Below are 57,671 nucleotides of genomic sequence, written 5' to 3' on the forward strand. Positions count from 1 at the left end.
AATTTTACTTGCCAATATTTTCCACAGAGTTACCAATTTAGGGCGTATCCACCCTGCCGATCCTTGTTCTACCACTTCATAAATTTGGCGAAGGTATTGACCGTGAACAATCACTTCAGAGGTAGAGCCCAAATTCATAGCAATCACAGGTGTACCTGTTACCATCGACTCAATCATCACCAGTCCAAAGGGTTCACGCCAGGTAATCGGGAATAGAGTCGCAACTGCTCCTCCCATCAGGAGGCTCTTTTCAGCATGGTTAGCTTCTCCCAGGTATTCAATCTGCGTTCCATCAATGTGAGGTTTGATCTGTTGCACGAAATAATCCACATCAACTACATCGACTTTACCTGCTATCTTTAAGTGCGAGCCCGAACGTTTAGCAATTTCGATCGCTAAATGCACCCCCTTCTCAGGTGAGATTCGACCCAGAAATGCAAGATAGGGAGACGACTCTGCCTGCGGGTAAAACTTGTAAGTCATTGGATCAATGCCGTTGTAGACAGTGGCAACGTAATTGAGTCCCACTCTTGGTTCTCGCTGCGCGTTGGAAATGCTGACAAACGGCTGAAAGCGAGCATACTTGAACACCTTTTCATTATCTGGTGTCAAGATGCCATGCAGCGTATGAATGGTCGGTGCCTTCACCAATCTGGCGTAGGGTAGTGCAGGGTAGCCAACGTGAGAGTGAATGACATCAAACTTGTGCGCCTGTTCGTACACTCGCATTAGCTGCAGTGTTTCGTAAACGCTTGGTTCCTTAACGGTAGGGTCTAAGCTCAATGCCTGTGAGTGAACAGATTCTATCTTGGCAAAACTACTCGAATCACCCGATGCAAATAGAGTCACTTCATGACCACGACGAATGAGTTCTTCAGCCAAGAGACTAACCACCAACTCAATTCCTCCATAAGCAGGAGGCGGTACTTGTTCCCACAATGGAGCAACTTGAGCGATTCGCATAATGCTCTCCTCAAGATGTATACAACTAGACCTAGTAGTCTGGCAACCAACTTTGCATGGTGGCAAGCACCTGGGGCTGGGGAAGCTCTTGAGGCAGAGGGAGAAAAGACATTCTGTACTCCCCCTACTTGTTCCATACCTGTCCTCCTGATTAACGCTCCGAGTCCTCACACCATCTGCCGTACCTGCCCTGCATGGCTGAACAGCTCGATCATTTCCCGATTGAAGGCTGGGATGTCGTCTGGCTTGCGGCTCGACACGAGGTTGTTATCAACTACAACTTCCTGATCTACCCACTGGGCACCTGCGTTCTGGAGATCGGTCTTGAGCGACGGCCACGAGGTGAGCCTTCGTGCGCGCACCACATCTGCCTCGATCAGAGTCCAAGGCCCGTGGCAGATCACCGCTACCGGCTTGTCAGTATCGAAGAAGGACTTTATAAACTCGATCGCCTTAGCTTGAGTCCGAAGTTGATCTGGATTGGCAACACCACCGGGAAGCAGGAGGGCATCATAGTCGGCTGGATTTACTTGATCGAGGGGGACATCTACCGGGAAAAAATCCCCTTTGTCATAATAGTTCCAGCCCTGAACGCGATCGCTCTTAGGTGAAATAATGTGGGTTTGAGCACCTGCTGACTCAAGGGCTTGCTTGGGTTGAGCCATTTCAACTTGTTCAAAGCCATCTGTAACCAGAATGGCAACTTTCTTATTTGTGAGCTCTTCTGTCATCTCTACCTCCTAAAGTGTTGGCTAGACTTGGTTTTTTCGTGTTCTTGTGGGGTTTTAGGCAGCCTGACCTGGCTTGAGCACGATCTTGATACAGTTGTCCTTCTTGTGCTTAAAAATTTCGTAGCCGTGGGGTGCTTGTTCTAGCGGTAAACGGTGAGTGATTACAAAAGATGGGTCGATATCGCCATTTTGGACGCGCTCAAGTAACGGGCGCAAGTACCTATGAACGTGCGTTTGTCCAGTTTTAAATGTTAAGGCTTTGTTCATGGCAGCACCCATCGGTATCTTGTCTACAAAGCCGCCATAAACACCAGGAATTGAAACAGTGCCACCTTTGCGACAGGCAACAATCACTTGCCTTAGGGCAGTGGGTCGGTCGGTTTCCATACGCACGGCTTGCTTTACCTGATCGTAAAACGCATCAGGTCCCGTACCGTGGGCTTCCATTCCCACAGCATCCATGCAAGCATCGGGGCCGCGACCACCGGTCATTTCTTTCAATGCTTCACCCACCTCGACTTCCTCATAGTTAAGGACTTCTGCCTTGCCGTCTTTCGCCATCTGTAGGCGTTCGGGAACTCGATCGATCGCAATGACGCGCTCGGCACCTAGCATATATGCACTTCTAATGGCAAACTGTCCGACTGGACCGCAGCCCCAGATCGCTACAGTATCTCCTGGCTGGATATCGCAGTTTTCCGCTGCCATATAGCCAGTGGGGAAGATATCCGTCAGAAACAGGACTTGTTCGTCTGTTAGTCCATCAGGAATCTTGAATAAACCGACATCGGCAAAGGGAACGCGGGCATATTCAGCTTGACCTCCAGCATAGCCACCCATCATATGGGAGTAGCCGAAAAGACCAGATGGAGAATGACCCATGAGTTTTTCCGGTATCCAGGCGTTGGGGTTGGAGTTATCGCACAGCGACCACAAATCTTTTTGACAAAAGAAACACTGACCGCAGGAAATGGTAAAGGGGACGACAACGCGATCGCCTATCTTCACATTCTTGACAGCACTGCCTAGCTCAACGACTTCCCCCATGAATTCATGACCCAGGATATCGCCCTTTTGCATCGTGGGGATGTAACCGTCATAAAGATGTAAATCAGAACCGCAAATCGCCGTTGACGTGATTTTAACAACCGCATCACGCGGGTTAATGATTTTTGGCTCGGGTACTGTTTCAACCCGCACTTCGTTAGCGCCGTGCCAGCAAACTGCTCTCATTGAGTTGTTCTCCTTTTTTATTTCGCGCATTAGCCAGAGGCGAAGCGTTAGACGCAAAGGGTAAGAGATGACAAGCTTCCTTAGCGTCTTTGCACCTTGCCGCACCCCAAAATTTGCTTGAAATCAGGGTTTGAGTAAGACTTTGACGCAGTTGTCTTGTTTGTGTTTGAAAAGCTCAAAGCCGTGTGGTGCGTCTTCTAGACTGAGGCGATGTGAGAATACAGCAGATGGATCGACTTCGCCTTCGATGACGTGACCCAGCAACCGAGGCATATACTTTTGACCGTGCATTTGTCCCGTTTTGAGCGTCAAGGCTTTGTTCATAAAAGCGCCCATCGGCATCTTGTCCACGAAGCCAGCATAAACGCCCATGACCGACAGAGTGCCACCCTTGCGACAAGCCAGAATCATTTGCCGCAACACATGAGGGCGATCGGTTTCCAGCCGTACTGCCTGCTTCGCTTCATCGTAGAATCCTTCCAGCCCGATCCCATGGGCTTCCATGCCACAGGCATCAATGCAAGCATCGGGACCGCGCCCGCCTGTCATTTCTTTCAGGGCTTCGCCCGCATCGACTTCCTCATAATTGATCGTTTCCGCTTTCGCGAAGTCCTTAGCCAGTTGCAAGCGGTAGGGAAAGCGATCGATGCCAATCACGCGCTCGGCACCGAGTAGATAGGCACTGACCATAGCGAACTGTCCGACTGGGCCACAACCCCAGACTGCTACGATGTCTCCAGGCTGAATATTACATAAATCTGCTCCCATGTAGCCGGTGGGAAAGGCATCGGTGATCGGCAGCAGTTTTTCATCGGGAATGTCTTGGGGAAGTTTGAGCGCACCGAAATCAGCGAACGGCACGCGAACATATTCTGCATCGCCACCGGCATAGCCACCGAATAAATGGGAATAGCCATAAATTCCCGACGTACCAAAGCCAAACACCTTCTCCTGCATCCAAGCGTTGGGGTTGGAATTATCGCATAGTGACCATAAATCCCGTTGGCAGAAGAAACACGAGCCGCAGCCGACCATGGAAGAGACAGCCACGCGATCGCCCTTTTGCAATTGCTTGACTTCGCTACCAATTTCAACAACTTCCCCCATAAACTCGTGACCAAGAATGTCACCCGGTTGCATCGTCGGAATATAGCCATCGTAGAGGTGCAAGTCAGAACCACAAATGGTTGTTGATGTCACTTTAAGGATGGCATCGCGCGGGTTGAGAATTTTTGGATCGGGAACTGTTTCGGCCCGCACATCGTTAGCACCATGCCAGCAAGCTGCTTTCATAGTCATTAGTCCTTAGATCATTAGTTATTAGTCGTTAGTCTTCTCATTAGTCCTTAGTCATTTGTCGTTAGCTAATAAACAAAGGACAAGTGACTATTTCCCTCTTGGTTGTCCCTCTGTGGTGGCAATCTCGCCTGCTTCCATCAGCATTTTGAAGCGGCGTAAATCATCTCCGATTTGCTGTTCTGGTTCTTCGCCGAAGAGTTTGGCAATGGTAGCTCCAATTGCTCCACCAGGCGGGTTATATTTCGTGACAACTTTTACCTCAGTACCGCGATCGCCGGGTGCTGGCTGGAAGCGGACAGAACCAGAGTTATCAACATCTGCACCTTCAACCGAAGCCCAAGTAATCAATTCGTTTTCCCGATCTTCAATGATGTCTGCATCCCATTCAACACTTCCACCTAACACCCCACTGGTCGTCCAGTGCGTTCGCGTAGCGTGTCCGGAGGACTCTCGCTTATTATTGTGTACTTTTACGTCTTTGAGATGCTTCATGAAGCGCGGCAAGTTCCCAAAGTTATGCCAAAAGCGGTAGAGTTCCTCTGCTGGTTTGTTAATCGTTACCGTCTTTTCAACTTTAATTGGTTGGCTCATGTCTATTGTCTCCCGTGCTTGCTGTATGGTGCTTTGTTGATCGCAGTTTGGACAAATTTGTTTGTCCAAACTCTAATACTGGGAGCGGAGAACAGTGTAGGATAAAAGCTTATTAGCGAGAGGTATGTAGAAGTCTCTTGAAAAAATTTACCCTTCGTATCAGCCTTCTAGACTACTAAAAAAATTAACTACTACAAATGAATACCTGAACCTTAAAGCTTTCAACTAAACCTAACCTCTAACTAAAGAATGAGATTGGTGTTAAGTTAGTTGGTTCTCGCTTATACCTTGGCGTAAGGCTAAGGAAGCTGTCACCTATTGCAATCTAGACATTCAAACATAACCTAGAACGGCAAAATAAACTAGAGTAGGTTTGTAATGATTGAAACAGACGTAAATACGTAAATCAAAATTTTCAATAATAACGAATTTACTAGGTTTGAATTTTTGCTCTAGCTAGCTTTGCCACTCTAGAACATAACTAGACAAGTATTTCACTCAAGGATTTTTAGATGCTTAACTTTGCCGAGAATGTCTTCTTTTAGGCAAAGTATACTGGGAGTAGGCTCCCCAGCATGAGGCTTTGACCTATGCTGATTCATCCCGCTTCACTTCCCTTTAATGGAATGCACATAGTCCATTTCCTGTCAATGCGTAAGTCCTAACCTTTTTACGTTAATTACGATACACGCAAATTTTGTCTAGACGCGATATATCGCGTCTAGACACGGTCTGTATTTGTATCAGATTTTTTTGTGAAAAAGCAGATGAAACAGAGAACTCAAAGCGCCATCGCACAGGGTACTCTACTTCTGAACTTCGGTGGGCAGAAGGGCAAAAATGTGATTTGTAGTTCTCATTTTCTCCGTGTTCCCACGTCCCCTTATCCTCTTCCCCATTCCCTTTTAAGCTACTGTAAATCTACATAAAAATACGGTAAAGATACTGTAAAAAAGTGAACAGTATCAATAAATACATACTATATTGATAAGCCTATAATAAATTATACAGGGGCTTGATAGTCTTATGGGAATAGCAGTAGCAGCAGCAGTATCACTCCTTGTTCTGATTTTAAGTCTAGATTCGCCTGGTAATTCAAAGAAACCCGTACCCAGAAAACAAAACACAGAAGCTCCTACACCTGTGCCTGAACCTATGACAATTGCAGGTACTGCACTTGCTGGTGCGATCGGTTTGTCGATGAAGCTAAAGCAAAAATCTAAATCTAGCAGGGAATAGGGAACAGGGTAACTGCTAAAAGTACTAGACAGACGGTGAGCCACCATAGTGGCTCTTGGTTGAAAAAAACTGGTGTCAAAGGAAAACCGAATCACTTTCAAGGTTTTGAGAAGAACTATTCAGGCAACTTTTCAAGCGTTCTGCGAGAACTTTGACATGAGGTTCCAATATAAATGTGTAATGGTTTCCTGGAATTTTTACAACTTTAACATCCTTTACTGCCATTACCGATAGTAATTCCACCCACACTAAAGTTGGATCGGGAGCCATAATATGTTTCTCGCTCGCCCGAAAGACAGTAACTTTTCCTGGATACGGTTGTCGCACATAGGAATAGGTAGCTTTGAGAGTACCAACTAATACATCGAGAATCCGGCGATTTTTACTGCGTTCAACTCCTGGCGGGAATATCTTGGCTTTTCTTGCTTTTTCGATGATGTAATCCAGTCGTTCCTCAACACTCAAATGCTGTATTTCTTGGGGTGTGACAAGATTATCTTGACCGAACATTCCACCAAATACTCTAGAAAGTACTCCAACCAAGTACTTATTATCAATCTTCTTATTTGGATCGAGAATAATGGGTACATAAGAATCTAGTATTGCTAACAAAGATACTTCTTGTCCTTGTTTGTGCAACTGCTGGGCGATTTCGTATGCTACAATTCCCCCAAATGACCAACCACCAATTTGATAAGGGCCATAAGGTTGGAACTGACGGATGGCTTCTACATAAGTACTTGCCATATCCTCAACTCTTGTCAAAGGTTCTTCATCGTCATTGAAACCTTGAGCTTGCAATCCGTAAAAAGGTTGATCTGTACCTAAATAGCGTGCCAGGTTGAAATAACACAGAACGTGCCCACCAGCTGGATGCACACAGAAAAATGGTTGCTTGTTGCCTTTTGGCTGGATGGGAATAAGGGGTGAGTTATTTGTTTGCTCAGAACTCAAATGTAGAACTTTGGCTAATTCCTCAATTGTCGGATTAGTCAAAAGCACAGATAAGGGCAATTCTTTCCCAAACTGCTGCTCAATTGCAGCTATTAAATAAATTGCTGAGAGAGAAGTACCACCAATTTCAAAGAAGTTATCTTGAACACCTACTGATTGAATAGTTAAAATATCTAACCAAATTTTTGCCAGTTCCCTTTCAGTATCATTACGCGGCAGTACAGAACCTTGACTTTGGCTAAAGCTAAAAAGATTTGGTTTTGGCAAGGCACGACGATCTAGTTTGCCACTAGGAGTCAAAGGCAGTGCTTCGAGAATGACGAAAGCCACTGGCACCATGTATTCTGGTAGTTTCTGTTTGAGGAATTCACGCAGGCTTTCAGGAGTAGGTTTTTCTTGTTCCGTCGTAATATAAGCTACAAGTTGCTTATCCCCTGGGCGATCGCACCGAACAATTACTACTGCTTCTCGCACTTGGCAATGCTGGGATAAAGCGTTTTCAATTTCCCCCAGTTCTATTCGTAAACCACGAATTTTTACTTGATAGTCAGTTCTGCCAATATATTCTATGTTGCCGTCGCTTAAGTAACGAGCTAAGTCTCCTGTTTTATATAAACGACTTTCTTGTGCCTTTCCAAATGGATTGGCAATAAATTTTTCCTGAGTTAAATCTGGGCGATTGAGGTAGCCTCTTGCAACTTGAACTCCCCCAATGTGCAATTCGCCGACAACGCCAATAGGTACTGGTTGGAGATGAGAGTCAAGAATGTAAATCTGCGTATTGGCAACGGGACGACCAATAGGTATAGTTTTTAGATGGCTCTGTTTTTGACACTGCCAAGCAGTGACATCGATCGCTGCCTCTGTGGGGCCATAAAGATTGTGTAATTCACATTGCAAACACTGGAAAAATCTTGCTTGCAAATCTAATGGTAAGGCTTCACCGCTACATATAACTCGTTTGAGGCTACTGCATTGTTTCACATCACGGCTATCTAGAAACACCTGCAACATCGAAGGAACAAAATGGACAGTGGTTATTTGCTCTTGAATAATCAGCTTTACTAAGTAAGTACTATCTCGATGCCCTCTTGGTTTCGCAATTACCAAACGTGCGCCATTCAATAAAGTCCAAAAGAACTCCCAAACGGAGACATCAAAACTAAATGGAGTTTTTTGCAATACTCTATCTGTAGAAGTTAGTTGATATGCTTGTTGCATCCACAGCAAACGATTGCAAACTCCCTGATGGGTATTCATTGCACCCTTGGGTTTGCCAGTAGAGCCAGAAGTGTAAATTACATACGCTAAGTTATCGGGTTTGACGCCACTGGTTAAGTTAGTATTTTGTTCTTGGGAAATTTCCTCCCAGTCTCGATCTAAACAGATAATTTCTGCCTGATGATTGGGTAGCCTAGCCAGTAATTTCTGTTGAGTTAACAACACACTTACCTGAGAATCAGCCAGCATATAAGCTAAACGCTCTGGCGGATACTCTGGATCTATTGGTACATAGGCTCCGCCTGCTTTGAGAATGCCTAAAAGCCCCACTACCATCTCTAGAGAGCGTTCCACACAAATACCTACCAGTACCTCTGGTTTAACTCCCAGATTTTGCAAGTAATGTGCCAGTTGATTTGCTCTAGAATTAAGTTCGCGGTATGTGAGTTTCTCTTCTTCAAAGGAGAGTGCGATTGCCTCTGGAGTTTTCTCTGCTTGAGCCTCAAATAATTCATGCAGACATCGCGACAAATCATAATCTTTGCTTGTGGAATTCCACTCTACGAGTAATTGATGTTTTTCGCGATCGCTTAATAATGGCAGTCGAGCAACTAACTGTTGAGGATTAGCTATGATTGCTACTAGTAAATTTTGTAAGTGTTCGGCAGCGCGAGCGATAGTATCTGCATCTAGCAAGTCACTATTGTAGTACAGAAAACCAATGAGCGATTCTTGAGATTCCAGTATTTCTAAACTTAAATCGAATTCAGTTCTTTGCCGGGGAATTTCAAAATACTCTAACTCTCCAAAGTTTTCATCAAATAACTTAGAGATAATTTTCAATTCATGTAGATGATGATAAGCAAATCCTACCTGACAAATGGGAGGATGACTTAGTTGAGAATTAAGTTGAAGCTGCCTGACTAAAAGAGGAAATGGATATGCTTGATGAGCAATTGTTTCTGCTACAGCAAATTGTATCTGGCTAAGATATCGTTGGAAACTCACATCACCTGAAATAGCCAGTTTCACAACTGCTGAATTAGCAAAATTACCAACTACATTTTTAAATTCAGATTGATATCTTTGCGGTAATAAACCTACTAGAATATTTTCCGTCGCTGTATAACGATACAGCATTAATTGAAAAGCTGACAGCACAACCGTTGACAAATCAACGTCTTCAGTAATAGCCAAATACCTGACTTTATCAGTAATGTCTGGAGCAATACTAAATTTATAGCACGCACCTTTGTAGCTTCTTATGGGCGATCGCGATCGCGCACTTGGCAGTTCAAGAGTGGGTAATTCTCCTGCAAGGTATTGCTGCCAATAATGCCCAAGCTGCTTACCTTCGGGACTATTGAGCAGATTAATTTCTTGTTTTACGTAATCTTGGTAGGAACTGGTGAGTGATGACAAACTAATAGCTGTATTGCTTTTTAGTTGATGATATAAAGTTAAAAGTTCATCTAAAAGTAATAACAATCCCCATGTATCACTAGCTATACAATGCACTACCAGCAAGAGAACATGAGTTGTCGGCGTGCGACTAAATAAGCTCATTCGCACAACCGAACCGACTGCTAAATCAAAAGGATGTTGGCTAGAGTCTAAGATTTTTTCTTTTAATTTATCTTCACTCCAATTTGAAGCATCAACAAAATTTATTTCAGCTGTTGTAGTGGCAAGTACTTGTTGTACTAATTCACCATGCTTATCTCTATAAGCAGTATGCAAAGACGGATGACGTGCAATAACGATTTCAAACGCCTGCTTGAGACACTCAACATTCACCTGCTGCCGCCAATGAATGGCAAAAGCTATTTTATCGGTACAACCTTGCAATTCCAACTTAGATAAAAACCAAGCTTTACGCTGTGTTTCAGAAAGGGGAAATTCTATTATTGATTCTGTTGAAGATTCCAAATTTATTTCTGTAGTCTGCATACGCGAAAGCTTTTATTTCTACCTTTTACAAAGTTGCGAACACGTCTAATACGTCTTTGCAGTTTTTTAATAACACAAAGACTCTAAAAAAACATAAGTCAATACATATTTTCTCGTAGTATCTAGAGGGTGTTTTAAAAGTCCTATTGGTGGTAGTAAAAAGTTTTAGATCTCCCTAAATCCCCCTTAAAAAGGGGAACTTTTCTCTTTTTTCTCTTTTCCAGGCTGGTGCCTGGAAAAGCATTGATTGAGGCTCCGCCTCTTCATGAGGCAGAACCTCACAGTTTTCATCACTATGCAGAGCATGGTAATGAGAAAAAATAGATTTGTGTGTACACTGTAGCCCTTTTAAGGGAGGCTATACAGCCAAAAGGTGGCTTTGATTCTATTCCAGTTCCCCCCTTTTTAAGGGGGGCTAGGGGGGATCAATAAGTGCCGAAACTCACAGTCAACTACTTTTCAAACAACCTCTTCAGTGCTTACTACAAACCTATGTTTAATCTCCTCCTAATTCCACGAGTTTACCGATATTAAAATCTATCCTTGTCCAGCCTTTTAGCCGCCACAAATTGTTCAGTAATAACAAGGGAATTTGCCAGTGATGCAACATTAAAAATGGCAATGGATCGTCCAATTTGTAGATAGCATCAGTGCCTCGCCAAATATTCCGAATCCAAGTTCGTAATTGTGCCAAGGAACGAATACTAGTCAATCGCCAAACTTCGTGATACAGCCAGTAAGTCGGTTTACTGCTTGGCAGTGGTTGCAGTGGTTCTGTCATCGCTTCTTTGCCAAGATAGGCTTGTGCAACTTCTGGGCGATCGTGGAATGTGGTAATTGCAGAATGAGTGCGGGGGTTGCATTCAATTGCGTAAACGCTGCCATCTTCGGCTTGGATGAAGTCAAAGGAAATTTGTCCGGTGATTCCCAGCCCTTTAACAAACCGGGCGATCCATTCACTTATTTGGGGGTGCTCTACGTGTTCGTAATTGACTTGAAAAGCTGAAGATTCACAACAGCAGTGCAGTCTAATTTCTCCATCCCGAACTGTGCTATGGGTGCAAAATTCTTTGCCAGGAATGAACTCTTGCATAATCCAAGGCTTCTGGGCACTTATTGGCAAACTTCTGACGAATGCTTCTGTTTGTTCAGGTGTGTCGCAGGGAAGTTTGGTTAAATCTAAACGTCTAACCGAGTCGTAGGGAATACTCTTGAGGATATATTTGCGAGTTTCCTGGGAAAAGTCGAAATTTAGGACTTGTTCGGGAGAGGTAATTTTGAATGATTTAGGAACCGATAACCCAAGCGATCGCGCTTTTTCGCTAAATGCAAATTTGTCATCCAGCATTTGGGTAACGGCAGCATCGAAGTGGAAGACTTCGCAATACTGGGATAACACTGGTTTCGCCAGTGAGTCATAGTAGCTGGCAATTGGACTTGTGACTGGAATGTAGACATCAATATTTTCTTTCTCAATGATGTCTATCAAAGCCTGGGTGTAGGCTTGGGGATCTCGCTGTGGTACAGGAGTTGTATAAAAATTGTCCACGGCTTTGGAAAAGCGATGACCGGATAACCAGTACTTGTGGGTTTCTAGAAGTACAACTCGATGTCCGGCTGCATGGAATGACCTGGCGAGTTGTAATGCTTTGGTCATCTTGGCACCGCTAATCAGGATATTCTTGCGATCACCTGCTACTGTTTGTTCTTTTTGAAACGGTTTAGCTAGTAAATTCCACAGTAAAGATACCAAAACGATAGTGGCGTTAATTGGCAATGCAACTAAGAGCAATACCAAGGTGCCAAGGTTCTTGAGAAGAGCATTGATTTTGCCCCATACCGCTAAAGGTTTGACTGTGGTTTGAGATTCCGTTAAAGAAATCGATTGTGCCATAGGCGTGTGAGGCTCAAGCAAGTTGATGAACTAGGTAGGTAAGCGTCGAATAATAGTCAAGCCATCACGCAAAGGTAATAGCACTTGTTCAACACGAGAGTCGGCAGCAACGATACGGTTAAATTCAGCAATTGCTACACCGTTAGGAGTTTGTTCTTTGGCAGGAAGATATACCTGTCCTTGTAGAAGGGTGTTGTCTACGCAGATAAAACCTTCTGGAACTAACAAATTCTTATCCAACAAGGTGTGAAAATACTCCACGTATTCTCGCTTATCAGCGTCTATGAACACAAAGTCAAATGTCTCTCCAGCCGCAGCCAATTTATCTAGGGTTTCCAGGGCTACACCCAGTTCGACACGAATTTTCCTCCCGTGGGAAGATTGACTAAATGCTGCTTGAGCAAACTCTGCTGTATACGGATCTACCTCACAAGCTACCAATTCTCCATCGCTTGGTAGTGCTTCTGCCATTGCCAGTGCAGAATAACCAGTAAACATACCGATTTCTAGCACTCTTTTTGCTTTCGTCATGTGAAGAAACATTTTTAGGGTTTGCCCTTCCACGTGTCCGGAAAGCATTTCCTGTTCTAGCTGACGTACTGTTGCTCCTTCACTGAAGCGCTGTGTCCAAGCTTCATGGGCAGTTTTCTGTGCTAGAGCAGCTAGGGCAGGTGATTCATCGGTGGTATATTCTTCTAAGTACGGATCTAAGCCTGCTGCCAATAACCATGCCTGATTGAGGTTTTCTTTAACATCGGCAGGCAAGTCTGGAAGTTGATCGAGTTTCTTGACTATGCTTTCTAGCTGCTGTGCCAGAATTCCTACAGGTGTTACAGGTCTGGCGGTGGGTTTTTCTACAACATTAGTCATTATTTTTCACTCCCCACAAGTTCTGGTTCTGGCTGATATTGGACTGGATATACATCTATGCCATCACCACCACGGGGATAGGTTGTACACAGTTGCCTGTGTTCAGCCAAAGCTGTGGCTAATTCTTCACGAGTTAAGTCATTGACAAACAAGCAAGAACCAATCGGTTTGGGCATGGCGGCACGTAGCTTACCATCTCTTGTTAAGGTGATGGATTGGGTAGCACGCCACAACAGTTCTTCATCTAGAAGGGGATGATCGAGGGCAAGTCCTAAACGGCTCATCAATCCCAGGATGCGATCGCGTTCTTGGGTTGTGATATAACCTCTTTTGGCAGCGATCGTGGCAGATAAAGCCATATCTATATTAACTGCATGACCGTGGAAGATGGGTACGCGGGGTGCAAGTTCTAAGGTTGGACTCCAAGTATGACCGTAAGCAATGACTCTATCAAGATCTAATTCATGCAAGTTAGGGACTTCTAACTCTAGCATGGTCTTGATTGCTTCGTAGGTAAGTTTATGAGCTACTTCCTTAATTTCTTCTGTCGCGTCAAGATGCCCAAAGTGGGTATCGAGCAAATCTTTTCCATGCTCCTCTAACAACTCAAAAACTTCTTTGTTCGCAACCACAGCAATTTTTACTAGCTCTGCCATGCCATTGCGTACTTGATCTGTGGGTAAGGTACGCAGGAAGGAGAAGTCAAGTAATACTTTTTTGGAAGCATGATATGCACCAAGACGGTTTTTGAGCTTTTTATGATTCACTGCAACCTTGATAGCCACACTGGCATCAATCAAACCGATGAGAGTTGTAGGAATGCGAATGTAATTAGAACTGCGACGGTAAGCTGAACAAGCAAAACCAGCTACATCTGTAATTAGTCCGCCACCAATCACAAGTACAGGCTCTTTGCGAACTAGCCTGAACTCTGCAAAAGCATCTATTATTTTCTCGAAAGAGTGAATAGTCTTGTTTGGTTCGGTGATAGTAATCGGAAAAACCGTGAGTTCAATGCCGTAATACTCGAAATATTCCTGCATTTTGCTGCTGTAGAAGTTATAAACATTGGCATCTACAACAGCTAAACAGCGCCCAAAGTTTTTATAACACTCTGCAAGTTCTGAATTTTGGAGATTGAAGACTCCATCCACATAAACGAGGCTATATTCAATCTTTTCGTAACCTTCAACATGAAAAGCAGATTCAGTAGCTTCTAGCTTTGCCTGAACGATACTCATGATTTTTGTCCTTAGTAATTGAAAATCGAACTCTTTCTTGTAACCCTAATATTTATGAGGGTTCTACAGAGATTTATCTTCTCTACATTCGCGAATTTATGGCTCACAATTCTAACCTAAATCCACCTTGCATCTGCTCTCACAAAAAGTCTATTGTTAAAGCAAGCAGGACTATGTATTTCTCTTAAGAAGTTGGCATGATATATATTCGTACACTTAACCAGAGCTTTGTTAGAGCAAATTTTGTGTTCTGTATAGCTCAGTAGTAATTGTGTAAGTCTTGACTAAATTCCAAAACTTATTTTACTTCTCAAGTGCATATATATTTCACACTATTCCTCTAGTAAGGAGCCATACTTCCCAAGCAAAACTGCAAGCATAAGTTTTCACGAGAGTTGGAAATTGCTCGCAAAAACTAAGAGCAATCAACTAAATTGCTCAATGCGTATCCTGAATTTTACATTTCTAAACATAACATTAATTTACCAAATGTGTACCAAAAATTTCAGCAATATTTGGTAAGTTATACCGTGTTTAAATTTCATTCTTTAGACAGATGAAGAAGTAATTAAATACAATCACAAGCAACATCAACTGAGGTTTTATCAATAAAAGACAAAACCCTAATCTTTATTCCACCAAGAATCAAACCATCATCATAAACACCAATTGATGGCTTATCTCAAGAGAGCATGAGAATGAAATATGAGAAATAAATTTTTTCGCCGAGCAAATTTTGCTTACAGAATTTCTTGCCGACTTCTACTCCTAAGATTTTCGGGGGTAAAGAAATATTCTTCTTGTCCATCTCCCGGCTTCCACTTCAGATTGCAACCGAGATTGACGTTTAAGTTAGGATCTAATGGCTTGCACATTACTCTTGAACCCTTGAAGCTGGATAAGAAAAATTGTTAGCTAATCTACTAAGTATTCAGTAGATTGAAAGCCTGGATTAGCAACTATATTTGAAACTTAAAACAGTTGATGTGGCTAAAAGTAAGTAACTAAGAGTGTTTGCTAACAATAGCGATAAGGCGATCGCCATGAGCTTTTAGTTGATTTGAGTCAAGCCTGTCGTCAAAACTAAGATGACTCTAATTATATATGCACGCTTTTAAAATTTCAAAACAAAATCCCGTCACTTTCAGTTAGGTAAAGAGCGACCAAAAAAAGAAATTTATTAAAAAATGTTACTAACTGTTTACTATATCAAAAATTTGATTAAAAACTACACACTTCTACTGCAAATCATTTAAATTTTTTTCGAGAAAAACCTTGCTCGGAAAGGGTATTTTATAGCTCGTCAATAATTAATATTGTGCAGCATTTGTCAATAAGCAATTTTGCTCAAAGATTTTTCTACTATTCACTTACTAGAGCTAACCTTGATAACTTAGACATTAGTTCTTCTGTCATCTATCTATGGTTGCATTAACTTTAGCTCGTGCTAGCTTTGGCAAAAAAGTTTCTCTTTCATCCGCTACCCAATCTGTTGCAAATACTCCGGTGGCACGCAATCCACCAACCAAACACCATTCTCAGAACAGTAGAAAGTGTAACCTGCCTCATGCATTGCTGCCGCATTTACGGCAAATACCACGGGTTTTCCATGTCTGGCACCGACAATTTTTGCTGTAGCAAGATCCGCTGATAAATGGATGTGGTGGCGCGACATTTTGCAAAGTCCTGTTTGTAGAATTGATGCAACAGCTTTGTGTCCTGTGCCGTGATAAAGTACATCAGGAGGAACAATAGGTTCTAGTTGCAAATCAACTTCGACACTGTGTCCTTGATTAGCACGAATTAATGTACCTGTGGAGTCAAAAGAAAAGCGTTTTTTATCATTGGTGGCAACAACTTGATTTAGTTCTGCGCGAGTGATAGAAAACTGATGTTTTTGACAAGCTGCTAATAATTCATCAACCGCAACCCAGCCACCAGGAGCAAGTTTAATACCAAGGCGATCGGGTTGGTGGCGGAGGTGTTTGCTCAGGTATTTGCTAATTTTGACTAGGCGAGAATTTTCCATTCCAACATTTGGGTACAGTTTGCTACCTCCCGTTGTAAATTATCCAACGTTATCGTGTCATCAAAAGGTTCAATACTTTGAGACGGATCTTAAGAAAACAATTTACTGGCTTGTACCAAATCCACATTCCCACCGCTAATAATCACACCAATTTTCGCATTTGATGCCTTCACTACATCTTCAAGTAGTGCCGCTACAGCTAAGGCTCCTGTAGGTTCCACTACTATTTTTAAACGTTCCCACAAAAAGAACATGGTGCGAATAATTGCTTCCTCGGATACCGTCACCATCTCATCTACATATTGCAATACCAAGGGAAAAGTAATTGTACCCAAACTGGGAGTACGCACACCATCAGCGATCGTATCCGGATTATTTACGATATGCAGAGTTTTGCTGTAAAAGGAACGAGTAGCATCGTCGGCGCATTCCGGTTCTACTCCTATTACTTTACTATTGGGCAATAGGGCTTTGGCGGCGATCGCACTACCGGCAAGTAACCCTCCACCCCCGCAACACACTAACAGTAAGTCTAGTTCACCAATTTCTTCAATTAGTTCTTTGGCTGCTGTACCCTGCCCCGCTATTATATGAGGATGGTCGTAAGGGGGAATCATAGTTAAACCCCTTTCCTGTGCTAAAGTTTGGGCTAATTCTTCTCTATTTGTTTTTTGGCGATTGTACAAAATTACTTCAGCACCGTAACCACGAGTAGCTGCTTGCTTAACGGTGGGGGCATCATCTGGCATGACAATAGTAGTGGGAATATTTAATAATTTTCCAGAAAGAGCGATCGCTTGGGCATGATTCCCCGATGAAAAAGTCACAACGCCTTTTTGTTTTTGTTCTTCTGGTAGTTGAAAAAGCGCATTGTATGCGCCGCGAAGTTTAAAAGAACCCGTGCGTTGAAAATTTTCGCACTTGAAAAAGACTTGGCTATTGGTACGCTGGTTGACGGTTGTTGAGGTGAGAACCGGGGTACGGTGAGCAACACTAGCAAGACGCTTGCCAGCAGTTTCGATGTCGGCGAAAGTAACAGAGTTAGGCTTTAACATTGACAATCGGCGTTGCTAAATTAAATTGCAGACATTAGTTTATCCCGAAACTACAAAGCGGATATATTTGCAATATGGTGTGCGATCGCGTATGAGTATTCCCTTTTTAATTGAAAAACTTTATCATCTGTTTAAGATACCAAAGTGACGTAACACAAGCAATGACCATTACTTTAACACTGAAAGAACAAGATGAGCTACACGAAGAAGCTGAACATCAAAGCTTGCAAAATGTAGAAAAATTTGAAAGTATTTCTCAAATATCTAGACAATTAGGCAAAGGCTGTGTCAGAGAGATTGAGGTATATCCAAATCTCTGGCTTTCAATTGATGATTGGCAATATCACGATGATGTCCGTTGTCAAGTACCTGTTGCCGAACATCCCTTACATTTTAATGTTCTACTTTCAGGAAAAAGGAAAAGCGACTACGGAACGTTTGGGGAAGGATACACACTCATTTCTGGTGGTGGGATTCAACCTCAAATGACTGAGGAGACTGAGAAATTTCAACATATTTTAGGCGTTCAAATTTTGATGCCACCCTCAATGTTGGCAAATTTTTTCTTTGGAGAAGATGGAGAAATACTTCCTCAGTTAAAAATGCTTGCACGGGATAATGATTGGCAGAAGCTACTTTATCTGAAAACGACTCCAGCAATCCAGGGAGTAGCACAGCAAATTATAAATTGTCCCTTTTCTGGCATCACAAAACAGGTATATTTACAGGGTAAGGTGTTGGAATTGATGGCATTACAGCTAGCTCCACTGATTGCAGATGATAAAAAGTTGCCACCACCACGCCTAAAGTCTAAAACCATCACCCAACTTCATCACGCAAGGGAAATTCTACTCTCTCGTTTGGAAAATCCCCCATCAGTATTAGAATTAGCCACGATGGTAGGGGTAAGCCCTCGCACCCTCAAACGCGGATTTCCGGAACTTTTTGGCACAACAGTATTTGGCTACCTAACTGATAGACGCATGGAGTATGCAGAAAAGTTACTGCGACAAGGAAATATTACCGTTACCGAAGTAGCTAATCAAGTTGGTTATTCTAACCCAGGACACTTTGCTGCTGCCTTTAAGCGTCGGTTCTGCATCACACCCAGGCAGTGTTTAACAGGTAATAAAATAGCGTAATGCCCTTTGTGAGTAGATGAGATACCCTTTGTGAGTAGATTTAATTGCTAGCTCTTTTATATACTCTGTTTTACCAAATAAATAAGAACTATTTTCAATAATCCCAGGTAAACAAATTTTTCTAAGCCAGCTTTTTCAGCAGGTTGAGGAATTTTTGTATTTTGCTTCAAGTGTGGGAGTTATTTTGAGGAGCTGTTATGAAGGGTTGGCAGTTATATATCGATATTCGTTTGTGGCTGGTAATTAGTCTATCAGGATTTTTAAGTATTGTTGCTATTCAGCCTGGATGGGCGGAAAAATCAGAGGGTGAAGAAAATAAATCCACATATGTCACCTCTCCAACTCTACAACAGGAGCCAGGTTCCAAAGTTCCCCAACTGAGTGAGTTAGAAATTCCTATCACCAGCGCTCAACAATTACTAGTACAGTCACCCACACCACAAACCACACCGACACCGACAATTATACAAATCACAGGGGTGAAAGCTAATCTTACTGACAAAGGTGTGGAGGTGATTTTAGAAACATCTCTTGGAGAGCAACTGCAAGTCACCAATCGCAGTAGTGGTAACAATTTTATCGCCGATGTACCTGGCGCACAGTTGCAATTACCTTCAGGGGAGGTTTTTATATTCCGTTCCTCCAAACCAATTGCGGGAATTATTGAGATAGTAGTTAATAATATTGACACAAGAACTGTGCGAGTGACAGTGGTAGGTGAGAAGGCACTGCCCACGGTTGAGTTATTTGATGATAATGTAGGGCTGGTTTTTGAGGTAACATCTGCGGAAGTGGCAACGCAGCCACCCCAAACACCGCCAGCAGAAGAACAGCCAACAAGTGAGGTGCCAACCCAAGAGGAACCAGCAGCACAGCCAGATGAGCCGATTGAGTTAGTGGTAACGGGAGAGCAAGATGGGTATAACGTGGCAAATGCGTCAACTGCCACCAGAACTGACACGCCAATTCGTGATATTCCCCAATCGATTCAGGTAGTGCCGCGACAAGTGCTAGAAGATCGCAACGTCAGAACTGTAACTGAGGCGTTGGAAACAGTCAGCGGTGTAGCTAGTGGTGCTAGAATCTATGGTGGTGCGCCGATTACATTCAAAATTATCAGAGGATTTGACCAGGCGGGTTCAGGCACTGTAAATTTCCGAAATGGTTTGCCAGATGGTGATTTCTATACTCTGACGCCCATTGGAACAATCGAGCGAGTGGAAGTTCTCAAAGGCCCAGCCTCAGTTTTGTTTGGAGCTGGGGAGCCGGGTGGGATTGTCAACACAGTCACAAAACAACCCCTGAGTGAACCTTATTACAGGCTTGGGTTTGAGGCAGGAAATTATGGATTTTATCAGCCCAGCATCGATTTATCAGGGCCTTTGAATACTGATAAAACAGTGCTTTATCGGTTGATTGCTAGCTATCAAGGTTCAAGTGATTTTCAAGGTTTTTCCGACACAAGACTGATAACGATCGCACCCTCCATCACTTTTAAATTGGGAGATCGGACAAATCTAGATCTTTACTATGAGTACACTCACTTTTTTGCCGATCCTGCTGCTGGTCTTTCTACTGCTGTGTTTCTAAGCGATGGCAGTTTAACACCCCGCAACTTTGCCACATACTATCCTAGTTTACAGTCGGTCGATGCCACCTCTCAAAAATTTGGCTACATCCTCAACCACAAGTTTAGCGATCGCTGGCAGATTCGGAATAATGTTGCTGTCAGTCTGACTAGTTTTGCAGAAGATGGAGCTACGGGTTTTACACTCACAGATGATCGCTTTTTGGAGGGATTCGATGTTTCCAGAGCTCAATTTCAGAGAAACAACTATTTTGGACAGATCGATTTGCTTGGGAAGTTTAATACCGGATCGATTTCTCACCAGATTTTAGCGGGTTTTGATTTTAACCGCTTTAGTAATGTTGGCGATCGCATCAATGCCGATACAACTCTACCTCCTCTAGATATCCGCAATCCAAATTACAATCTCTCAACGCCCACATTTTCGACACGTAGTACATTCTCTGACTTTGATTTCGTGAGACGCTCTTATGGAATCTACCTCCAGGATCAGATCGCTTTCAGTGATAATCTAAAATTACTGATCGGTGGTCGCTATGATTGGGTTTCAACTGACTTTGAAGCAGATGTCAATATAGGCGGAGACGTAGTTGTTTTTCCAACACAGAATGATGGTGCCTTCAGCCCCCGTGTCGGTTTAGTATATCAGCCCAGCAAAGAAGTTTCTCTCTATGCTAGCTACACTAGGTCTTTTTACCCTATCTCTGGATTTGATAATGTGAATCCGGATGTCAAATTTGATCCGACGAGGGGAACTCAATATGAAATTGGTGTTAAAACCGATTTTCTAGACGGCAGGCTTTCAGCAACGTTAGCAGCCTACCAACTCACCAAGACAAATGTTCTCACAACCGTTGTCACATCCGATCCCATTAACCCTGTACGTTCGATTCAAACCGGGGAGCAACGCAGCCGAGGAATTGAGTTAGATATTACAGGTGAGATTTTGCCTGGATGGAAAGTGACAGTTGCCTACGCCTATACCAATGCAGAAATTACTGAAGATGAGGCTTTCCCGGTTGGCAATCGATTGGCAAACGTGCCAGAGAATCAAGCCAGTCTTTGGACAACCTATGAAATTCAGAAGGGCGATTTGAAAGGTTTGGGATTTGGTTTGGGGCTGTTTTATGTGGGTGCGCGGCAAGGTGATTTGGATAATTCGTTTGAATTAGACGATTACTTCCGTACCGATGCGGCGCTTTATTACCGGAGAGATGGTTTTAATGCAGCGATTAATGTGCGTAATGTCTTTGATATTGACGCTGCTGCATTTGCCTTCAGTAGGACATATGTTCAAAGAACCGAACCCTTTACAATTATAGGTTCTATCAGTTGGGAGTTTTAACTGGCTTTGTGGTTAATCTTTAATTAAATAACACACTATAAAACAGTTCAATTTTGTTAACTACCTCAAAACAAGCTTGATGAGAAACCCAACGCATAGATTGAAAAAGTTATTTCTTTTAGTAGCTTTTTCCTTCCTTTTAATTACAGCTTGCTATAGCTCAATTACTCAGAAACCTAATATTTCAAAAAAACAATTAGCCACTTCTGAGTGTCGAGTAATTCAACACCAATTAGGTGAAACCTGTATTCCCTTAAAACCGCAGCGCATTATTGCATTAGAGGACGCCTGGATCGTAGATCCATTGTTGGCTCTTGGTATCAAACCAGTGGGTACAGTAACCTTTGCCAAACAAGTAAATGTAAATTTCCGTGGTTTGTCTGCTGATGAGCTTGCAGGAATTGAGATAGTTGGAAATGGAGGACAACCTTCTCTAGAGAAAATTCTCAGTCTCAAACCGGATTTAATTTTGTCATTCAACGACCCCTTTGATAGTAACAATTACAAACTGCTATCACAAATTGCCCCTACAGTACCAATAGAATTTGACAGAGTTAGACATTCTTTTAAGGATAACCTTCGATTCATTGCTCAACTAGTAGGTCGGGAAGAAAAAGCAGAAAAAATTCTCCTTCAATATCAAGAGCGAATTAAAGAATTACAGAAAATATTAGTAAACAATAATCTATATAAATCGAAAGTTTCTATTCTTGAATATTTAGGAGGCAATACTTTTGAATTGCAAAGAGGCGACATCATATACTTTCAGATTTTCAGTGATATTGGTTTAGATATGCCGCATAAACCTCTAAATCCTGATGATTCTGTCTTATTTAATATTGAAGTTATTGATAAATTTGATGCCGATATTCTATTTTTTGTAAGTTTAAATAGCAATAAAGAACAGTTATCATCTCGTTTTAATGGCATTTTATCTTCACTAAAAGCAGTTAAAAATAAGCGAGCGCACATAGTAGATCCATATTTATGGTGGGTATATGGCCCTTTGGGAGTAAATAAATTATTAGATGAGCTTCCTAAATATTTGCTAGAAAGTGTATGAAATTTCTATTTTTATAAAAATTTACTTAATAACAGGACTTACGCACGAGTTATGGAATAATCAACCACAGAGGCGCAGTGAACACGGAGTCAAGAGGTTTTGAGAGGAATTTTGCGTAAGTCCTAAATAAATTAAATACTCTGTGCATAACTCGGTTACCACTAACAGTGCTATATAAGCATTAACTAACCGATTTTACCCTCAGTGGTAGTTCGGATAATGCGATTTGGTTAGCAAAAGTTGCTCCTAGTGTGCAAGGACGGGTTTTTGCAGCGCGATCGCTTCTTTTACAATTAGCTTCAGCTGCCTCAGTTTTGATTGCAGGGCCATTAGCAGATAATGTGTTTGTACCTGCGTTTAGTGAAGGAGGTAGCCTTGTTGGTATTTTAGGAGGAATATTTGGGACTGGCACTGGTGCGGGAATAGCAATGTTATATGTAATCTGTGCAATGTGTATGTTTTTGATTGGTTTGATAGGGTTTCGTGTATCTTCACTCCGAAATTTGGAAAAAACTATATCTGACTATGATGAAGTGGCAGTTTAAACTGAATTGAATGTAGCATCATGGGTGAGATGCTGATTTACGCCTATGACTTCCCAATCTATTCCCCCGCTTCCTCCTCAGCAAACTCTGCCGACAATGTATGATTTACCAAGCGAGAACCCTGAGGAACCCGGCTTGCAAGACGATTTTCACTTTTTACAACCTTTATTGCTGTTTTTAACCTTTTTACCTGTAAATTGGAATCCCGAACTAGTTTACAGCGCCGCCGATCTCAATCTCTACTACGATGTTCGCCATCCCTTGCGGTACAAACGCCCCGATTGGTTTGGTGTAGTGGGAGTGCCAAAATTATATGCAGGGACAGATTTACGTTTGAGTTATGTAACTTGGCAAGAAGGTGTAAATCCCTTTGTTGTCGTTGAATTATTATCCCCTGGTACAGAAGCCGAAGATTTAGGCGAAACAAACAGTGAAGTGGGGCAACCTCCTACAAAATGGGAAGTGTATGAGCAGATACTTCGGGTTCCCTACTATGTAGTTTTTAGTCGCTATACGAATGAGTTTCGGGGATTTCACTTAGTTGGCGGTCACTATGAACCCATGACTATTACCGAAGAGAGATTGCTAATGCCAGAATTAGGCTTGAGTTTGAGATTATGGCAAGGTTCCTTTCGTAACATTGAGCGGCGGTGGTTGCGGTGGTGTACTTTAGACGGGGAATTGATTCCTATCCCTGAAGAGGAAGTAGTGGCTGCACGACAAGAAGTTGAGCAAGCAAAACAAGAAACTGAGCAAGCAAAACGACGTGCAGAACAATTAGCTGAACGTTTGCGTCAGTTGGGTGTCAATCCTGATGAGTTAGATTTAAGATGAGCCAGAGGCTCTTAATTCTTGTTATTCATTATTTTGCATCTATGCTCTTGTCAGCCAAGAAATAAATTTCTTGGCTAAAAGCTAAAGTCAGTTAAAACTGACTTGAACTATAAGCCTGGAACTTCAGTACCCTACGGGAAGCCGCCCTTTGGGCGTCTACCAGGCGTTTTAGGGGCAAGCTGCAAGATGTAATGTTACCAAGTTCAACCTGGTAACAAGGGTGAAAGCTGTAATTATTCTAATCACCTACAGGTTGATAACCGATCGCTTGGTAAATATGGTTAGAAGTCGGGTTTGCCAAGTCAGTGAACAAGAAGCAGTATTTATGTCCTTGGTCAAGTAGTGTTTGGCTGAAGGCTGCAACGCAAGCACTGCCATCTTCAATTTATACGATTGACCAGTTAGCGATCGCCATATTTGTGCAAACGCTTGTGCCTCAGCCGTGGGAGCATTAACTCTTGGCAGCGATCGCAATAAGAATTTAGAAGCCAGAATAAATTCTTCATTTATCATATCTTGCGCCTACACCCTATAAGGGTGAGGCTATACAAGCAAAGCCTGCTTATGCAGGCTAAAAATACTGGCTTTTCGTGTTATTGATAAAAATATTAGAATTTTAGGTTAGGTAAGTGAGAAAAATCTACTTGCTAGGAGGAAAATTAATTGCTTTGGTGATGCTGTTGTTGGTATGGAATTCATCACAACAGTTTGAACTGAGAAGTGAGGTAATACCAATACAATCTCCACAACTTAAAAATATCCGGTATGAGCAACGCACATTACCGCAAAGTATTGTTCACATTCTCTTAATTCCTCCCAATAGCAAATATTTAATCGTTCCTGCATTATCAACAAAACTAATTCACTTAGAAGAATTTGCAAGACAATATCAAGCACTAGCTATCTTAAACGGTGGTTTTTTCGATCCAGTAAATCAAAAAACTACATCAACTGTTGTACTGCAAAAGCAACTGGTAGCCAATCCTAGAAATAATGAGCGCCTAATAAATAATCCTAATCTCAAACCTTACCTTGATAAAATTTTTAATCGTACAGAATTCCGCCGATATCAGTGCGGACAAAATATTCGCTATGATATCGTATTGCGTAGTGAGAAATCACTGCCGGGTTGCCAATTAATAGATGCCTTGGGTGCTGGCCCCCAGTTATTGCCACAATTAACATTAGAGCCAGAAGGCTTTGTAGATCCAATCAACAAAAGAGATGCAATTGGTAGCAACCAACCCAATGCTAGAACGGCTGTGGGAATTACCCGCGATCGCACTATTATTTTGGTGATGGTTGCCCAAAAGTCAGATTCTCCCGGTAACTCAGGGATGTCTTTACCAGCAGTGGCTAATTTGATGAAAAGTTTGGGTGCTGAAAAAGCAATGAATTTAGATGGGGGAAGTTCCTCTTCTCTTTATTATCAAGGTAAGTTTTTTTATGGAAAAGTAGATCGACAAGGCAATCCGATTAAGCGACCTGTAAAATCAGTTTTACTAGTTCAAGAAATTGTAAAAGATTCTAAGTAAAGTATCTAAATTAATGTTCAACTTTATTCCTTATTTACCTTTAGCTCAAGCAGCACCATCTCCCGCAATACTACAACAGGAACTTTTTTCCCCCCAACAAACACGTCCTCTACCCGGTCAACTCGACTCAGTACCCGTGTTTAATAGTAATAACCCAGAAGTGGTTAAGACTGAAGGCATTTTACTCTCCACCTTTCCCTCACAAGGCAAAAAAGTGCCAGATGCTCACCTCAACTTTCCATTTCAGGGACGGTTTGATTTATTTTCTCACCATATTGCCAGAGCCATTGAAACTCCCGATGATTTGCGCACTCTTCACTTGGGAGTGATTGTTTATAATCCAAGCGATCGCCCTGTAACTGTAAACATATTACAAGCAGCCAGTTATGTGAGTCAGCCCGATGCGCCTTTTATCAAACTTCCTCCCATGCTAGATAATACCTTGGGAAATATTTATGCCGGGCCGGGCGATCGCGTCATGAATGAAGTGCTGCGCTTAAAACGACAGCAAGGATGGGCAGCCCAATTGGTAATTCCACCAAAACAGAGTCGGATGCTGATGAATCATCCCATTCCAGTACGCCCTTTGACGCCACCATTAAACGGACGCTCTACTCTCTTGCGTTTAAGCAGTAACGGGCCAGTATATATGGCTAATCTTGCCATGTTTGCCAAACAAAATCAAGATGGCAGCGAGCGATCGCCTTCTTTAGAAGAATGGCAGAATCTCTTGGAAAATGGAGATTTTGCCGGGCCGCGCGAACCAGCCCCCAGCCCCCCCGATAACCTAACAGGGCCGGAAATCTACGGTCGGGTAGCAGCTGTCGCCCTTGGTTCTCGCTGGCAATCGCAAGTTACCGATTCCAATAGTCTATACCTAGCAATTCCCGAAGCGGGACAAGCTTTTTCCTACGGTTTGAGTACCCTCCTCGCAGGTAAAATGGGCACCGGACAAAACCAAAGTGCCAAACTTTTAGTGCGTTATCCTGGCACTGCTTACGAAGCTCACGGCAACTACGGCATTGAATACAATATCTCTTTACCGTTAATCAATAATACGGATACTACCCAGACAGTAAATGTGCTGTTTCAAACACCTCTTAAAGAAGACGAATTAAGCAAACCAGGACTGCGCTTCTTGTCACCACCCGAACCACGAGTATTTTTTCGAGGCACAGTGCGTATTCGCTACAATGACGATAAAGGCTTACCTAGAACTAAATACTGGCATTTAGTTCAGCAACGAGGGCAGATGGGAGAGCCACTTGTCCAATTAAAAATGGCTCCTGGCGAAAGACGACTGGTAAAAGTGGATTTTCTTTACCCACCCGATGCTACTCCTCCTCAAATGCTCACTGTCGAAACTTTAGACAGTAAAAAATAAAACTCGTTCATTTTTAACTAGCTAGACTTTAGTAGCCCCAAAGTAGTATTTACGCTTTGGCATGGATAAAAACTCTCAAAAATGAACTTCTCTGTAACCTCTAACCTCTGTGTTCCCTGTGCCTCTGCGGTTAAATCAATAACTTTTTAACCACTGAGACGCAGAGAGCACAGAGAGAGATTCTACGACTCACCTTGAAAGAACTGGTCTTAATATATATGTATATATGGACTTATTCGACCAACGTCTGACTCAAGTAACAGAAACAGAAGCACCACTTGCAGCGCGGATGCGTCCGCGATCGCTTGATGAATTCGTTGGGCAAGATCACATTCTCGGACAAGGACGCTTGCTCCGACGTGCGATCAGTTTAGATCAACTATCTTCGTTAATTTTCTACGGGCCGCCCGGTACAGGCAAGACTACCCTAGCTCGTGTGATTGCCAACACTACCCGCGCTCATTTTATTGCTATCAATGCCGTGCTTTCCGGCGTTAAAGAGATTCGCGCTGCCATTGAACAAGCTCAAGATAGACGCAAGTTTCATAATCAAAGAACTATTCTCTTTGTTGATGAAGTTCACCGTTTTAATAAATCCCAGCAAGACGCACTCCTGCCGTGGGTGGAAAATGGAACGGTGATTTTAATTGGAGCGACAACAGAGAATCCTTACTTTGAAGTTAACAAAGCACTTGTCAGCCGATCGCGTATTTTTCAACTCAAACCACTCAACGATGAGGATTTGTACGCCATAGCCCAACAGGCACTAACTGACACCGAGCGCGGTTACGGTAAAAAGCAAGTACAAATTGAACCGGATGCTCTGGCACATTTAGTTAATGTTGCCAATGGTGATGCTCGTTCATTACTCAATGCTTTGGAATTGGCAGTAGAAACAACACCACCCAACACTTCAGGAGTAGTTCACGTCACCCTTGCAGTAGCAGAAGAATCAATTCAACAGCGTGCAGTTCTCTATGACAAAGAAGGGGATGCTCACTTTGATACTATCAGCGCCTTCATCAAGAGTGTACGCGGTTCCGATCCAGACGCGGCTTTGTACTGGCTAGCGAAAATGATCTATGCAGGCGAAGATCCACGTTTTATTTTCCGCCGTTTATTGATATTAGCTAGTGAAGATGTGGGGCTAGCCAATCCCCAAGCAGTTGTAATTATCAATGCTTGTGCCGAGGCTTTTGACCGTGTAGGGATGCCGGAAGGACGTTATCATTTAGCACAGGCAACACTGTATTTGGCAAACGCACCCAAGTCAAACAGTGTCATGGGCTTTTTTGATGCTTTAGCAGCGGTAGAAAAAGAAAAAGAGGCGGAAGTTCCTACCCACCTCAAGGATGCTAACCGCGATAAGCAAGGTTTTGGACATGGAGCAGGATATCTGTATCCCCACGCTTACCGAGAGCATTGGGTAGCGCAGCAATACTTACCTGGTAGCTTGCAAGGACAAGTTTTTTACCAGCCATCAGAACAAGGTTACGAGCAAACGATTGGTACGCAGGTAGCGCGGCGGCGAGAAGCTCAACTGGCGGCGATGGTGGAAGGTATAGGTGTAGCGCCTGTAGAAATATTGACCTATGGAAGAGACAATCGCACCTCCGAAAGATGGTTGCAACGCACCCTTTCGCAAGTCGGAGAACAGTTAGGTGCAGTGCGCGATCGCATTTTTACTTCTGCTGATGTGCAGCGCCATCATGTGATTTTAGATATCAATGCGGGCAGTGGCTTACTGACTTGGGAAGCAGTACGTCGCGTTCCAGAAGGTGGAGTTTATGCTTGTGCTCGTACAACAACTGATGCCAATGCTTTACAAGAACAAGCGACGGCGTTGCCAGAGCTTACCCGTCCAATTGTTGTCTCTGCTACATTAACTGAGCTACCAGCAATTTTAGAAACACAAGCCCCAGATATAAAATTTGACCGAATTGTCGGGCGTAACGGTTTATTTGCAGAACCGGATAAAGTCGCTGCTGCCAAATTCCTAGCAAATTTACTTAAAAAGTCGGGTATAGTTGTATTATCAGAGACAGTGCCGCTTTACACGCAACGGTTTTATCGTTTGCTCGATCCTAATAAAGTAAATACTCAGTTGTACGAACGTTTAGTGACTGCTGAAGAAGCAATTTACACTGAACCAAAAGACCCAATGCTAAACTGGGATGCCGACGATTTACGAAAAGCGTTTGAGTCTGCTGATTTGGTAGTAGAAGTGACTTTAGAGCAAAGTTCCACGCAAATGCACATCACATCAACCTTTCTGAATCGCTTGTTTACTTCTGGTACCACTCGCCCAAGTTATGCAGAACGTCTGGCTGAGAATCTGGAAGCAGAGGAAGTACGCGCTGTACAAGAAATATTCACCCAAAACTTACTCAATCAAACAGTTATCTGGGAAAGCGCGATCGCTTTTGTTAAAGCTACTGACAAGATACAAGAGGATGTCTAAAAAGTATCAAGTTTAGCTCGTGCTCTAGGGTAAACACACAAAAAATCCAGAATAGTAAGTCGGGATTTCTAACTGAGTTCGTGGCTGCTCCGGCTCAGAATGATAAGGATAAGGAATTATATGCTGGCGAATGTCAGGCGATCGCTAATTCAGATAATCTGTCTGATATCGAACGAAAGATTGCAAACTACCTCCAGGGTATGTGGTACGCATCAAACTAGTTACTGAAAATGGTAGGAAATCTATCCGTAGTCAGTACAGGGCGCTCACAGCCGAATTGGATGCATGATACTTTGTCTATCCAAAGTCGGTAGAACTCCTGTGCATATTTTGATGCAACCGTCAACCCATACTTGAAGCGAGGATTGCGCTTTATGGAGCCACAGCAACTAAGTCAGGAACTGCGTAAAGGAAAAGACCCGAACATGACGCGTCGACGAGCGATTATTGGCTTGTCTATGCTTGGAGGTTCAATGGGACAACTTGTCACACTTTACCAAACTGGTATTATACCTCATTTGCCCGATCCACCAGTGCCAATTTTTAATGCAGACAAAGTAGATGCATCCAACTACGCTTACAGTCGATTTAACTCCCCCGACGGGCCATTAATGGTGATTAATTATGGCATCACTGCCTGGCTGGCTGCTGCTGGTGGAATTGAGCGCGCACGGCGCAATCCTTTGCTACCAATTGCAATGGGTATCAAAATCCTGTTAGACTCTGCCATCAACGTCAAGCTAGCTCAAGAGGAATGGAGCGAGAACCAAGCATTTTGCGAGTACTGTCAAGTTGCCACGGTTTGCTCTTTTGTGTCGTTAGCGCTAGCAGTGCCAGAGGTTCTTACCGCTGTTCGCACCTTATTCGGGCAGCGTGACAAGAATGCCGCAGCAGGCGACAGCACACAGTAATCGATACTTTAATTGCTCTGGTTGTAAAGCTTGATGACTTCAAGCTAGACTCCCACGAGCAATTACCCACAATAAGGGGATGAAAATATTTATTTCTCCCAACCCCGTTCCCTGTCCCCTGTTCCCTGTTCCCTATTCCCCGTTCCCTATTTAACTTGGATGATTGAATGTCACGTGTTTCTATAATTATTCCTACTTTAAATGAAGCAAGCTGTTTGGGACGCACATTGCGCCAACTAACTTTACTAGATCCGCCTGCTTGGGAAGTTTTAGTAGTAGATGGCGGTAGTGAAGATGAGACGGTGGTAACTGCGAAGCGCAACTTTAAATTATTCTCTCCAGCCACAGAGGTGCAAGTTAGATCGTGTGCAAAGCGTGGACGTTCTGTGCAGATGAACTATGGAGCCTCCTTAGCAACTGGAGAAATTCTTTGCTTTCTCCATGCAGACACTTTGGTACCGGATGACTTAGTGGCTGTAATTGAAGAAACCTTAGCAGACAAAACAGTTGCTTGTGGGGGATTTATTTCTGTGATGGCAGGTGCTCAAAGAACTCATTGGGGTATATCTTTGGTTAATTACTTGAAAACCTATTGCTTTCCGTTACTATTTAAACCGCAGCTGTTTTTTCAGGGATTGCGGCTTTTGGTTGGAGATCAGGTAATGTTTTGCCGTCGAAGTGACTTTTGGGAGTGCGGTGGCTTCGATGAGGCACTGCCAATTATGGAAGATGGGGATTTGTGTTTGAGACTGTTGCCAAAGGGACAAATTCGGATGGTGAATCGCATTGTCCAAAGCTCAGATCGTCGTGTGGCACGCTGGGGTACACTAAAGGCGATCGCAATTTACGTTTATATCGGAATTTTGTGGGGAATTGGTGTAGATGCAAACTACTTAAAGCAGTTTTATCAAGACATTCGTTGATTTTAAGCTTGTGAAGACAAACAGCGAACATCCCATCAGACATACTAGTAGTTTAGAGTTCAACAGCTTGGCGGAACTATCGAGTCGGAACTTACTTGCAGAAGTTGATTTCCGTCGAACAGTGGCAAATTTAAAGCTAACACAGGACAAAAAGGCTTCAATGGGTCAGTTTTTGACTCCTGCTCCAGTAGCGGAATTGATGGCTGGAATGTTTGATAAACTGGATTCTGAAATAACCTTGCTTGATGCAGGAGCGGGAATTGGTTCATTATCAGCCGCTTTTGTAGCGAGAGTATGCCAACATCAAAAATACACGTCGAATTTGCGTGTTGTAGCCTACGAAATTGACCCTTTCCTCATCGGATATTTACATCAGACTTTAGAGTTATGTGAGAGGGTATGTCAAAATGTCGGCATTTGCTTTAACTATGAAATTCGTGAGACTGATTTTATTGCAGATGCAGTTAGTCTGCTTCAGCCTAGTTTGTTGAAAGAACCAAACAAAGCAGAATTTACCCATGCTATCCTCAATCCACCTTATTTGAAAATTAATGCTCGCTCTCAGGTTCGTAAATTGTTGCGTACCATAGGTTTGGAAACCAGCAATCTTTATACTGGTTTTATGGCTGCTACGGCGCAACTCTTAAAATCAGGGGGGGAGTTTGTAGCGATTACCCCGCGAAGCTTTTGTAATGGGACATATTTCCGTAACTTCCGAAAGATGTTTCTGGAGATGATGGCTTTACAGCAGATATATCTTTTCGAGTCGCGGCAAGAAGCATTTAGTGAGGATGATGTGCTGCAGGAAACTGCGATCGCTCACGCTACGAAACAAAAGCAAAAGCCTGACAGCATACTAATAAATACCATTTTCGGTATTGATGATGACTTTATTATGTCGAATTCTGTACCGTATGCAGCTTTAGTTCACCCCAACGATCCAGAGCAATTTATCCATATCCTTCCAGATACTTTTAGCCAACAAATTGTTCAACAAATGGGACTTTTCCCTTGTAATTTAAAAGACTTGGGGTTAACAGTTTCAACTGGGCGAGTGGTAGATTTTCGTGCCAAAGAGTATCTAAGGGCAAATCCAGAAAATAATACTGTTCCTTTAATTTATCCAGTGAATTTGTCAGATGGATATGTAGAACACCCAAAAATCACCAAGAAGCCTCAAGCTTTAGTGGATGTGGAAGAAACAGCGAATCTTTTGGTACCAAACGAGCATTACGTTCTATGCAAAAGATTCTCCTCCAAAGAAGAGAAAAGGCGGGTTGTTGCAGTTGTTTACGATGCCAGCAAATTTGATTGTGCCTATGTTGGATTTGAAAATCACTTGAATTATTTTCACAAAGATGGGCATGGACTTGATATTACCTTGGCTCGCGGGCTTGCGGCTTATCTTAATTCCACCTTGGTTGATTCATTTTTCCGGCTGTTTAATGGGCATACTCAGGTTAATGCCACCGACTTACGCAATTTGAAATACCCTACTTTGGAACAGCTACTATCCTTAGGGCTGCGGATTGGCGAGCAGTTTCCCTCTCAACAAGAAATCGATGAACTTATAGAAGCAGAGCTACTGAGTATGACGAATCAGCCAGGCAACAATCCAGTTGCAATTAAATCCCGAATTGATGAAGCGCTACAAATCTTATTGGAATTGGGCTTTCCAAGAGCACAGCTGAACGAACGATCTGCCTTAACGCTGCTGGCACTACTTGATTTAAAGCCAAACGATCCTTGGCGATTGGCAGTTTCCCCTTTGATGGGAATTACACCAATGATGGACTTTATGGCTCAACATTATGGCAAAACTTACAAGCCCAACACACGAGAAACAGTTCGCCGTCAGACAGTGCATCAATTTTTGGATGCAGCTTTAATAGTTGCGAATCCAGATGATCCGAGCCGTCCTATCAATAGTCCTAAAACAGTGTATCAGGTCGAGGAGAGCGCACTCAAACTATTACGAACTTACCGTACTGACGAATGGAAAAAGAATCTTCGCACTTATCTTGCTTCAGTTGATCCCCGGAAGAAGCGATATGCTCAAGAAACAGACAAACTACCAAATGTGCTGGTAAAGAACGATTTCTTTCAACGCTTATGCTTTGCTTGTCGCGTGAGCGATTCCATATAATCCTCCCGTGAGGGTTGGTTATACGGAACAAGCCTGTATAATTCCAAATAGGGACGTAAAAAAGAAATTTTCCGTATATCCCAAATAGGAAGTGGTTGTAATGCCTGATAACTTCGGATTGAAAAACAGATTATACGTAAAGTTTCCGTATAATAATTAGTTGTTCTGCCAACGCAGTATAGAAGTTGACATTATATACTATAATCTGCGAAGCATCGTCACAACAACACTTCGTTGGAAACGACACCTCGTTAATCGCCCGAAGGTGATTAGCCGGAGGTGCAGTTCAACTCCGCCGTTATGTGGCTCAACTTGTTTGTGAGGACGCAACCTCAGAGTTATCGGTTAGTATTCAAGGTTCCGCATCAGAGTTTGTAGATGTGAGGGAAAAAATGATTTGTTACTCAGAGAATTATGCGATCGCCTGCAAACAAAATTACAGGCCCCTCTCCCTGTTGAATTTCAACCAGTGCTTTCAACACCGCAGATTTAACAGCACCAGGCGAGCCAACCAATTCCAGCAGTCTTGTTTCTCGCATCATTTCTCTAGCAGCAGCGACTAGGTTAGTTCGGCTGAGGGTAAGACCACCAATATCAGTACGGTTAAGTACTGTTAAGATATGGTGTGCGATCGCCCATAATAAAGATGCACTTTTAAGTGCGATCGCTTTCAAGACTACATTTCTAGGCATGGCTGATATGGACTGTGGATTTTTTCTAATACTTGGAATTCTATTCGGATGGGCAACTTATGCATGTATGCATTGGCTGCTCGTTGGAAGTTGGTAAGGCAACGCAGAACCCGACAGTAGTTTTAATTGCACCAAGCTTAAATCTAGTTCGCAAAATATAACAACAGCTTTATTTAAGCTTAAACGCGAGGATTTCCAATCAATTCAAAATTAACACCGCTCCAAAATTACTCCACCCAAAAAACCGCTCTAGTGCATTACTTAGGAGCGGTTTTGTTATTTAGACTCTCAAAGATAACGCCCTGGCGCAAATTCTGTCACTACCCAAAAGCTAGTTGTAGTATGTCTCACAGTAGTGGTAATCGCCCGTTTCAGTTTAAGGGCTGAAAAAACCCCAGATACTTAGTAGTGAAGGTTCTTAGCCCAAAAGTTTATCTATCAAGGATTTCAGCCTTAGTATACAGTTTTCTTGTTTCGGTACGGTGACCTTTGGTATGGTGATGATACGCTCACGATGGGCGTTTAAGGTTTCGGTTGGATGTTCACTACAGATATAGTGCTTCTTCTCTAGTTCATTCCTAAGGTATTTATCAACTTTGTCTAAACTTTCTATTTCTTTCAACTTACCAACCAACTCAAGAAATTTATTCCAACCTGCTTTACGCTTAATAAGTTGTTCGCAAACAATGTGGGGATTATCTAATATATTTTCTATTCGGTGCTTATATATATTATTGAAGGTATACCAATCGAGTATATTGTTATCAATCATGTATTTGCAATCTTCAAATAATGCCATATAAGCTTCCACTTTCAACCACTCTGGCACTGTTTTAGGATGTCTATCTTTCCCATTATGCCATGCACCTTCTGGACGAAGATTCACACAAATATCATCATATTTATCAAACATTTCTCTTAAATTAAGCCACAAAGAAGCGCGCTTTAATTTGGTATTAGAGTAATTTGCTTGTGCATTAAACCAAAAGATACACAAGGCAATCATTATTGCAACTGTTGCCCAAGTTTTAATTTGATTGTTAACTTTAGAATCAATATAATTTTCTACATTTTGTATAGCCTGGATGGCATAAGCATCATTAGGGCGCTCCTTCAGTGCTTTTCTAAAGTTAATTAAAGCTGATTGATAGTTTCTTTTATTAGTAGCCAGGTACCCTGTTTTCATATATTCATCATATTTAGAAATCCTATTTAACACTTGACTGGTCTCTGCTGGCTGTATCAATGATTGAAGTTGTACTGTATTCTTCTGTATATTTAATGCTTGTGCTTGAGGCGGCGCTCCCCAAAGTCCTAAGCTAATTATCAACCCACAAAAAAGTAACCGCATAGCTTAACTACTACTGTTACCACAACTGCTAACACAAAGTTTAGTAATTTAACTCAATCCACAGAAGAATTTTTGGCTCTGTTGTAGTTTCGGCGGTAACTTTACGGCTACTAATTTAAGGCGGGATAGAATAGTTAGAGAATATTGTTTGCGAATTGCGATCGCTTCTTCAGACTTGAAAAGATGTCTAGATGTGCGATCGCCTAAATTCTAAAACTGAAAAAGCAGGTTTTAGCTTAACTTAATACCTTCTAAAAACTTTACATATTTTGGGGTCGCTGACCTGATTTCATACATTCCAGGCAGGAACTGATTGCGCCAAGTATCAGCATCCATAAAGTTAACTCCCGCTACTGTGGCAGCTTCATTTTCGGGTCTATCGCCTACCATCCAAGATTGTGTTAAATGAATTCCAAAATCAAACTTTGTCTGATACAGGATTCCCGCCCCAGGCTTTCTGTAATTAAATTTTTCTTCTAAGAATGTCTCACCTTCCCCCGTATAGTCTGCAATTTTAGTAGCATCATCTTCCTGTGTTACCCTATAAAAATGGGGTAACTTTATCAAGCATCTTTTCACTGTACCTAGAGGCGGTTGCTTCAGCTATAGTTTAGAAAAGCCCGCTTGCTAGCAATTGCCAGTAATTAACATATGTAACCCTTGCAGACGATGTGTGCGCTAGAGCAAGTTTAACCAAAGGATGTTTAATATGCAGCGTGCTTTTTTTTTCTGGAAGGTATTTTTTGACAATACCACGTTGGACTAACTCTTATACCCTGACTCTTGTCTCTGATAACTTTGTTCTTTTTACTATTAGTATCTTAGCTTTTATGCCTCCAGGGTTCTTTCTTGGTTCTGCCCATCAATATTTGGATGCGTTCGCCTTGCTTGGGCTATTAGTATGACCGATTGTTGCGAATTATAAATCTATTGTTTCAAATCATAACGTTTTTTATATTTCTTTTCGATTACATTTCTCATCGATGATCCTAATAATTACCCATGTGCTATTTGTTTGCAATAGCTGCAATACATCAAAAAATCTACACCACAATATTTGACAGGAGATATTATGAGCAGCGAAAGCGGATGCCCGTTTACGAACGGAGGCCAGAAACCTAAGGCTCGTCATGTACCGACGAACCGAGAGTGGTGGCCGCATTATCTGAATCTGAGCATCCTCCACCAGCACTCACCCCAGGCCAATCCCATGGGTGAGGAATTCAACTACGCTCTTGAGTTCAAGACTCTCGACTTAGCTGCCCTGAGGGCAGATATCTATGAGCTGATGACCACCTCTCAGGACTGGTGGCCAGCCGACTACGGTCATTATGGGCCGCTCTTCATCCGGATGGCTTGGCACAGTGCAGGCACGTATCGGATTGGCGACGGTCGCGGCGGCGCAGGCTCAGGTAGCCAGAGGTTTGAGCCACTCAACAGTTGGCCTGACAATGCCAACCTCGATAAGGCGCGGATGTTACTTTGGCCAATCAAGCAGAAATACGGCAAGAAAATCTCCTGGGCCGACCTCATGATCTTTGCTGGTAACTGCGCGCTTGAGTCGATGGGCTTTAAGACGATCGGCTTTGCCGGTGGGCGCGTGGACGTCTGGCAGCCAGAGGAAGACATTTACTGGGGATCTGAGAAGGTCTGGCTTGGTGACGAGCGTTACAGTGGCGATCGTGTGCTGCTGAATCCCCTCGCCGCCGTTCAGATGGGTCTGATCTACGTGAACCCGGAAGGGCCAAACGGCCAGCCCGATCCGGCCGGCTCAGGGCGCGATATTCGCGAGACCTTTGGTCGGATGGCGATGAACGATGAAGAAACGGTCGCGCTCGTTGCCGGTGGACATACCTTTGGCAAATGTCATGGTGCAGGCGAAGCGACGCACGTAAGTCATGAGCCTGGGGGTGCCAGCATCGTGGAGCAGGGTCTTGGCTGGAAGAGCACCTTCAACACGGGTGTCGGCGTCGATGCGATCACCAGCGGCATCGAAGGTGCATGGACGCCCACTCCAACGCAGTGGGACAACAGCTATCTCGAAACCCTGTTCAAATATGATTGGGAGGTGACAAAGAGCCCCGCTGGCGCGTGGCAGTGGAAGCCTAAGAACGGTGCTGGCGCGGATACAGTGCCCGACGCGCACGATCCGTCGAAACGGCACGCCCCCATGATGACCACGGCAGACATGGCTATGAGGATGGACCCTATCTACGAGCCGATTGCGCGGCATTACTACGAGCACCCAGATGAGTTCGCAGATGCGTTTGCTAAGGCATGGTTCAAGCTGACGCATCGCGACATGGGCCCGCGATCGCGCTATCTTGGCCCAGAGGTTCCTGAGGAAGAGTTTTTGTGGCAAGATCCCATCCCCCCAGTCACCCATGAATTAATTGATGAGCAGGACATCGCCGCTCTCAAAGGCAGGATTCTTGCCTCCGGACTGTCTGTCTCCCAACTCGTTTCGACTGCTTGGGCATCGGCGTCAACGTTCCGCTGCTCCGATATGCGCGGTGGAGCGAACGGGGCGCGTATTCGTCTCGCGCCGCAGAAGGATTGGGAAGTCAACCAGCCGACTCAACTGGCAACGGTGCTGCAAACCCTAGAGGCAATCCAACAGGAGTTCAACAGCTCGCAGTCTGGCGGGAAGCAGGTTTCGCTCGCTGACTTGATCGTTCTGGGCGGATGCGCAGGCGTCGAACAAGCGGCGAAAAATGCCGGTCACGACGTGACGGTTCCCTTCAAGCCGGGACGCACAGATGCGTTGCAAGAGAAAACGGATGTCGAGTCCTTTGCTGTGCTGGAGCCAACTGCGGACGGGTTCCGCAACTATTCCAGCGGCAAACACAGCGAATCACTCGAGGAGTTGCTGGTCGATCGGGCGCAATTGCTGTCCCTGTCAGCCCCTCAGATGACAGTTCTCGTGGGTGGCTTGCGCGTCCTGGGTGCAAACTTTGGAGGGTCTAAACACGGCGTCTTCACCCATCGGACAGAGACGCTGACCAATGACTTCTTCGTGAACCTGCTCGACCTGGGCACGACGTGGAAGGCGACCTCTGAAGATGAATATGAGTTCGAGGGGAGCGATCGCAAAACCGGCGAACATAAGTGGACCGCTACCCGTGTTGACCTCATCTTCGGCTCGAACTCGCAGCTACGAGCTCTCGCGGAAGTCTATGGTTCTGAGGACTCGCAGCCGAAATTTGTGCATGACTTTGTAGCGGCGTGGGACAAGGTGATGAACCTTGACCGCTATGACCTTCGCGCAGTCTTAGCGAAAAGCTCTTCGAGGGGTTTCTAAGTGTAACTTCAACCGATCATCGGGTGAACAGAGGTTGAGGCGGGAGCAAAAGAGCGGAAATCCTGAACGCGGGTGAAAGCCAGAAACAAATATGAGGACGGTATTTCAAGATAAGTTGAAACGCCGCCCTCAAAGAGTGCATTAACAGTATTTGTTAAGTTATTCACCACTCTTGATTGCTGCTATCTGCAAATCGTAAGGCCCAATTGGTGTACCAAGCGTCCCTAACTCTGCCCGAATTGTGCCAAAAATCCGAGCCGCCTGATCGTCAAAAGGCAAAGATACAAAATTATTTAAGAATGCTTCTTGTAACGCCAGGGTGCGTGTAGGATTGTGACTTCGCATTGCCCCATAAAATAGTTCAGCTTTAACTACCGAACAAACAGCGATATCTGATGGTGATAGCGACTCCAAGCGCCGTCTCACACCAGACATTGGACGATTCAGATAAACAATGCAGGCATTGGTATCTAATAAATATCTCACTCTAATGACTCCCTAGTGTCATATTCACCTTGGGGATATCTTTGGATTGGATCATCTGCTAACGAACCGGCTGTTTGCTCAAAAAAGCCGGGTCGCCATCCTAGTTCTTCTGGTGTTTTTGTGGATGTTGATGGTTCTATTTGTTGATAAATCACCATTACTTCTATTTCTTTGTCTGTTCACAGTTCCTGCTCTGGAAAATGGTGACAGGCTGACTCAAGCCGAGTTTGAACGTCGTTATGATGCTATGCTACGCCTGAAGCGTGCGGAATTAATCGAAGGAATTGTTTACATGGCATCCCCACTACGAATTACACAACATGGTAATTCCCATGCTCGGATTATCACTTGGTTGGGGACTTATTGGTCAGCAACTCCTGGGATTGAATTGGGGGATAATGCTACTGTACGCCTTGATGCAGATAACGACCTCAACCAGATGCACTGCTGAGAATTGAAGTAGGGGGACAATCCAAAATTAGTGAAGATGGCTACGTGGAAGGTGCACCAGAATTAATTGCTGAAGTTGCTGCTAGTAGTGTTTCAATTGATACACACGAAAAACTCAAGGTTTACCGTCGCAACCAAGTACAAGAATATATAGTTTGGCGCTTTCAAGACGGGGAATTGGATTGGTTTCGACTAAGACAAGGGAACTATATTCTGCTTGAGTCCAATTCACAAGGAATTATTAAAAGTGAAGTTTTCCCAGGGTTATGGTTGGATAAACAAGCGATGCTAGCGGGAAAATTAGCGAAAGTAATTGAGATAGTGCAGCAAGGATTAACAACAGTTGAGCATCAGAATTTTGTCAAATAATTGACTGATTACTTGTAGAGATGCGTCAAGGGTTTCTCTAATAAAAATTCATAAATTTTTTACGAAAATGCAATGACAAAGATTGGAGGTATTGAGTATTGATGGATCAAATACTACTCCTTAATTAAGGAGATTCTACATTAATGGAGTTTGTGGTGCGGCAAGCTGTAAAGCATTAATAGCGGTTTGCCGCGACCCGTCTGGGATCAGCTGCCCATCAGCGCCTGGGCGATCCCGACGTAGAGCGGTATTCCCAAGCCAATCGCAACCGGCGTGCCGATGGCTGTGGACGCGCCTATGTAGGCGGAGGGATTGGCCGACGGGATACCGGCTCGTAAAGTGGGCGGACCTGAGATGTCTGAACTGGAGGCGGCAATGATGGCCAGGAGCGCGACGCCACCAGGACTGAACCCCGTAGCGTAGTGGGCAATCATGCCGAAACCGAAGGCGATAAACCCATGCAGCAGCGGCGCCACCACGGCATATACGGCGTACCACTGGGCCACCTTGCGCAGTTCGCCAAGCCTTGACCAGGCCTCCATACCCATTACCAGCATCAGTATCGAAAGCAGGCCGCGGAAGAGGGGTTCGTAGAAGCTTTCAAAAACACTTTCCGGCCGGGTTAGCAGGCCTAGAGCGAGGCCGAGCAGCAGTGCCGATAGGGCAGAACCCTCAAGGCTTTCCTTCACGATGGGCCATATCCTGACCCGCTTGCCTTGCTTGCTACGATACTCGCCTGCGGTACTGGGATAATCGCCTGCGGTACTGGGATAATCGCCTGCGGTACTGGGATACTCGCCTGTGGTACTGAAAGACGCGCCTGCGGTACTGAAAGACGCGCCTGCGGTACTGAGAGACGCGCTTGCGGCACTGGGAGAAGCGCCTGTGGTACGACGCTGCTTGCTGAGATACTCCCGCTTGCTGGTATAAATGCTGGCCACAACGATCGCAGTCACGAGCGCTGGGATGTCCATGAAGGGATAGAGTGCGGCGGCCCAGGCCTCGTATTTGATACCTTGCGCTTCCAGTACCGTTATGCCGGCGGCGAGGGTAGAGCCACTCACGGCACCGAACAAGCCCGCGGTCGCAATGGCATCCACGGTTCTGACATTCGGCAGCTTGGCTAACGTGTAGCGCCCGATGAACACGATAAGGATCCCCATTACCACGGCGAACAGCGCGGGCAACAGCATCTCCGCCAGATTGGCATTGCGGATCGCAATGCCGCCGCTCAAGCCAACTTTTATGAGCAGCATGAAGACGATGAACTTATAGATCGCATCTGGAATTTGCAATCGGCTACCGAGGGCGGCAATCACTATACCGCCAATCAGAAAGCCGAGTGTCGGGGACTGCAACTGCGCCAGGAAGGGCATCAAGAAACTGGACAAGAAATCCACGTTGTAATTCCTCCTTGATCAGATATTAGGGGTCAGGACGGCAGACATGTGCTTAACTGACATCTTGCACCATTCTCAACAAGACCTAAAAAACCAGGTTTAGTGAACGATAAATAAAGCTTTCCAAGCGATATGATTGGCAAGAAACCCGGTTTTTGCCCCAGGTGCAAGATATAAGTTAAGATTATCTGAAAATCCGCACAAATTTGCGCTCGCTCTACATGGATCTGCTAAGTAATTTCAAATTCAAATCATAAGTTTTTCTTTTATCCTCAGAAAACCCGTATATCTCTGGTCAATATAAATTGTGATCACAGAATTTTCTCTATACGTTGTTGTTATTAAGAAGGGCTTTTTATTTGTATTTGGCAATGAGATTGTCGATGTCGCACCGCTGCAAAATTTGACGGAGCTGCGATCGCTCTGGTTGGGCAACAATCCGATCACGGATATTGCACTACTGACAAACCCAGGCGAACTCGAAGAGCTGCTGCTGTTCAACACTCAGGTTGCCGACATTTCGCCGCTGCAAGGTTTGAACCAACGCGCATTGGCTCGACCTGTACAACACGCCTGTGGCTGAGGTAACGCCCTGACGGATTTGTCAAAGTTATCCTGGCTCGATCTGCGGGGGGCTGGCCTGCTCTATCCTACCTGTCCAGTCGAACCGGCCAGCGTCTGCTTGTTTTCACCAGAGGACGGTATGGGGCCGACCAAATCGGAAGAGTTGCGTGCGCACCATTCTTCTAGCAATGGCTGAGTTAATCAATCCAGATTTCGGGGGGAGTTGTTGACGGCACATAAGCCGTGGACGGACTGTAACTGGCGAGGTTAAACCACCCCACCGCCAGTAGGAGACCGAACCCACAGCCCAACAAAAAAGTCCAGGCGTGAGACGAATCGAACACACAGAGCAGGCGGCGATCGCCGCTATATACCTGCACTAGCCAGCCTTCGCTGGTGTTGTCAAATTTGGTTCGCAGTTTAGTTGAGTCAAACTTGTTCATTGTGTACGCTCCATGCTGATCGAATGCGTGTGGCGGTGACGGGCACTTGCCCGCCGCTACGGAAACACCTGTCAGAAATTCACCCGTGAATGGAGAGTGTCTCAAGGAGATAGACTGGGTTGCTCAAACCTGATTATTGATGTCGAACAGAAGACAGACATCTATGCTTTCGCCTTGAACGATATTCTTAAGTTTATATTTAGAAGTGCATCAACAAATCGGACAAGAAATCCACATTGTAATCCCTCCTTGATCAGATATTAGGGGTCAAAACAATTCAAAATATATCAATTCACGCATTGCAATCATTAGGGGCTGGAAACCACTACTGATTGTAGGCGAAGCCTTCCCGCAGGGTAGACCACTGAACTTCATTCAGTGGGGGCTTGAACCCAGAATTAATTAATTCAAAATAAATCTTCTTCTTAATTTTGCATTTTGAATTTTGAATTCAAAAAAGGTCAGGACGGCAGACATGTGCTTAAGTTTATCTGAAAATCCGTACAAATTTGCGCTCGCTCTACATGGATCTGCTAAGTAATTTCAAATTCAAATCATAAGTTTTCCTTTTATTCTCAGAAAACCCGTATATCTCTGGTCAATATAAATTGCGATCGCAGAATTTTCTCTATACGTTGTTGTTATTAAGAAGGGCTTTCTATGACTGCATTTCCCAAATTGCGTTGGATGGCGCTGCCAACATGCCACCTAACCAAGGCAACTCTCTCACGAGAATGGTTTTGGTACCACGTCGAGCGGCTTGAATCGCCGTGGCGGTGTCCCCGTGCCGCCGCCGACCACTAAAACATCTGCGGTGAGGGTGATGATATTCAAGATCTGCTCCACTGTTGGATGGTGAATCGAAGTTTGATTACTCTACCAGTGGACGGTAGTGCAAACGGCAGAGCCTCGTCCCTAGTGCTCCCTGCAATCTGATGTTGAATGGTGGTCATAGCGCCAAAAGGATAAGTGTTTTTTATAAAATGCTTCCGCTAATCTGAGTCAATCTTTCTCAACAGAAGGTAGTGGATTCGCCGATCTTTGGCATAATCTTAAAGGTATGGTTCAAGGCAAGACTCTATGGTTTTGCTTTGAATGGTCGTAACAGAACGCATCAAGAGGTAAACCACATGACCCAGCAAGCCAGCAAGCTCGTCATTGTCACGGAAAAGTTGCTGCTGAAACAGATTGTTAAGATCATCGACGAAGCCGGGGCTACCGGTTATACGGTGATGCCCGCTGGCGGTAAAGGCAGTCGCAACGTGCGCTCGTCGGGACAACCCAGCGTTGGCGACAACTTCTCGAATATAAAGATCGAGGTACTCACCGCCAATCGGGATATGGCCCTGAAGATTTCGGATGAGATCGCAGCGCAGTTTTTCGACGATTATTCGGGCATCACCTATATCTGTGACGCGGAGGTGCTGCACGCGCACAAGTTCTGACTCAAAACCCAGCAATTCTCATTTTGGCAAGAAGCTGTTCAAGCACTGGGAATATGGGGATTGTAATGACATCTGTAAAGATCCAAGAGAGCTAGAGCGGTTGCAAGAACGGAGTTTGTTCGACACCATCGTCGGTTCGTTTTGCTAGCCTTTGTCATCGCTACCGGACAAACGCACGGGCAAAAATACTCGCTACGGGATGGAGGATGCTGCTTTGAGCGCGTTTAGCATGTTCTTCACTCGAACCCCGTCCTTTCTAGCCTATCAACGCATGGTGGCAGGCAGTAAGGGGAAGAGCAATGCCCACGGTCTATTTGGGGTGCATCAGATTCCGACTAAAGTTTAGACTAGTTCCCGGTACGAAACCCAAAAGCCTTACAGTGATTGAGATAAAGAAAAATTACTCAATTGTAAGGCAGACCAGAGATGTTACAGAAAGCAAAATTTTAATTGATGATTGACTTACATAAATTAATCATATTTAAAATCTTGGGGAGCAATTAAAAGCTTGAAATCAACCCATCCATTGCACCCAATCGGGGCTTTGGTGCACAAATAGAAAAAATGGTAAATTATACCTGTCAACTACTCTATCTCCACTCAGAGCCTGACAGCTTGACTATGAACAAGAAAGCCAACTACAAAGTTCGCAATTGGAAAGAGTACGATCAGGCGCTCAAGCAGCGAGGCAGTATAAGCTTCTGGGTAAACGAAGAGATCATCGAGCAGTGGCGTAACCAGCAGAAAACAGGACGAAAAGGAGCATCTAAATTATTACAGTGACATAGCGATCGCAACAATGGGGGCAATTCAATCGTTGTTTCATCTACTAGGACGACAAGCAGAGGGTTTTTTGGAGTCGCTGTTCACTTTGATGGGGATTGAGCTAGAAGTACCTGAACACTCCGCGCTGTCTCGTCGGTTAAGCAAATGGGGAGGTGGAAATGCCAGTAATTCCAAAACAGAAAGCTATCCACGTTGTAGTGGATTCAACTGGGGTAAAAGTTTATGGCGAGGGAGAATGGAAAGTCCGCACACATGGCGCGGGTAAAAGACGGACGTGGCGCAAGTTGCATTTAGGTGTTGATGAAGGGACTCTTGAGATTGTAGCGGCGGTAGTAACCACTAATAACATAGCCGATTGTGAAGTACTGCCCAATCTACTGGAGCTCGTTGAACAAGAGATTGAACAAGTCTCAGGTGATGGTGCTTATGACACATTCGACTGTTACGACACCATTGCCGACTAAGCATAAAAAATCTGCGTCTACAGTTAAAAGCAATTCAAAAGTATCTTCCGCAGAACTAACGGATGCTTTTGATCCAGAAAATTCAGCTTCAGCAACTCTCACTGTCACTGCTGTTGAAGTCCCTGAACTGACTGAGGATGAACAGCGCGATCGCTTGTACCTTGAACGTAAGATTGAGAGAGCATTCTTTGAGGCAGGCAAAGCCTTAATGGAATTACGCGATCACAGACTCTATCGCTCAACACACAAAACATTTGAGGAGTATTGTAAAGATAGATTTGGATTTGAGCGCCGTCATCCTTACAGATTGATTGAAGCGGCTGTTGTAGTCGATAATCTCATGCAGATGTGTCCCAATGGGACACAAATTGAAGCTAATTCCAATGATGAGCAGAAGCAATCTATTGGGACACAAATAGAAATTGAGTCGAGCGAACAGCAAATGCGTCCCAATGGGACACAGATTTTGCCAACAAGTGAGAGGCAAGTTAGACCACTGACCGAATTAGAACCATCACAACAGCAAGAAGTTTGGCAGACAGCAGTGCAAGAGGCTGGTGGTAAAGTACCAACTGGTCGTATCGTTAAAGATGTTGTGCAGCGCATAATGGAGCGCACCAAAGCCCCAAATTCTTATTGTGTTGGGGAAGTCTGCCAGATTGTTGCCAAAGATAACCCAGAACTTAGGGGCAAAGGTAGCTGCGGGAGTACACCGTGAGGATTGACCACCTGAAGGCTCTCAATTATTCGGATGCTGAATGCCAGCAGATGCAGGAGATATGCGATGCCTTACGGCAAGCCGCTTGCGCGTCTACGCATTACAAGGCTGCGGGAAAATGAGAACTTGGAAGAAGCTGCCCGTGCTGTTCTGAAGCATTTGGGGGAACTCAAGCGACCGCATTTGACTGCATTTGAAGAAGAGCTTTTAAGTTTTTTAGAGGCAAAATGCTCATCGCAAGTATGACTAATGCTCACACTGGACTGCATCAAGAAATTTACTAAATGCAGTGGCTTAGATAGCTGAAGCGGAACAGTTGATGGGGCGGTATCCGGTGCAGGGATGAATAGCAAAAGCTAATGATTCGTCGCATATTTGAGAACTCGTTCCCATTCCCAACACGATGCAGTCACCTCCCTTGATTTCTTTATTTTTTGTATCATCTAACACCCTCTAATACAGGGTGAACGCACTTCCTATGTATAATAGCCTGTACTTTAAAACCATAGACAGTGCGTGGCGATCGCGTTTTGATTTTCAGATAGCGATCGCCATTGTGGCAGAAGAGTGATTAACTTGTCTCTCCTGCTTGTTGAAGTGCAAAGTGGATGACTGTATCACTAAGCCGGATGCCTTTGTTTTTCATACGTTCAATAGCTTGCTGCATGATAATAGGATATCCTTCCTGCTTGGCTCGTAAGAAAATGCCAATAGACCCTGTGAGTGAAAGACTACTTAACCTAGCTATTCTTCTACCTACCGTTTCATCTATGCAGACAGTTTGGATATTTTGATTTAAAGCCAACTGAATTACAGCTGCTTCACCTAAATCTAGGGAATTGAGTAAAAGAGGAGATATATTGAGCGGGGTTGGCGATTTTTCTAACCAATTGGCAGCCTCAAATTCTGGTACTGCAAACCCACTTGTACCTCCTGCTATTATTTCTTGGCAAACTTCAAAAGGAACTAATACTTGAGCGTACAGTGATCGCAATACCTCTAAATCCCCAAGTGCCGCTACTATACTGATTAAGGGAGCAGTATTAATAACTATTTTCTCAGTTTTAGGCATTCTCTAAATCAGTTAGCAGTTCATCTTCTGTTAAATCAATCATCGCTACACCATAATGATGTAAATTGAGTAAAAAAGAAACTCTATCTGTGCCTACTAATTCAGCCGCCATACCAGAAGATATACGTTTCATTTCAAAGAGTTTTACCGCCATTGCCCATTTAGCTTCTTGTTCAAACTGTTCTCGTGTCTTTTGTAAAGCATCAGGAAGTGTTGCTGGGTAGTCTATTTTCAGTTGTAATGACATAGGCTTATCTAGGCATGGGTTCGTCAAAATCTGGAGGAATTGTTAGGGGGATGCTACGTAGAGGATGCTCCCGGAGTGCGATCGCGGGTTAAATTAAGTTCATTCGGGGATGGGGATGGCTGTGATGCTCTTGGTACTGTCAGACTTTGAGCCAAAAGTTGAAGAATGCGAATCCTTTCGGCTAAATCGAGGCTGAGGAGTTGTTGCTCTAGTTCTTGAATGCTCATGGCGGGAGCACCTCATGACAGCATTATTTATTTTAGCCGATCTCTCAGTCTCTCTCGTAGGGTGCTGTTAGCGACAGCATAACGCACCGGAATTAGCACATAGAAGGTGCGTGAAGTTTCATGCTTCGCACCCGACAAGAAGCGCGATCGCTACAAAATCAGCGAGCGGACGGAAGATTGACATTAGGTCGGTGTGTTACATTTCATAAACGCTCCCTACAAGTTTTGCTACACGACCCGCGATCGCACTCATATGAAGCTATCCCACTAATGCAAAAATGTGTTAATCTACTTCCGGTTTGATTTGGGTGTATCGCCCGATGGCAGACCGCAGTGGAGGAAACTGGTGGTAAAACGCCATCTGGCCGTGTTGTCAAAGATGTCGTGCAGCGCATCATGGAAAGGACGAGAGTACCCAAAACTTACCAAATTGGCGAAGTCTGCCAAATATTAGTCAAGGATAATCCTACGTGAGTTCGACAGAACTAAAAAATAGCAGGAGGCAGTGCAGGTAAATCTTTTGGGTAAATGTCAATAGATGGTTTTTTGGGCAAATAGGTATAAGCAGTCAGCCCTGCCATCAAATTAACCAAAAAGTTAAATGGGCTACGATGTCGGGAGTGTTCAATTTGACATATATTTTTGAGGTGGTCATTGACTGACTCAATTACTGCTCGTTTGCGTAACAGAATTTTATCAATCAATTTCACCAAACGGTTTTTCATTTTTTTCTTGGGTTTTGTCACCAGCTCTACACCTCGCTCGTATAACTCTTCAAATAATTTTTGTGACACATATCCTCTATCTCCAAACAGTTGAGCCAGTGCGCCCTTGCGCTCTGCCGACTTGAAGCAACTGGCGTTACCAATTAAGTCTTTAGTCATATCAGGAACTGGTTTACGGTCATCGACGTTGGCAGGAGTCAACTTAAATGCCAACAACTCTCCACAATCATTAATAATTAAATGAAGCTTGAATCCGAAGTGCCAACCCACAGAATTTTTGCCCCATTTCACCAACCCTTTAAACACTTTATGTGCATGGGCGCGACAATTATGACAAACATTGATTGGTGTCGAATCAATAAAACTAATCCCCGTAATTTCTCCCGTTCTCGTATGCAAAAAACAGCACAATAACATTAAACACCAAGGCATCAATTCTACAAATCTTGTGTAGCTGACTAAGTTTGGAAATGCGCCACGCCAACCTGGCAGTACATGCAATGTATAAAAATCCTTAAAAGTTCTATAACTACTACCATGAAAGGCAATTACTATTGTCATCACTTCTGATAAACACATCCGCGACTTGCTACGATGCTCTCCGGTTGTCGATGGTAGCTGTGGTACTTGTTGCCATAAGCTTTCCCACTGCTTGCAGAAATCATCCACGTCACAGAAGATTTGCGTGATGTCGAGGCGAGATACAATGGTAGACATAGCCGAGACGTTGATTTTTCTAAGATATTTTTAGTCTCGGCGTTTTTTTGTGACTTTTTTACACATTCTCAATCAATCTTAGCTATGCCTGCGGCGAGCGTAGCGATCACACTTCACCTGTCCACTTAAGCAAATTCATACCTAGCAAGCTTTTTGGGCTTTTCTATCCGTCGAACTCACGTTTATTTAAATGCGAATGTTAGAGTTAGTAATTTTCCGATAACGAGCCTCAACCATTGAATGGATGCCGTAGGCAATCAGACCACTCGCCACCAAACCCAAAATCAAAGCTCCAAAGGGTTGTTGTGCCAGAATTGCTAATGCTTCACCCAGACCTCTAGCTTTATTGGCATTAGACAGACGTGCCGCCTGAATAAAGAAAATGCCAATGATACCAAAGACAACGCCACGGGAAGCAATCCCAAATCTGCCGATATGCATTGCCCAGGTTTGCTCAATGGTGGTCATTTCATGCAGTTTGAATTGGCGGCGGAACTTACCCTTGTATGCTTCATATAAGTAATAGATTCCAACACCAATTGCGATCGCCCCAACCAATCCCACCAACCACTGTCCGAAGGGTTGAGCTAGCAATCGCGCTGTCCATTCCTCAGTAGAATTGCGGTTAATATCATCTGCATCGATAATAATTTGCACTGCTGTCAGCGCTATACTTGCATAAGCCAAGGCATTGAAGGCATAACCAAGACGCTTGATAGTTCGCTTTGCATTCATTGGTTGTCCGGAGTGTTCTGGGTCGAAAATAGTCTGCACCAGACGCCAAAGAACGTACCCAACTATACCAAAACTTAGAAAACCCAGTAAAAATTTCCCGAAAGGTTGGGAGACGATCGCTAAAAGCGCACCACTAATATCCGTGATTCTGCCACCAACACCAATCGCCACCTGCGCCGCTAAAAAGCCGACTACAAAATATACCACTCCTTTTGCGGCATAACCCAATCTTGCCAAGCGCTCAAAGGCAGGGTTAGCAACTGCTTGCTTGACTGGTTTTTTAATTTTGTTAGTGGGTAAGTTAGGTTGTGTCATTGCTTTTCATCAGCTTTCTGAGATCTAATTGTTGCCCTTGTGCCTTTTCTTGCGGCGACGGGTGAACCAAATTCCCAAACCGACAACGAGTATCACCACCACAACTATAGAAATAGGACTAAGATATTTTTCCACTAGTTGATAATTCTGCCCCAACACAAAGCCTGCATAGCTTAACAGTCCTACCCACAGAAGAGTACCAACTGTTGAGTACAGTAAGAAGGGTAGAAATGGCATCCCCTCAAAACCTGCGGGAATGGAAATCAAAGTACGAATACCAGGGATGAGGCGACCGAAAAACACCACAGCCCACCCGTATTTCTTGAACCACCGCTTGGATTTGTCGATGTCCTCACCAGATAAAGTCAGCCACTTGCCATGCTTATTTACCCACTGTCGCAAGCGTTTTTCACCTACACGCTTGCCTATGTAGTACCAAGGTAATGCACCCAGTACTGAACCTACTGTTCCTGCCAAAATTACAAGCAGCAAATTCAACTTGCCCTGCTGGACGGTAAAGCCTGCCAATGGCATAATCACCTCTGAAGGTATGGGAGGAAAAATGTTTTCCAGCACCATCAGCAGGGCAATACCCAAGTAGCCAATCGAAGAAATTATGTTAGTAATCCAATTAAGCATAATAAAGAAAGGGTGTTAACTGGGTATACGCCTTTGACGAGTAAAGAACTCAAAGTAGCGATTGCAGCAAAAGAACAAGAATTAGCGAGCCGCTATTTTTTCACTAACTGTTGATTGCACCCTTTGAGCCAGGTTATCCGATATAGGTATGTATCCAAGTTGTAAAGCGTATTTGTCACCTTCACTCAGCGCCCAGTTAACAAAGTTTTTGAGAGCAGTTGCTTTGGCAGGATTATCGTATTGGTTATACAGTAGCAGCCAAGTTAAACCTACAATTGGATAAGCTTGCTCTCCTGGAGGATCTGGAATTTCCAGGGCAAAGTTTTGTGGAATTGTCTGTCCTTCCAAGGCTCTAGCAGCAGATTCTGGTGATGGATCTACAAATTGACCAGCCTTATTTTCTAGAGTTGCCATGCTTAAGTTATTTTGCTTGGCATAGGCATACTCAACATAGCCGATCGCTCCCTGAGTTTGTTGAATTTGAGCCGTTACCCCTTCATTGCCTTTCGCACCGATACCTACAGGCCAGCTGATTGACTTACCAACACCTGCTTTCCAGTTGGGACATACCTTATTAATGTGATTGGTAAAAAGGAAGGTAGTACCGCTACCGTCAGAACGACGAACAAACCTGATGGGAGTATTGGGTAGGTTAATGTTAGGGTTTTGTTTAGCAATCAGCGGATTGTCCCATGTTTTAATATCACCTTGGACAATACCACAGTAGGCTTGGCGTGAAAGCCTTAAATTTTTGAAATTTCCTCCTAGATTGTAAGCAAAGACAACAGCACCACCCGTTAACGGTACTTGAATCGGTTCAGCATTATATTTTGCCCGGAACTTTTGACGTTCTTTTTCTGTTAGAGGTGCATCGGTAGCACCGAAATCTACAGTTCCTTCTAAATACTGATTAACACCGGCACCGCTACCTATTGACTGGTAGTTAACTTTGACATTTGGGTTTTGTTGGTTATACACATTAAACCAGGTTTGATACAAGGGGGCAGGAAAGGATGCTCCAGCACCAGTAAGAGAGACTTGGTTGCCTGGAGTCTGTGGTTGGCAAGAGAGTAAACCTGTAGTCAGCGCTACTCCAGTTCCTGCGAGAATCCAATGAGGAATCTTAGTATGATTAGATATGATGTTGCAAAATTTTTGTAACATAGTTGCCTCGTACTTTTATAGATATCTAACTGTGCGGAGAATTTTGTGATTGGGGTGATGGAATGCTTTTTAGCAGTTCTACTCACCAACGCTCAATTGCTGCAAAGAAATCTGTTTGCTGATACTTTCTACAGCTAGTGTGAGCGATCGCATCAGTTCAGAATTTTCGCTGTAGTCAACAGGTGCGACGTTGGCAACCCGCTGACTTTGAGTAATTTTTAACTCCCGCCCCCACTCTTGTGGCTTTCCGTTCTTATAAAGACCAATAGCTGTACCCTGTTCTTGATTCATTAGGGAAAAACAGGGAATATCTGATGCACCATCCCCTACATAAATTACTTGCGTTAGTGGTACGTGCAATTCCTCTGCTGGTACATCTCGATAGACAAAAGTTAGTCCATCATCTTTTTGATGTTCAATTCCTTTTGCAAGTTGAAATAAATACCGGGTTTTCTCAGTATGGGTAACAAGTTTCTTCAAAAACTCGATTCCGCCATGTTGACCGTAGTGAAACTCACAACCCCACATGGCTTTAAAATTTGGGGCTATGCAGTTGTGACGGGCAATTTCCACCATACCGCAGGTAATTAGATAAAATTCAACTTCTACCTTTGGGTTGATTTCACTAGCGCTTTGTTGCAAACACTCAAACATTTTAGTGACACCATCAAAGGGAGCTAATTCTTGACCAAATCTGGCAATATATTCTTGTGTAATTTTGTTATTTTGTCGTTTTGATTCTTCAATTAGGGCATAGAATCGGGCAAGAATTTTATCCCAGCCTTTGTCAATCAAGGGTTGAATTCGCTCCTGACGAAACTTGAGAGCGTCGATATCCAAACTAGAGAGGAGGCTATCAACGGTATCTGGTACAAGGGTGTCGTCAAAGTCGAAAACTACAGCGATGCGGTTAGAAAATGGTTTTGTTGCTAGAGTCATGAGTGTTTATGTATGAACAAACCACAGAGACACAGAGGACGCAGAGAAAGACCCTGGTTCGGGTCTTCATTCGGGTGAGGGTCGTGAATATCTAATGGATTAATCCGAATGTAATGTACCACTGAGTCCCCCAACTACTGATGCTATGTATCCTTTTGATTTTTTATTTGCATAACTCATAAGTACTCAGACAGAATTAATGACACACATTGTTTTCCTGTTCCTGTTCCCTATCTCACGAATGAATTTAATTTTGCCCAACTACCACTTGAACTTTTAACCTCTACCAGAACCAATAACACCAAGCAATTGCAACAAGTAGATAACCGCAAAAACAGCAAAAAATATTCCCGCGATCGCCGTACCACCAAAAATTATCTTCGATGGTCGTAGTTCCTTTGGCAACATCCGGTGGTTGAGGAAGAGGGTAAGCCCAGTCACAATAGGAATATGAGCAGCTTCAATTGCACCTGCGGTTTGCAGCAAACCGACAGGTTGACCGAAGAACAGATAAACGGCGATTGGTAAAATTACCAGTAACACAACAATATAAACACGCTGCAAGAACTTCTCATTAGTCCAGCGTCCCCGCACGCCAAATCCTTGCAGAATAATCTGCGTACCATCAGCAAACATCCGCCCAAAACCATCTTCGACTGAAAGGACAGTGCTACAAAAGGTAATAAAAACAATCGCTACCATAAACCAGAAGCCAAACGGCCCCCAAAGGTCGCCCAGCAAGGTTCCTAAAGTTTCTGCTACCTGATTTTCTTGTGGTACAAGTCCCTGGGGGCGCAGCAACTCGCCACCGAGAATCAAGAAAGATAATGCCGCCAATAGCGCACCAACCACAGCTAAAGTGTTGGATATAGTCATCAGATTTATCCAACCGCGCAGTTTCTTTTTTTCTTCTCGGTTGAGTTGCTTGGGGTCTATCCTCTCTTTTCCCTTAACACTAGCAGCACCATAGCCTCTGGCTTCTACCCAGTAAGAATACCACATCAGTCCGGCTGCTCCTGCTAGCATAAAACCCAGCCAAGGTAGTATTTCTTGATACCGTACATTTTGAGGAATTTGCGGTACTAATCCGGCTGCCAGTTGGCGAAAGCTGGGAAAAACAAGAATCGCAGCTGTTACCACTGCAATTGTACGAGCAATCCCCACATAAGAAGAAATTTTTTCTAATACGTTGTATTGCCCAAACAAAACAATCGCCGCCGTGACAACGATGATAATTACTGTCCACAGTTGGACACCTCCCCCTGTTACCAAAATCAGTGCCGTAGCCGCGGCTCCTGCCAATCCAGCAACAGTAGAAATTGCTACCACCAATTGTGGTAGCAATATCAGCCAGATAGCCCAGTTTTTCGGGCCGGGAAGTTGCTTAAAACCTTCGAGAATAGTTGCGCCCGTGCAAACTGAAAAGCGACCTACCTCACCGTTAATAAACCATTTCAGGATCACAGCAGCAAGTAGCGCCCATAGCAGAGAGTAACCATAGAATGCGGCAATGCGAGGTGTAAATAGTAACTCTCCTGAACCAGCAGCCGAAAGCATCCACAAAAAGCTTGGGCCGAGCCACTTTAAGTTTTCCCAACCTTGTGGTGACTCTGGTATGTTTATTGTGTTTTGTTCCTGTTGTTGGCTAGATATTTGCGCATTGGAATCGCGATCGCTTTTATTGCTCATTGGTGCTATTGGGTTGAGAAGTGTACTGGCTTACAAGATTGCTTTGATATTGCGCTAGTTCGGAATAGCAGCTATGTTGTAGTGATTTTCAATCTGTTCTTACTGCACTACTTCGGTAGATTCAGCAACAATCGCAGGTAGATTTTCTGAAAATGCTGGAATTGGACGAATTGCGTCTAAATTGTATTTTTTGGCTACCTCGTTTCTATCGAATCGACGCACAGTTCCTGTCACTTGAACACGACTACCCACTTGAATATTTTCTGCTGGAGTCGAATTGAGAACCAGCAAAAATTCATCACCAGCAAAATCTTCGTCATCCAGGGCAAATGCATTTTCATTGAGCACATTTTGAACTTCACCAGTTACGGTTACAGTTTTGCCCAAAAATGTGCTGGAGTTATCAATAATGTTATCTATCGTCACCTCCCCTGGTTTTATTGCTGCACTTGGTTCTGAATTGGTCGTAGCTGTTGGTTTAGGAGTACAACTAGAGAGGATAAGTATGGCTAGAAGCAGTGGAAAGATTGCTCCTTGATGTTGACTGTTTGTGTTCATAAATCTTTAATAGTGCCAATTTTTTCACTAATAATGTTTGAGGAAAAACTGTAATTAATAAAATTCTTATTAGCAAAAATTTCAGAATAATTTGGAGCGAAATCTTGAATTATCAACAGTGTCATTACGTATCTCTTGTTGCTACAGTCAAATCTTGATGGATATCAGCCAAAAGTTCATCAGTCAAAGGTGAAGTTCCTATTTCTACCTTTAGTCTTGATTCAGATGCAATATCTCGTGATTAGCAACTATCTATATATGTACCTTGACAATCAGGCTGAATATTTTGGCTTGCTCTGATTAATCACGATGGTTTTTTAACGACAATTTATTATCGATATTTTCAACAAGAAAGCCACAAAAATTACTTAAGTTTAACTGTAATATACTCAGTTTATACTAATACTTGCTAAAGCCGAGATTATTTTGGTTCTACATATTAAAACATACAAATTTTACAGATTGGAGACACATCTAAAATCTTAGATGGAGATAGATTTTATGATTTTTCAACACTTAAGATAGAGGTAAAAATATTGAGATTTGCAAAAATAAAATTAACTAGATTAGATTAGGAGTAAATTCAATGAAAAAAAGAATTGTTAGGCTTTTCGGAGCTATAGTGGTTCTCCCTAGTTTAGCTAGCTTACTTCAACCACAGTTAGCTGTAGCATTAAATTCCAAGTCTGAAAAATTGAGTCTAGCTGACAATTCTCTCGTTCGGCTGGAAACTAGAACAATTAAAGATGACTACAAACTATTTTTTTCAAATCGCCAAAACACTTCTTCTGAAGTATTCGGGAATGTTCAGAACTACAATGCCTTTGGTGCCTTCAGTGATGGAGATGATGGGGTATGGCAAATTAATGAAGATGTGAAATTGTTAGTTAACGAACCGCTAGTAGAGCGAAACAACATTCTTACTCCTAGACAAGATTTCTATGAGGGTATAGACAGAGTGGAGGTGCAGACTGAACTGTTTGAGTAGACTTATCAAACATTTTTTACAACCTTGGTAGAAAGCCAATTAGGCTTTCTACCATTTTTGCGGCTGAATTATATTTCGGACGGATCTAATTGAAGAAGAATTCAAAATTCAGAATTCAGTAGTCAGAATAAATTCTTTATTCTGGATTCTGGCTTCTGGCTTCTTTCTTGTTTAAATGGTTAACGGAGTGTAATTCGGGCTAAACCGTAGGGAAGCGTTTGATTAAGACCAATATGTCCACCAGCAACTCGGTAATTCACAATATTGGAGCCGATCGCCGGATTTATACCCGCGTCATCTAGTGCAATTTGCAGAGTAGTTCTAGGAGGTACTGGTTCGCTAAAAACAATCAGAAATCTGCCCTCATCTTTATAGACAATTGAGTCGATTTCGCGATCGCCTTGCGTGACTTTAACATCGTTTGGGGCAATGTTAGCACCCTCTGGTGGGGTGAGCGTGATGAAGGACAAAGGCCCGTGAGAACCTGTATACACGTTAAAGTAATGGTCGTCATTGTATGCTTCAACATCGCTAATCCGAGGTGCGCTGGGATCGTATTGGACTTCTTGTGCTTGAGCAACAGATGGAATACTAGGAACACCTATTGCAGCGATCGCGATCGCAAGAGTTGATAATCGAATTAAGTTTTTCATCACAAATCTCCTTAACAAAGTGAAGTAAATTTATTTGGGAAAAAAGCAGATCGGTTTATAGTAAGTCCGCTCTGCTATGGTTTCTTTTTGCTCGGAATCGGTCTTCATACCTTCTGAGATTCAGATCGTTGAGAGCATAAAAGTAAGGTTCTTGCCGATAGTTATAGATATCGGCGGCATACATAAAACCTATATTCGGTGCTGTTGTGTAAGGGCGATAAACACCTCTAACTCGCTCTTCATAATCGTTGTCAATTGCCAAATCTTCAGTAAATTCAGGCAAATCTTCCACTTGCTGTTTAGTTAATACAGGGACATACACCCGCTTATTTTCGTAATCAATACGAGCCATGCCAACAGGCAGCAAAATTTTCTTACCAAAAACCCAAAAACCCGTATCAACGATGAAATAACGGAAATGAGCATCATCGTCAATCATTATATTGGTTACAGAACCAACCTTATCATCTTGAGCATAAACATCAAAATTTTTGATGTCATAACCATCGAAAATATCATTTTGATAATTAGGATAGTATTCATCCAGTTTATAAAGAGCCATGTTACTTCTCCAAAACTAGCAACCTTAACTATTGGCTAAATTGAACTGGTTATATTTTTAAGATAGATAGAGATAGTGGAAAACTCGTGGAAAAAATTTAGATATAACTATGGACTGATTTTTATTATTTTTTCTATTTCAATAGGTGTAAAGTTTTAATTTGAAATCTTCAATAATTAACACATTGCACATATTCATAATTAATTAAATTCATAAAGATATTGCTAGATATTGTGTTCAATTTGTGCCCTGACAGTGTTTGGAAACACTCATTTTTCATGCTTTTATGCCTGCAAATTAGGAAAATTGAGAGTCATGCTTGCTGCTAAGTATTGGAGAGAATGCAGCAAGCGATCGCTCACGGAGGTGAGTTGGCTACTGACTTCTGACTCCTGAATTCTGTTTGATAAAATTGGATTTTACATTCAATCTATTATTTGCTGTGACTCAAGGTGAGTTTGGCTAATTTACATTAGACGTAACTTGGAAACCAGTAGTAAAACGATAATATTTATGTGGATTTGCCGCTTGGTAGTTCTCGTTACCAGGTTGAACCTGGTAACGAGGGTTTCGAGGCTTTGCCTCCAGGCTGTTGGATTTGTCGCTTTGTCTGAGTGTGAAGAGAGTAATTTCAGGAGGGCAGTTAATCCGTATTGGTATGATACTGAAACCAATTCCTCGGTTCACGTAAAGATGGTTTCCCGGCTGTCCATACCCATCGATCCAACCATCAGCATGAACCTCATCCTCCTTGGTAAAAGTCAACCATGACCATTCTGGGGTGAATGGCAGACGAATTTGCCCTCCGTGGGTGTGCCCTGCCAC

The 57,671-nt window shown here is 43.5% G+C and carries 56 protein-coding genes and 3 pseudogenes (1 of these 59 running past the window's edge); 26 read left to right on the plus strand and 33 right to left on the minus strand.

The genetic code is table 11. The annotated features are described in order from the left end of the window. The 5 genes from UYC_RS0133530 to UYC_RS0133550 form a co-directional block, all read right to left on the minus strand. On the minus strand, positions 1 to 963 hold a 963-nt coding region (locus UYC_RS0133530), incomplete at its 3' end, for a glycosyltransferase family 4 protein (RefSeq protein ID WP_016879831.1). Positions 964 to 1,130: 167 nt separating this feature from the next. Further along, positions 1,131 to 1,694 (minus strand): type 1 glutamine amidotransferase domain-containing protein, encoded by a 564-nt coding sequence (locus UYC_RS0133535; protein ID WP_016876757.1) that lies wholly within the window; start codon positions 1,692 to 1,694, stop codon positions 1,131 to 1,133. A 54-nt stretch (positions 1,695 to 1,748) separates the two neighbouring features. Next, positions 1,749 to 2,927, minus strand: coding sequence for a zinc-dependent alcohol dehydrogenase (locus tag UYC_RS0133540; protein ID WP_026087611.1), 1,179 nt, complete (start codon positions 2,925 to 2,927; stop codon positions 1,749 to 1,751). 123 nt (positions 2,928 to 3,050) lie between these two features. Next, positions 3,051 to 4,220, minus strand: coding sequence for a zinc-dependent alcohol dehydrogenase (locus tag UYC_RS0133545; protein WP_026087612.1), 1,170 nt, complete (start codon positions 4,218 to 4,220; stop codon positions 3,051 to 3,053). A gap of 93 nt (positions 4,221 to 4,313) precedes the next feature. Then, complete coding sequence (locus tag UYC_RS0133550) at positions 4,314 to 4,886, minus strand: SRPBCC family protein (RefSeq protein ID WP_235083013.1); 573 nt, start codon at positions 4,884 to 4,886, stop codon at positions 4,314 to 4,316. Between the two features lie 957 nt (positions 4,887 to 5,843). Here UYC_RS0133550 and UYC_RS0133555 point away from each other — a divergent pair. Beyond that, positions 5,844 to 6,056 (plus strand): PEP-CTERM sorting domain-containing protein, encoded by a 213-nt coding sequence (locus tag UYC_RS0133555; protein WP_016876761.1) that lies wholly within the window; start codon positions 5,844 to 5,846, stop codon positions 6,054 to 6,056. A gap of 75 nt (positions 6,057 to 6,131) precedes the next feature. Here the strand turns inward: UYC_RS0133555 and UYC_RS0133560 are convergent, their stop codons facing one another. The 7 genes from UYC_RS0133560 to UYC_RS0133585 all read right to left on the minus strand — a co-directional run bounded on the left by UYC_RS0133560 (position 6,132) and on the right by UYC_RS0133585 (position 17,270). Next, positions 6,132 to 10,181: a non-ribosomal peptide synthetase gene (locus UYC_RS0133560; RefSeq protein ID WP_016876762.1), complete on the minus strand. Its 4,050-nt coding sequence runs from the start codon at positions 10,179 to 10,181 to the stop codon at positions 6,132 to 6,134. A 496-nt stretch (positions 10,182 to 10,677) separates the two neighbouring features. Beyond that, a complete protein-coding gene (locus UYC_RS0133565; protein WP_016876763.1) occupies positions 10,678 to 12,075 on the minus strand; it encodes an ATP-grasp domain-containing protein in 1,398 nt (465 codons plus the stop codon). A 30-nt stretch (positions 12,076 to 12,105) separates the two neighbouring features. Further along, a complete protein-coding gene (locus tag UYC_RS0133570; RefSeq protein ID WP_016876764.1) occupies positions 12,106 to 12,945 on the minus strand; it encodes an O-methyltransferase in 840 nt (279 codons plus the stop codon). Continuing rightward, entirely contained in the window at positions 12,945 to 14,186 is a 1,242-nt protein-coding gene (locus UYC_RS0133575; protein ID WP_016876765.1) for a sedoheptulose 7-phosphate cyclase, read from the minus strand. The genes UYC_RS0133570 and UYC_RS0133575 overlap by 1 nt, the downstream gene beginning before the upstream one ends. A gap of 740 nt (positions 14,187 to 14,926) precedes the next feature. Next, a complete protein-coding gene (locus tag UYC_RS40105; protein WP_268744012.1) occupies positions 14,927 to 15,061 on the minus strand; it encodes a hypothetical protein in 135 nt (44 codons plus the stop codon). A 605-nt stretch (positions 15,062 to 15,666) separates the two neighbouring features. Then, entirely contained in the window at positions 15,667 to 16,215 is a 549-nt protein-coding gene (locus UYC_RS0133580; RefSeq protein ID WP_016876766.1) for an RNA 2'-phosphotransferase, read from the minus strand. 89 nt (positions 16,216 to 16,304) lie between these two features. Beyond that, a complete protein-coding gene (locus tag UYC_RS0133585; RefSeq protein WP_016876767.1) occupies positions 16,305 to 17,270 on the minus strand; it encodes a threo-3-hydroxy-L-aspartate ammonia-lyase in 966 nt (321 codons plus the stop codon). Positions 17,271 to 17,431: 161 nt separating this feature from the next. Here UYC_RS0133585 and UYC_RS0133590 point away from each other — a divergent pair, with 161 nt between their 5' ends. The 5 genes from UYC_RS0133590 (at position 17,432) to UYC_RS0133610 (ending at position 23,787) form a co-directional block, all read left to right on the plus strand. Next, positions 17,432 to 18,412 carry a helix-turn-helix transcriptional regulator gene (locus UYC_RS0133590; protein WP_016876768.1) on the plus strand — a complete coding sequence of 327 codons (981 nt, stop codon included), beginning with the start codon at positions 17,432 to 17,434 and terminating at the stop codon, positions 18,410 to 18,412. Between the two features lie 197 nt (positions 18,413 to 18,609). Continuing rightward, a complete protein-coding gene (locus UYC_RS0133595; protein ID WP_016876769.1) occupies positions 18,610 to 21,345 on the plus strand; it encodes a TonB-dependent siderophore receptor in 2,736 nt (911 codons plus the stop codon). Between the two features lie 79 nt (positions 21,346 to 21,424). After that, the gene (locus tag UYC_RS0133600; RefSeq protein WP_016876770.1) at positions 21,425 to 22,408 is read left to right on the plus strand and encodes an ABC transporter substrate-binding protein; all 984 of its coding nucleotides are present in this window, start codon (positions 21,425 to 21,427) and stop codon (positions 22,406 to 22,408) included. A 251-nt stretch (positions 22,409 to 22,659) separates the two neighbouring features. Continuing rightward, on the plus strand, positions 22,660 to 22,953 hold the full coding sequence (locus UYC_RS0133605; protein WP_016876771.1) for a hypothetical protein: 294 nt from the start codon (positions 22,660 to 22,662) through the stop codon (positions 22,951 to 22,953). Positions 22,954 to 22,998: 45 nt separating this feature from the next. Beyond that, entirely contained in the window at positions 22,999 to 23,787 is a 789-nt protein-coding gene (locus tag UYC_RS0133610; protein ID WP_016876772.1) for a Uma2 family endonuclease, read from the plus strand. 246 nt (positions 23,788 to 24,033) lie between these two features. On the opposite strand, the gene UYC_RS0133615 is transcribed toward UYC_RS0133610, so the two are convergent. After that, positions 24,034 to 24,300, minus strand: coding sequence for a hypothetical protein (locus UYC_RS0133615; RefSeq protein ID WP_016876773.1), 267 nt, complete (start codon positions 24,298 to 24,300; stop codon positions 24,034 to 24,036). 116 nt (positions 24,301 to 24,416) lie between these two features. On the opposite strand from UYC_RS0133615, the gene UYC_RS0133620 reads away from it, so the two are divergent. The 7 genes from UYC_RS0133620 (at position 24,417) to UYC_RS0133650 (ending at position 33,147) form a co-directional block, all read left to right on the plus strand. After that, entirely contained in the window at positions 24,417 to 25,322 is a 906-nt protein-coding gene (locus tag UYC_RS0133620; RefSeq protein WP_016876774.1) for a phosphodiester glycosidase family protein, read from the plus strand. Between the two features lie 13 nt (positions 25,323 to 25,335). Continuing rightward, positions 25,336 to 26,706: a DUF3370 domain-containing protein gene (locus UYC_RS0133625; protein ID WP_016876775.1), complete on the plus strand. Its 1,371-nt coding sequence runs from the start codon at positions 25,336 to 25,338 to the stop codon at positions 26,704 to 26,706. 226 nt (positions 26,707 to 26,932) lie between these two features. Next, entirely contained in the window at positions 26,933 to 29,167 is a 2,235-nt protein-coding gene (locus tag UYC_RS0133630; RefSeq protein ID WP_016876776.1) for an AAA family ATPase, read from the plus strand. Between the two features lie 80 nt (positions 29,168 to 29,247). Then, positions 29,248 to 29,388 (plus strand): hypothetical protein, encoded by a 141-nt coding sequence (locus tag UYC_RS39215; protein WP_016876777.1) that lies wholly within the window; start codon positions 29,248 to 29,250, stop codon positions 29,386 to 29,388. A 153-nt stretch (positions 29,389 to 29,541) separates the two neighbouring features. Continuing rightward, on the plus strand, positions 29,542 to 30,078 hold the full coding sequence (locus UYC_RS0133640) for a vitamin K epoxide reductase family protein (protein ID WP_016876778.1): 537 nt from the start codon (positions 29,542 to 29,544) through the stop codon (positions 30,076 to 30,078). 167 nt (positions 30,079 to 30,245) lie between these two features. Continuing rightward, complete coding sequence (locus UYC_RS0133645; RefSeq protein WP_016876779.1) at positions 30,246 to 31,001, plus strand: TIGR04283 family arsenosugar biosynthesis glycosyltransferase; 756 nt, start codon at positions 30,246 to 30,248, stop codon at positions 30,999 to 31,001. A 10-nt stretch (positions 31,002 to 31,011) separates the two neighbouring features. Next, entirely contained in the window at positions 31,012 to 33,147 is a 2,136-nt protein-coding gene (locus tag UYC_RS0133650) for an Eco57I restriction-modification methylase domain-containing protein (RefSeq protein WP_016876780.1), read from the plus strand. Between the two features lie 404 nt (positions 33,148 to 33,551). Here the strand turns inward: UYC_RS0133650 and UYC_RS0133655 are convergent, their stop codons facing one another. From UYC_RS0133655 to UYC_RS0133665, 3 genes are all read right to left on the minus strand, one after another. Further along, entirely contained in the window at positions 33,552 to 33,839 is a 288-nt protein-coding gene (locus UYC_RS0133655; protein ID WP_016876781.1) for a hypothetical protein, read from the minus strand. Positions 33,840 to 34,257: 418 nt separating this feature from the next. Further along, positions 34,258 to 35,190, minus strand: coding sequence for a hypothetical protein (locus UYC_RS0133660; protein ID WP_016876782.1), 933 nt, complete (start codon positions 35,188 to 35,190; stop codon positions 34,258 to 34,260). Between the two features lie 231 nt (positions 35,191 to 35,421). Further along, entirely contained in the window at positions 35,422 to 35,757 is a 336-nt protein-coding gene (locus UYC_RS0133665; RefSeq protein ID WP_235083014.1) for a hypothetical protein, read from the minus strand. A gap of 490 nt (positions 35,758 to 36,247) precedes the next feature. Here UYC_RS0133665 and katG point away from each other — a divergent pair, with 490 nt between their 5' ends. Continuing rightward, entirely contained in the window at positions 36,248 to 38,491 is a 2,244-nt protein-coding gene (gene katG / locus UYC_RS0133670) for a catalase/peroxidase HPI (protein ID WP_272898084.1), read from the plus strand. 159 nt (positions 38,492 to 38,650) lie between these two features. On the opposite strand, the gene UYC_RS35955 is transcribed toward katG, so the two are convergent. Together UYC_RS35955 and UYC_RS39220 are read right to left on the minus strand one after the other, a co-directional pair. After that, a complete protein-coding gene (locus UYC_RS35955; RefSeq protein ID WP_016879832.1) occupies positions 38,651 to 38,977 on the minus strand; it encodes a PIN domain-containing protein in 327 nt (108 codons plus the stop codon). Beyond that, positions 38,974 to 39,135 (minus strand): hypothetical protein, encoded by a 162-nt coding sequence (locus UYC_RS39220; protein WP_016876786.1) that lies wholly within the window; start codon positions 39,133 to 39,135, stop codon positions 38,974 to 38,976. Before UYC_RS39220 ends, UYC_RS35955 begins: the two co-directional genes overlap by 4 nt. Between UYC_RS39220 and UYC_RS35960 the strand changes: the two are divergent. Next, a pseudogene (locus UYC_RS35960) lies at positions 39,108 to 39,796 on the plus strand (Uma2 family endonuclease). The gene UYC_RS39220 and the pseudogene UYC_RS35960 sit on opposite strands and share 28 nt — an antisense overlap. 206 nt (positions 39,797 to 40,002) lie before the next feature. On the opposite strand, the gene UYC_RS0133690 reads toward UYC_RS35960, so the two are convergent. Next, positions 40,003 to 41,196 carry a sodium-dependent bicarbonate transport family permease gene (locus UYC_RS0133690; RefSeq protein ID WP_026087613.1) on the minus strand — a complete coding sequence of 398 codons (1,194 nt, stop codon included), beginning with the start codon at positions 41,194 to 41,196 and terminating at the stop codon, positions 40,003 to 40,005. Between the two features lie 307 nt (positions 41,197 to 41,503). On the opposite strand from UYC_RS0133690, the gene UYC_RS0133695 reads away from it, so the two are divergent. Next, positions 41,504 to 41,779, plus strand: a complete 276-nt coding sequence (locus tag UYC_RS0133695; protein WP_026087614.1) for a leucine-rich repeat domain-containing protein — start codon at positions 41,504 to 41,506, stop codon at positions 41,777 to 41,779. 1,115 nt (positions 41,780 to 42,894) lie between these two features. Here UYC_RS0133695 and UYC_RS38420 read toward each other — a convergent pair. Beyond that, positions 42,895 to 43,037, minus strand: a pseudogene (locus tag UYC_RS38420) (FAD-dependent oxidoreductase); the annotation flags it as partial. A gap of 296 nt (positions 43,038 to 43,333) precedes the next feature. Here UYC_RS38420 and UYC_RS0133700 point away from each other — a divergent pair. The 7 genes and pseudogenes from UYC_RS0133700 (at position 43,334) to UYC_RS0133725 (ending at position 45,862) form a co-directional block, all read left to right on the plus strand. Next, the gene (locus UYC_RS0133700) at positions 43,334 to 43,648 is read left to right on the plus strand and encodes a P-II family nitrogen regulator (RefSeq protein ID WP_026087615.1); all 315 of its coding nucleotides are present in this window, start codon (positions 43,334 to 43,336) and stop codon (positions 43,646 to 43,648) included. A 151-nt stretch (positions 43,649 to 43,799) separates the two neighbouring features. Next, positions 43,800 to 43,982 (plus strand): annotated as a pseudogene (locus UYC_RS37215) (ISNCY-like element ISAtsp9 family transposase); the annotation flags it as partial. Between the two features lie 287 nt (positions 43,983 to 44,269). Continuing rightward, positions 44,270 to 44,431: a hypothetical protein gene (locus UYC_RS38425; protein ID WP_016876790.1), complete on the plus strand. Its 162-nt coding sequence runs from the start codon at positions 44,270 to 44,272 to the stop codon at positions 44,429 to 44,431. A 16-nt stretch (positions 44,432 to 44,447) separates the two neighbouring features. Continuing rightward, positions 44,448 to 44,699 (plus strand): transposase, encoded by a 252-nt coding sequence (locus tag UYC_RS40495; RefSeq protein WP_071588470.1) that lies wholly within the window; start codon positions 44,448 to 44,450, stop codon positions 44,697 to 44,699. Then, positions 44,593 to 44,898, plus strand: coding sequence for a transposase (locus UYC_RS0133715; RefSeq protein ID WP_016876791.1), 306 nt, complete (start codon positions 44,593 to 44,595; stop codon positions 44,896 to 44,898). Before UYC_RS40495 ends, UYC_RS0133715 begins: the two co-directional genes overlap by 107 nt. After that, positions 44,861 to 45,616, plus strand: a complete 756-nt coding sequence (locus UYC_RS0133720; protein ID WP_235083015.1) for a hypothetical protein — start codon at positions 44,861 to 44,863, stop codon at positions 45,614 to 45,616. Before UYC_RS0133715 ends, UYC_RS0133720 begins: the two co-directional genes overlap by 38 nt. A gap of 66 nt (positions 45,617 to 45,682) precedes the next feature. Then, a complete protein-coding gene (locus tag UYC_RS0133725; RefSeq protein ID WP_016876793.1) occupies positions 45,683 to 45,862 on the plus strand; it encodes a hypothetical protein in 180 nt (59 codons plus the stop codon). Between the two features lie 325 nt (positions 45,863 to 46,187). On the opposite strand, the gene UYC_RS0133730 is transcribed toward UYC_RS0133725, so the two are convergent. From UYC_RS0133730 to UYC_RS39225, 3 genes are read right to left on the minus strand one after another with little or no spacing between them, the layout of a single operon-like run. Then, a complete protein-coding gene (locus UYC_RS0133730; protein WP_016876794.1) occupies positions 46,188 to 46,688 on the minus strand; it encodes a PIN domain-containing protein in 501 nt (166 codons plus the stop codon). Then, complete coding sequence (locus tag UYC_RS0133735; RefSeq protein WP_016876795.1) at positions 46,681 to 46,935, minus strand: UPF0175 family protein; 255 nt, start codon at positions 46,933 to 46,935, stop codon at positions 46,681 to 46,683. Before UYC_RS0133735 ends, UYC_RS0133730 begins: the two co-directional genes overlap by 8 nt. 53 nt (positions 46,936 to 46,988) lie before the next feature. Then, the gene (locus UYC_RS39225; RefSeq protein ID WP_016876796.1) at positions 46,989 to 47,162 is read right to left on the minus strand and encodes a hypothetical protein; all 174 of its coding nucleotides are present in this window, start codon (positions 47,160 to 47,162) and stop codon (positions 46,989 to 46,991) included. Between the two features lie 120 nt (positions 47,163 to 47,282). On the opposite strand from UYC_RS39225, the gene UYC_RS38430 reads away from it, so the two are divergent. Continuing rightward, entirely contained in the window at positions 47,283 to 47,465 is a 183-nt protein-coding gene (locus tag UYC_RS38430; protein WP_127011372.1) for a hypothetical protein, read from the plus strand. Positions 47,466 to 47,495: 30 nt separating this feature from the next. Then, positions 47,496 to 47,636, plus strand: a complete 141-nt coding sequence (locus UYC_RS38435) for a hypothetical protein (protein ID WP_016879833.1) — start codon at positions 47,496 to 47,498, stop codon at positions 47,634 to 47,636. Positions 47,637 to 47,647: 11 nt separating this feature from the next. Here UYC_RS38435 and UYC_RS0133750 read toward each other — a convergent pair whose 3' ends face one another. The 7 genes from UYC_RS0133750 to UYC_RS0133780 form a co-directional block, all read right to left on the minus strand. Next, the gene (locus tag UYC_RS0133750) at positions 47,648 to 48,604 is read right to left on the minus strand and encodes an IS982 family transposase (RefSeq protein WP_026087616.1); all 957 of its coding nucleotides are present in this window, start codon (positions 48,602 to 48,604) and stop codon (positions 47,648 to 47,650) included. 186 nt (positions 48,605 to 48,790) lie between these two features. Next, the gene (locus UYC_RS0133755; RefSeq protein WP_016876798.1) at positions 48,791 to 49,654 is read right to left on the minus strand and encodes a DUF1206 domain-containing protein; all 864 of its coding nucleotides are present in this window, start codon (positions 49,652 to 49,654) and stop codon (positions 48,791 to 48,793) included. Between the two features lie 24 nt (positions 49,655 to 49,678). After that, entirely contained in the window at positions 49,679 to 50,293 is a 615-nt protein-coding gene (locus UYC_RS0133760) for a DedA family protein (RefSeq protein WP_016876799.1), read from the minus strand. An 81-nt stretch (positions 50,294 to 50,374) separates the two neighbouring features. Then, positions 50,375 to 51,457: a phosphate ABC transporter substrate-binding protein PstS gene (gene pstS / locus UYC_RS0133765; RefSeq protein WP_016876800.1), complete on the minus strand. Its 1,083-nt coding sequence runs from the start codon at positions 51,455 to 51,457 to the stop codon at positions 50,375 to 50,377. A gap of 78 nt (positions 51,458 to 51,535) precedes the next feature. Beyond that, complete coding sequence (locus UYC_RS0133770; RefSeq protein WP_016876801.1) at positions 51,536 to 52,396, minus strand: HAD family hydrolase; 861 nt, start codon at positions 52,394 to 52,396, stop codon at positions 51,536 to 51,538. Positions 52,397 to 52,672: 276 nt separating this feature from the next. Beyond that, the gene (locus UYC_RS0133775) at positions 52,673 to 54,085 is read right to left on the minus strand and encodes an Nramp family divalent metal transporter (protein ID WP_016876802.1); all 1,413 of its coding nucleotides are present in this window, start codon (positions 54,083 to 54,085) and stop codon (positions 52,673 to 52,675) included. A gap of 99 nt (positions 54,086 to 54,184) precedes the next feature. Beyond that, positions 54,185 to 54,643 carry an OB-fold nucleic acid binding domain-containing protein gene (locus tag UYC_RS0133780; RefSeq protein ID WP_016876803.1) on the minus strand — a complete coding sequence of 153 codons (459 nt, stop codon included), beginning with the start codon at positions 54,641 to 54,643 and terminating at the stop codon, positions 54,185 to 54,187. A 586-nt stretch (positions 54,644 to 55,229) separates the two neighbouring features. On the opposite strand from UYC_RS0133780, the gene UYC_RS0133790 reads away from it, so the two are divergent. Next, positions 55,230 to 55,631, plus strand: coding sequence for a hypothetical protein (locus UYC_RS0133790; RefSeq protein WP_016876805.1), 402 nt, complete (start codon positions 55,230 to 55,232; stop codon positions 55,629 to 55,631). 179 nt (positions 55,632 to 55,810) lie between these two features. Here UYC_RS0133790 and UYC_RS0133795 read toward each other — a convergent pair whose 3' ends face one another. The 3 genes from UYC_RS0133795 to UYC_RS0133805 form a co-directional block, all read right to left on the minus strand. Continuing rightward, positions 55,811 to 56,284 (minus strand): DUF2808 domain-containing protein, encoded by a 474-nt coding sequence (locus tag UYC_RS0133795; RefSeq protein ID WP_016876806.1) that lies wholly within the window; start codon positions 56,282 to 56,284, stop codon positions 55,811 to 55,813. A gap of 55 nt (positions 56,285 to 56,339) precedes the next feature. Then, the gene (locus UYC_RS0133800) at positions 56,340 to 56,846 is read right to left on the minus strand and encodes a PRC-barrel domain-containing protein (protein ID WP_016876807.1); all 507 of its coding nucleotides are present in this window, start codon (positions 56,844 to 56,846) and stop codon (positions 56,340 to 56,342) included. Between the two features lie 462 nt (positions 56,847 to 57,308). Next, positions 57,309 to 57,671 carry the 3' portion of a metallophosphoesterase gene (locus tag UYC_RS0133805; protein ID WP_016876808.1) on the minus strand. 681 nt of this gene lie beyond the right edge of the window, so the window shows 363 of its 1,044 coding nt (coding positions 682–1,044); its start codon lies off the right edge, out of view — the gene reads right to left on this strand; the stop codon is at positions 57,309 to 57,311.

It is taken from the genome of Chlorogloeopsis fritschii PCC 6912 (assembly GCF_000317285.1).
GTDB classification, from domain to species: domain Bacteria; phylum Cyanobacteriota; class Cyanobacteriia; order Cyanobacteriales; family Nostocaceae; genus Chlorogloeopsis; species Chlorogloeopsis fritschii.

Coding starts and splice junctions, on each gene's coding strand:
- UYC_RS0133630 (WP_016876776.1), top strand. CDS start 26,933: ATGGACTTATTCGACCAACGTCTGACTCAAGTAACAGAAACAGAAGCA.
- UYC_RS0133775 (WP_016876802.1), bottom strand. CDS start 54,085: ATGAGCAATAAAAGCGATCGCGATTCCAATGCGCAAATATCTAGCCAA.
- UYC_RS0133790 (WP_016876805.1), top strand. CDS start 55,230: ATGAAAAAAAGAATTGTTAGGCTTTTCGGAGCTATAGTGGTTCTCCCT.
- UYC_RS0133755 (WP_016876798.1), bottom strand. CDS start 49,654: ATGACACAACCTAACTTACCCACTAACAAAATTAAAAAACCAGTCAAG.
- UYC_RS0133595 (WP_016876769.1), top strand. CDS start 18,610: ATGAAGGGTTGGCAGTTATATATCGATATTCGTTTGTGGCTGGTAATT.
- UYC_RS0133715 (WP_016876791.1), top strand. CDS start 44,593: ATGCCAGTAATTCCAAAACAGAAAGCTATCCACGTTGTAGTGGATTCA.
- UYC_RS0133725 (WP_016876793.1), top strand. CDS start 45,683: ATGCCTTACGGCAAGCCGCTTGCGCGTCTACGCATTACAAGGCTGCGG.
- UYC_RS0133625 (WP_016876775.1), top strand. CDS start 25,336: ATGTTCAACTTTATTCCTTATTTACCTTTAGCTCAAGCAGCACCATCT.
- UYC_RS0133735 (WP_016876795.1), bottom strand. CDS start 46,935: ATGTCATTACAACTGAAAATAGACTACCCAGCAACACTTCCTGATGCT.
- UYC_RS0133570 (WP_016876764.1), bottom strand. CDS start 12,945: ATGACTAATGTTGTAGAAAAACCCACCGCCAGACCTGTAACACCTGTA.
- UYC_RS0133730 (WP_016876794.1), bottom strand. CDS start 46,688: ATGCCTAAAACTGAGAAAATAGTTATTAATACTGCTCCCTTAATCAGT.
- UYC_RS0133600 (WP_016876770.1), top strand. CDS start 21,425: ATGAGAAACCCAACGCATAGATTGAAAAAGTTATTTCTTTTAGTAGCT.
- UYC_RS40105 (WP_268744012.1), bottom strand. CDS start 15,061: ATGTGCAAGCCATTAGATCCTAACTTAAACGTCAATCTCGGTTGCAAT.
- UYC_RS0133770 (WP_016876801.1), bottom strand. CDS start 52,396: ATGACTCTAGCAACAAAACCATTTTCTAACCGCATCGCTGTAGTTTTC.
- UYC_RS0133565 (WP_016876763.1), bottom strand. CDS start 12,075: ATGGCACAATCGATTTCTTTAACGGAATCTCAAACCACAGTCAAACCT.
- UYC_RS0133640 (WP_016876778.1), top strand. CDS start 29,542: ATGGAGCCACAGCAACTAAGTCAGGAACTGCGTAAAGGAAAAGACCCG.
- UYC_RS38430 (WP_127011372.1), top strand. CDS start 47,283: ATGCTTCGCACCCGACAAGAAGCGCGATCGCTACAAAATCAGCGAGCG.
- UYC_RS0133800 (WP_016876807.1), bottom strand. CDS start 56,846: ATGGCTCTTTATAAACTGGATGAATACTATCCTAATTATCAAAATGAT.
- UYC_RS0133615 (WP_016876773.1), bottom strand. CDS start 24,300: ATGATAAATGAAGAATTTATTCTGGCTTCTAAATTCTTATTGCGATCG.
- UYC_RS0133700 (WP_026087615.1), top strand. CDS start 43,334: ATGACCCAGCAAGCCAGCAAGCTCGTCATTGTCACGGAAAAGTTGCTG.
- UYC_RS0133760 (WP_016876799.1), bottom strand. CDS start 50,293: ATGCTTAATTGGATTACTAACATAATTTCTTCGATTGGCTACTTGGGT.
- UYC_RS0133660 (WP_016876782.1), bottom strand. CDS start 35,190: ATGCGGTTACTTTTTTGTGGGTTGATAATTAGCTTAGGACTTTGGGGA.
- UYC_RS0133795 (WP_016876806.1), bottom strand. CDS start 56,284: ATGAAAAACTTAATTCGATTATCAACTCTTGCGATCGCGATCGCTGCA.
- UYC_RS0133610 (WP_016876772.1), top strand. CDS start 22,999: ATGACTTCCCAATCTATTCCCCCGCTTCCTCCTCAGCAAACTCTGCCG.
- UYC_RS0133645 (WP_016876779.1), top strand. CDS start 30,246: ATGTCACGTGTTTCTATAATTATTCCTACTTTAAATGAAGCAAGCTGT.
- UYC_RS0133750 (WP_026087616.1), bottom strand. CDS start 48,604: ATGTCTACCATTGTATCTCGCCTCGACATCACGCAAATCTTCTGTGAC.
- UYC_RS0133590 (WP_016876768.1), top strand. CDS start 17,432: ATGACCATTACTTTAACACTGAAAGAACAAGATGAGCTACACGAAGAA.
- UYC_RS39220 (WP_016876786.1), bottom strand. CDS start 39,135: ATGGTGATTTATCAACAAATAGAACCATCAACATCCACAAAAACACCA.
- pstS (WP_016876800.1), bottom strand. CDS start 51,457: ATGTTACAAAAATTTTGCAACATCATATCTAATCATACTAAGATTCCT.
- UYC_RS0133535 (WP_016876757.1), bottom strand. CDS start 1,694: ATGACAGAAGAGCTCACAAATAAGAAAGTTGCCATTCTGGTTACAGAT.
- UYC_RS0133540 (WP_026087611.1), bottom strand. CDS start 2,927: ATGAGAGCAGTTTGCTGGCACGGCGCTAACGAAGTGCGGGTTGAAACA.
- UYC_RS0133575 (WP_016876765.1), bottom strand. CDS start 14,186: ATGAGTATCGTTCAGGCAAAGCTAGAAGCTACTGAATCTGCTTTTCAT.
- UYC_RS0133555 (WP_016876761.1), top strand. CDS start 5,844: ATGGGAATAGCAGTAGCAGCAGCAGTATCACTCCTTGTTCTGATTTTA.
- UYC_RS40495 (WP_071588470.1), top strand. CDS start 44,448: ATGGGGGCAATTCAATCGTTGTTTCATCTACTAGGACGACAAGCAGAG.
- UYC_RS0133560 (WP_016876762.1), bottom strand. CDS start 10,181: ATGCAGACTACAGAAATAAATTTGGAATCTTCAACAGAATCAATAATA.
- UYC_RS0133545 (WP_026087612.1), bottom strand. CDS start 4,220: ATGAAAGCAGCTTGCTGGCATGGTGCTAACGATGTGCGGGCCGAAACA.
- UYC_RS39225 (WP_016876796.1), bottom strand. CDS start 47,162: ATGAGCATTCAAGAACTAGAGCAACAACTCCTCAGCCTCGATTTAGCC.
- UYC_RS0133580 (WP_016876766.1), bottom strand. CDS start 16,215: ATGGAAAATTCTCGCCTAGTCAAAATTAGCAAATACCTGAGCAAACAC.
- UYC_RS38425 (WP_016876790.1), top strand. CDS start 44,270: ATGAACAAGAAAGCCAACTACAAAGTTCGCAATTGGAAAGAGTACGAT.
- UYC_RS0133720 (WP_235083015.1), top strand. CDS start 44,861: ATGACACATTCGACTGTTACGACACCATTGCCGACTAAGCATAAAAAA.
- UYC_RS0133780 (WP_016876803.1), bottom strand. CDS start 54,643: ATGAACACAAACAGTCAACATCAAGGAGCAATCTTTCCACTGCTTCTA.
- UYC_RS0133585 (WP_016876767.1), bottom strand. CDS start 17,270: ATGTTAAAGCCTAACTCTGTTACTTTCGCCGACATCGAAACTGCTGGC.
- UYC_RS0133655 (WP_016876781.1), bottom strand. CDS start 33,839: ATGCCTAGAAATGTAGTCTTGAAAGCGATCGCACTTAAAAGTGCATCT.